General features: G+C 44.4%; 42 protein-coding genes (2 of these 42 cut by a window edge). 25 read left to right on the plus strand and 17 right to left on the minus strand.

Going from position 1 to position 57,671, the window contains the following annotated elements; translation table 11 throughout:
- On the plus strand, nucleotides 1-89 hold the 3' end of the coding sequence (locus MED222_RS15675) for an alpha/beta hydrolase (protein ID WP_009846122.1). It extends 760 nt beyond the left edge of the window; the window shows 89 of its 849 coding nt (coding positions 761-849); its start codon lies off the left edge, out of view; its stop codon occupies nucleotides 87-89.
- A gap of 120 nt (nucleotides 90-209) precedes the next feature.
- Here the strand turns inward: MED222_RS15675 and MED222_RS15670 are convergent, their stop codons facing one another.
- Together MED222_RS15670 and MED222_RS15665 are read right to left on the minus strand one after the other, a co-directional pair.
- Complete coding sequence (locus MED222_RS15670) at nucleotides 210-2,750, minus strand: glycosyl hydrolase family 18 protein (protein ID WP_009846123.1); 2,541 nt, start codon at nucleotides 2,748-2,750, stop codon at nucleotides 210-212.
- A gap of 400 nt (nucleotides 2,751-3,150) precedes the next feature.
- The gene (locus MED222_RS15665) at nucleotides 3,151-3,615 is read right to left on the minus strand and encodes a DUF2850 domain-containing protein (protein ID WP_009846124.1); all 465 of its coding nucleotides are present in this window, start codon (nucleotides 3,613-3,615) and stop codon (nucleotides 3,151-3,153) included.
- Nucleotides 3,616-3,998: 383 nt separating this feature from the next.
- Between MED222_RS15665 and ppnP the strand changes: the two genes are divergently transcribed.
- Nucleotides 3,999-4,280: a pyrimidine/purine nucleoside phosphorylase gene (ppnP, locus tag MED222_RS15660; RefSeq protein WP_009846125.1), complete on the plus strand. Its 282-nt coding sequence runs from the start codon at nucleotides 3,999-4,001 to the stop codon at nucleotides 4,278-4,280.
- A 217-nt stretch (nucleotides 4,281-4,497) separates the two neighbouring features.
- Here ppnP and MED222_RS15655 read toward each other — a convergent pair whose 3' ends face one another.
- Nucleotides 4,498-5,370: a pirin family protein gene (locus tag MED222_RS15655; protein WP_009846126.1), complete on the minus strand. Its 873-nt coding sequence runs from the start codon at nucleotides 5,368-5,370 to the stop codon at nucleotides 4,498-4,500.
- 158 nt (nucleotides 5,371-5,528) lie between these two features.
- Between MED222_RS15655 and MED222_RS15650 the strand changes: the two genes are divergently transcribed.
- Complete coding sequence (locus tag MED222_RS15650; RefSeq protein ID WP_009846127.1) at nucleotides 5,529-5,810, plus strand: hypothetical protein; 282 nt, start codon at nucleotides 5,529-5,531, stop codon at nucleotides 5,808-5,810.
- On the opposite strand, the gene MED222_RS15645 is transcribed toward MED222_RS15650, so the two are convergent.
- On the minus strand, nucleotides 5,807-6,997 hold the full coding sequence (locus tag MED222_RS15645; RefSeq protein ID WP_032499235.1) for a GGDEF domain-containing protein: 1,191 nt from the start codon (nucleotides 6,995-6,997) through the stop codon (nucleotides 5,807-5,809). The two genes, MED222_RS15650 and MED222_RS15645, sit on opposite strands and share 4 nt — an antisense overlap.
- 334 nt (nucleotides 6,998-7,331) lie before the next feature.
- Between MED222_RS15645 and MED222_RS15640 the strand changes: the two genes are divergently transcribed.
- The 7 genes from MED222_RS15640 (at nucleotide 7,332) to manA (ending at nucleotide 17,575) form a co-directional block, all read left to right on the plus strand.
- Nucleotides 7,332-7,670 (plus strand): DUF1840 domain-containing protein, encoded by a 339-nt coding sequence (locus MED222_RS15640; RefSeq protein WP_009846129.1) that lies wholly within the window; start codon nucleotides 7,332-7,334, stop codon nucleotides 7,668-7,670.
- A gap of 113 nt (nucleotides 7,671-7,783) precedes the next feature.
- Entirely contained in the window at nucleotides 7,784-10,699 is a 2,916-nt protein-coding gene (locus tag MED222_RS15635; protein WP_009846130.1) for an alkaline phosphatase family protein, read from the plus strand.
- Nucleotides 10,700-11,065: 366 nt separating this feature from the next.
- A complete protein-coding gene (gene uhpT / locus MED222_RS15630) occupies nucleotides 11,066-12,460 on the plus strand; it encodes a hexose-6-phosphate:phosphate antiporter (RefSeq protein WP_009846131.1) in 1,395 nt (464 codons plus the stop codon).
- A 188-nt stretch (nucleotides 12,461-12,648) separates the two neighbouring features.
- A complete protein-coding gene (gene uhpA / locus MED222_RS15625) occupies nucleotides 12,649-13,257 on the plus strand; it encodes a transcriptional regulator UhpA (protein WP_009846132.1) in 609 nt (202 codons plus the stop codon).
- On the plus strand, nucleotides 13,257-14,753 hold the full coding sequence (gene uhpB, locus MED222_RS15620; protein WP_032555108.1) for a signal transduction histidine-protein kinase/phosphatase UhpB: 1,497 nt from the start codon (nucleotides 13,257-13,259) through the stop codon (nucleotides 14,751-14,753). The genes uhpA and uhpB overlap by 1 nt, the downstream gene beginning before the upstream one ends.
- A gap of 8 nt (nucleotides 14,754-14,761) precedes the next feature.
- Nucleotides 14,762-16,102: an MFS transporter gene (locus MED222_RS15615; protein ID WP_009846134.1), complete on the plus strand. Its 1,341-nt coding sequence runs from the start codon at nucleotides 14,762-14,764 to the stop codon at nucleotides 16,100-16,102.
- Between the two features lie 267 nt (nucleotides 16,103-16,369).
- The gene (gene manA / locus MED222_RS15610) at nucleotides 16,370-17,575 is read left to right on the plus strand and encodes a mannose-6-phosphate isomerase, class I (protein WP_009846135.1); all 1,206 of its coding nucleotides are present in this window, start codon (nucleotides 16,370-16,372) and stop codon (nucleotides 17,573-17,575) included.
- 11 nt (nucleotides 17,576-17,586) lie between these two features.
- Here the strand turns inward: manA and MED222_RS15605 are convergent, their stop codons facing one another.
- From MED222_RS15605 to MED222_RS15590, 4 genes are all read right to left on the minus strand, one after another.
- Nucleotides 17,587-18,096: a GNAT family N-acetyltransferase gene (locus tag MED222_RS15605; RefSeq protein WP_009846136.1), complete on the minus strand. Its 510-nt coding sequence runs from the start codon at nucleotides 18,094-18,096 to the stop codon at nucleotides 17,587-17,589.
- Between the two features lie 96 nt (nucleotides 18,097-18,192).
- Nucleotides 18,193-18,450 carry a YdcH family protein gene (locus tag MED222_RS15600; RefSeq protein WP_009846137.1) on the minus strand — a complete coding sequence of 86 codons (258 nt, stop codon included), beginning with the start codon at nucleotides 18,448-18,450 and terminating at the stop codon, nucleotides 18,193-18,195.
- Nucleotides 18,451-18,917: 467 nt separating this feature from the next.
- Nucleotides 18,918-19,907: an oxygen-dependent tRNA uridine(34) hydroxylase TrhO gene (trhO, locus tag MED222_RS15595; protein WP_009846138.1), complete on the minus strand. Its 990-nt coding sequence runs from the start codon at nucleotides 19,905-19,907 to the stop codon at nucleotides 18,918-18,920.
- A gap of 313 nt (nucleotides 19,908-20,220) precedes the next feature.
- Nucleotides 20,221-21,369, minus strand: a complete 1,149-nt coding sequence (locus MED222_RS15590; protein WP_009846139.1) for an aminotransferase-like domain-containing protein — start codon at nucleotides 21,367-21,369, stop codon at nucleotides 20,221-20,223.
- Nucleotides 21,370-21,484: 115 nt separating this feature from the next.
- Here MED222_RS15590 and MED222_RS15585 point away from each other — a divergent pair, with 115 nt between their 5' ends.
- Both MED222_RS15585 and MED222_RS15580 read left to right on the plus strand, forming a co-directional pair.
- The gene (locus MED222_RS15585) at nucleotides 21,485-22,354 is read left to right on the plus strand and encodes an AraC family transcriptional regulator (RefSeq protein ID WP_009846140.1); all 870 of its coding nucleotides are present in this window, start codon (nucleotides 21,485-21,487) and stop codon (nucleotides 22,352-22,354) included.
- A 23-nt stretch (nucleotides 22,355-22,377) separates the two neighbouring features.
- Nucleotides 22,378-22,620: a hypothetical protein gene (locus MED222_RS15580; protein WP_009846141.1), complete on the plus strand. Its 243-nt coding sequence runs from the start codon at nucleotides 22,378-22,380 to the stop codon at nucleotides 22,618-22,620.
- 148 nt (nucleotides 22,621-22,768) lie between these two features.
- Here the strand turns inward: MED222_RS15580 and MED222_RS15575 are convergent, their stop codons facing one another.
- The 3 genes from MED222_RS15575 to MED222_RS15565 all read right to left on the minus strand — a co-directional run bounded on the left by MED222_RS15575 (nucleotide 22,769) and on the right by MED222_RS15565 (nucleotide 29,196).
- Nucleotides 22,769-25,624 (minus strand): FAD-binding and (Fe-S)-binding domain-containing protein, encoded by a 2,856-nt coding sequence (locus MED222_RS15575; RefSeq protein ID WP_009846142.1) that lies wholly within the window; start codon nucleotides 25,622-25,624, stop codon nucleotides 22,769-22,771.
- 440 nt (nucleotides 25,625-26,064) lie between these two features.
- A complete protein-coding gene (gene lldD / locus MED222_RS15570; protein WP_009846143.1) occupies nucleotides 26,065-27,204 on the minus strand; it encodes an FMN-dependent L-lactate dehydrogenase LldD in 1,140 nt (379 codons plus the stop codon).
- Nucleotides 27,205-27,501: 297 nt separating this feature from the next.
- Nucleotides 27,502-29,196 (minus strand): L-lactate permease, encoded by a 1,695-nt coding sequence (locus tag MED222_RS15565; RefSeq protein WP_009846144.1) that lies wholly within the window; start codon nucleotides 29,194-29,196, stop codon nucleotides 27,502-27,504.
- Between the two features lie 247 nt (nucleotides 29,197-29,443).
- Here MED222_RS15565 and MED222_RS15560 point away from each other — a divergent pair, with 247 nt between their 5' ends.
- The 10 genes from MED222_RS15560 (at nucleotide 29,444) to MED222_RS15510 (ending at nucleotide 43,936) form a co-directional block, all read left to right on the plus strand.
- A complete protein-coding gene (locus MED222_RS15560; protein WP_009846145.1) occupies nucleotides 29,444-30,361 on the plus strand; it encodes a LysR family transcriptional regulator in 918 nt (305 codons plus the stop codon).
- Nucleotides 30,362-30,372: 11 nt separating this feature from the next.
- Entirely contained in the window at nucleotides 30,373-32,433 is a 2,061-nt protein-coding gene (locus MED222_RS15555; protein WP_009846146.1) for a prolyl oligopeptidase family serine peptidase, read from the plus strand.
- Nucleotides 32,434-32,806: 373 nt separating this feature from the next.
- Nucleotides 32,807-34,147 (plus strand): carbohydrate porin, encoded by a 1,341-nt coding sequence (locus MED222_RS15545; RefSeq protein ID WP_009846148.1) that lies wholly within the window; start codon nucleotides 32,807-32,809, stop codon nucleotides 34,145-34,147.
- A 605-nt stretch (nucleotides 34,148-34,752) separates the two neighbouring features.
- On the plus strand, nucleotides 34,753-35,760 hold the full coding sequence (locus tag MED222_RS15540; RefSeq protein WP_009846150.1) for a LacI family DNA-binding transcriptional regulator: 1,008 nt from the start codon (nucleotides 34,753-34,755) through the stop codon (nucleotides 35,758-35,760).
- An 18-nt stretch (nucleotides 35,761-35,778) separates the two neighbouring features.
- Entirely contained in the window at nucleotides 35,779-37,026 is a 1,248-nt protein-coding gene (locus tag MED222_RS15535; RefSeq protein WP_009846151.1) for an ABC transporter substrate-binding protein, read from the plus strand.
- A gap of 66 nt (nucleotides 37,027-37,092) precedes the next feature.
- Complete coding sequence (locus MED222_RS15530) at nucleotides 37,093-38,079, plus strand: carbohydrate ABC transporter permease (RefSeq protein ID WP_009846152.1); 987 nt, start codon at nucleotides 37,093-37,095, stop codon at nucleotides 38,077-38,079.
- A gap of 1 nt (nucleotide 38,080) precedes the next feature.
- Nucleotides 38,081-38,974, plus strand: a complete 894-nt coding sequence (locus tag MED222_RS15525; RefSeq protein WP_009846153.1) for a carbohydrate ABC transporter permease — start codon at nucleotides 38,081-38,083, stop codon at nucleotides 38,972-38,974.
- Nucleotides 38,975-38,991: 17 nt separating this feature from the next.
- Entirely contained in the window at nucleotides 38,992-40,341 is a 1,350-nt protein-coding gene (locus MED222_RS15520; RefSeq protein WP_009846154.1) for a GH1 family beta-glucosidase, read from the plus strand.
- Complete coding sequence (locus MED222_RS15515) at nucleotides 40,341-41,432, plus strand: ABC transporter ATP-binding protein (protein ID WP_009846155.1); 1,092 nt, start codon at nucleotides 40,341-40,343, stop codon at nucleotides 41,430-41,432. The genes MED222_RS15520 and MED222_RS15515 overlap by 1 nt, the downstream gene beginning before the upstream one ends.
- Nucleotides 41,433-41,521: 89 nt before the next feature.
- Nucleotides 41,522-43,936: a GH36-type glycosyl hydrolase domain-containing protein gene (locus tag MED222_RS15510; RefSeq protein ID WP_032555109.1), complete on the plus strand. Its 2,415-nt coding sequence runs from the start codon at nucleotides 41,522-41,524 to the stop codon at nucleotides 43,934-43,936.
- A 142-nt stretch (nucleotides 43,937-44,078) separates the two neighbouring features.
- Here MED222_RS15510 and MED222_RS15505 read toward each other — a convergent pair whose 3' ends face one another.
- Nucleotides 44,079-45,026: an aldose 1-epimerase gene (locus tag MED222_RS15505; RefSeq protein WP_009846157.1), complete on the minus strand. Its 948-nt coding sequence runs from the start codon at nucleotides 45,024-45,026 to the stop codon at nucleotides 44,079-44,081.
- Between the two features lie 64 nt (nucleotides 45,027-45,090).
- On the opposite strand from MED222_RS15505, the gene MED222_RS15500 reads away from it, so the two are divergent.
- The 3 genes from MED222_RS15500 to MED222_RS15490 all read left to right on the plus strand — a co-directional run bounded on the left by MED222_RS15500 (nucleotide 45,091) and on the right by MED222_RS15490 (nucleotide 52,386).
- Nucleotides 45,091-48,165: a GH116 family glycosyl hydrolase gene (locus tag MED222_RS15500; RefSeq protein WP_009846158.1), complete on the plus strand. Its 3,075-nt coding sequence runs from the start codon at nucleotides 45,091-45,093 to the stop codon at nucleotides 48,163-48,165.
- A 97-nt stretch (nucleotides 48,166-48,262) separates the two neighbouring features.
- The gene (locus MED222_RS15495) at nucleotides 48,263-49,276 is read left to right on the plus strand and encodes a LacI family DNA-binding transcriptional regulator (protein WP_009846159.1); all 1,014 of its coding nucleotides are present in this window, start codon (nucleotides 48,263-48,265) and stop codon (nucleotides 49,274-49,276) included.
- 578 nt (nucleotides 49,277-49,854) lie between these two features.
- Nucleotides 49,855-52,386, plus strand: a complete 2,532-nt coding sequence (locus MED222_RS15490; RefSeq protein ID WP_009846160.1) for a P-loop NTPase fold protein — start codon at nucleotides 49,855-49,857, stop codon at nucleotides 52,384-52,386.
- A gap of 240 nt (nucleotides 52,387-52,626) precedes the next feature.
- On the opposite strand, the gene MED222_RS15485 is transcribed toward MED222_RS15490, so the two are convergent.
- The 5 genes from MED222_RS15485 to MED222_RS15465 form a co-directional block, all read right to left on the minus strand.
- Entirely contained in the window at nucleotides 52,627-53,175 is a 549-nt protein-coding gene (locus MED222_RS15485) for a hypothetical protein (protein ID WP_032555110.1), read from the minus strand.
- 126 nt (nucleotides 53,176-53,301) lie between these two features.
- The gene (locus MED222_RS15480; RefSeq protein ID WP_009846162.1) at nucleotides 53,302-53,922 is read right to left on the minus strand and encodes a hypothetical protein; all 621 of its coding nucleotides are present in this window, start codon (nucleotides 53,920-53,922) and stop codon (nucleotides 53,302-53,304) included.
- Between the two features lie 148 nt (nucleotides 53,923-54,070).
- Nucleotides 54,071-55,783, minus strand: coding sequence for an ATP-binding protein (locus tag MED222_RS15475; RefSeq protein ID WP_009846163.1), 1,713 nt, complete (start codon nucleotides 55,781-55,783; stop codon nucleotides 54,071-54,073).
- The gene (locus MED222_RS15470; protein WP_009846164.1) at nucleotides 55,780-57,075 is read right to left on the minus strand and encodes an SIR2 family protein; all 1,296 of its coding nucleotides are present in this window, start codon (nucleotides 57,073-57,075) and stop codon (nucleotides 55,780-55,782) included. The genes MED222_RS15475 and MED222_RS15470 overlap by 4 nt, the downstream gene beginning before the upstream one ends.
- Before the next feature lie 493 nt (nucleotides 57,076-57,568).
- Nucleotides 57,569-57,671, minus strand: the final stretch of a protein-coding gene (locus MED222_RS15465) for an ABC transporter ATP-binding protein (RefSeq protein ID WP_009846165.1). The gene runs 1,526 nt beyond the window's last position; the window shows 103 of its 1,629 coding nt (coding positions 1,527-1,629); its start codon lies off the right edge, out of view; it ends in the stop codon at nucleotides 57,569-57,571.

The raw sequence follows: 57,671 nt of genomic DNA on the forward strand, positions 1-57,671 counted from the left end.
TCACCTTAATCGCGACTCAAGGCCAAGGCCACGGACGAGTGATGAAGTGCCCGCAAGTGTTTGAGAGTTTTGATAACTTGATTGGCTAAGTTTAACGAATCAAGCAAGTAGAACGCCAATTAAGAAAACATAATAAAAAGGCCAACCAGAGGTTATCTGGTTGGCCTTTACTTTTAGGTGTTTAGTTAATGTTTAGCTAAACCCTACTTTTAGTTAGCACAGCTTGCTGGGCCGATCTCTTTCCACACGCCCCATTGGCCTGTCGTTGTTGGATCTTCACCAGTTGTCCACCATTTCGCTTCCCAAACCTTACCGCCTTGAGTTACTTGGTCGCCGCCAGTGTAGACCGCATTTGAATCCCAAGCGTTAGTACAAGTACCGCCGCCTGTGGTTTTCTTAAGAACTTTCACTGAAGTAGCCGCGACTGATGTATCTGTACCATCACTCACTGTCACAGAGAAGTTCAGTACCGTGTCTTGCGTGTATTCCGCTGCGACAAAGCTTACTGAAGCGCCTTGTACTGTTGCGTTAATACCTGCTGGTAAATCCCACGTGAAGGTTAATGTGTCTTGATCCGCATCGCTCGAAGCCGAAGCATCAACCACAACAACGTCACCCGCATTGACTTCAGCCGGAGCTGCAACCACTGCTACCGGAGCGGTGTTGCTTGGGCCTGTGTCCTTAGGGTTTACCGTGACAACAACTGTGTCTGTTGACGTTGCGCCTTCGTTGTCTGTTACGGTTAGGCTGAATGTCAGAGTCTCTTGTTGTGCGACTTCCACAACATCGAAACTCGCAACAGCCGCATTCGCGCTGGCTAGCGTTACCGCCGTACCGCTTACTTGTGACCAAGCGTAGCTCGCAATCGTACCGTCACTGTCTTTTGAAGTGCTACCGTCTAGAGAAACAGAAGCAGGGCCTTCAACCGATTGATCTGCACCTGCAGCTGCCGTTGGTTTACGGTTGACAGGATCTGTCGTACCGCCCGCAAGACCTTCGTGCATCGCATTCAGAATATCGCCGTTATCCGCATCAATTTCCCAAGAGAATAGACCCGCAAGGCCAAGGCTACGAACGTATGCACCTTTTGCTTTTACTGAGCGGTCATCATCAAATGTGATCAACTTGCCTGAAGTACGGTTCCAAACGTAAGGCGCTTCTGCCATTTCGTCGTAGCCATATTCAAAGCCGTTGATGCCTTGGTTGTTTGCACCAAGCATGTTCGCTTTTATGCCTTTGTAGTCAATAACGCCATCTTCCCATACGCCTTGCGCAGAGCTGCCGGTTAGTTTGCCATTACCCACGCCTGTCATTGGATCGCTAGGATCTGAAAGTGATGACGGTAATACGCCTTCCCAACCACGACCGTACATTGCTGTACCAACCACAAGTTTGTTCGCTGGAACGCCTTGCGCAAGAAGCAATTGGATGCCGTTGTCTGTAGTGTAGGCTGGGCCAGTGTACTGTTCGCCATTTTCATCTAGCCCTGTACCATCACATTGACCCGGGCGCATGAAGTTACCGCAGTTGAGTGCTGTTTGGTGGCCTAACACGTTGTTCCAACCGCCGTAAAAGTCGTAAGTCATTGCGAAGATATAGTCCATGTATTGGATTGCTTCACCATAGTTCACGTCTTCGATCTTGTCGTGACCAACACCAATCGCAGAAGTTAGCTCGTAAGTACGACCGTTTTCCGCTTCTAGTTGATCAAGCATGGTGCGAAGCTCTGCCATGAGTGCAATGTAAGCTGGGCCATCATTCACAGGGTCACCAAGATTTGGCGCCGCACCGCCTCCACCAGGGAATTCCCAGTCAATATCGACACCGTCGTAGAATTTCCACGTGTTAAGGAATTTCTTAACCGACGCAACGAAGGTGTCACGGTTGGTTTTGGTTGTGAAATCAAAGAATGGGTCAGACAGCGTCCAGCCACCAATCGATGGGATGATCTTCAAATCAGGGTTACGCTGTTTTAGCGCCATCATCATTGCGTAGTTGCCCTTGATAGGGGAGCTGTATTCATGACCCGCTTGCGGGAAACTCTTTTGGAAAGCCGCCCAAGGGTCGTGAATCACCACTTCGTAATCGTTAACGCCCTGACATGCTGTCATTAGTGCGTTGTAACTGTTGCCGCCCACTGATTTTACTGATTCGTTAGGACCACAAATTGGGATGAAGCCATAAAGGATATGGGTCAAATTGTCAGCAGGTAGGTTATCGACTGTGTAATCACGGCCATAGATGCCCCACTCAACAAAGTAAGTACCTACTACCGTGTTTGGATCTGTGTTGTATGACTTGTTGTTTGGATCCACATTCATCGCAAGTGGTGCTAGGTGTGATCCATCGGTATCGGCAATCGTGATTTTAGCGGGTGCGCTTTTGCTACAACCTGTTTCGTCACACGCTTCAATTTCCATATCGAATAAGCCGCCTTGACCGTATTCGAATGAAGCCGTGGTTTGGCTTCCAGTGATTGGGCCCGTCGCTACTTTAACGCCATCAAAGTAGATGTTGTACGTGTTTCCTGACGTTCCGCTCCATTGGTTGAACTTAACGTCGACTTTTGCTTTATCGTGATATTTAACCATCTGGTTGTAGCCAGAGGTGGTTTCCATCGCGAGTTCAATTTTAGAAAACTGTAGGTTGTTGGAACCGTACATATCAATGCTAGGTGCTGTTGGCGCGGCCAATGCCGTACCAGATAGCGCTAGAGCAATACTCGCAGCACAGGTGTTTATACGAATCATACTATTTCTCTCATTCCTTGAAGGTTTAGAACCAAGTGGTCCTAGAATCGGCTCCCGTCAGTTTTGAAGGAGCTTCCCCGTCAGTATTCGAGAGAGTTTTAATTTCATGACTGAAAATAAATCCGTTTTCGATGGACAACTAAAAAATTGTATCTTGTTACAATTCTGTTGCTTAATGAATGAGAGGCTGAGTCCATGTTTTATAAAATAAAACCTTACTCAGAAGGAAAGTCTCATAAGTGAAATTACACGACATGAAGTTATGAAAAAGTGCGACAGGCTACAATAAAATATCGCGACTGAAGCGGTATCATAATCTGAAGCACGTCATGCCGGTGCTTGTAAAGGGGCAGGTAGTGTTGATGTAAAGGGTGTTGTTACATAGGATTTTGTTAAAACGCTATTTTTTGAATTGCTCAGCTAATACTGAGCGTCGTTGCTGCATGAGTCCTTGAGTATCACCCGCTACAGTATCTTCATACCCTTCTTTTATGAATTGTTTGGATGGTGTGTTAGGCACTAATCGCTTTAAACGAGGTGAATTATAGGTACCGCTAATGGTATAAATCGTTGGGCCTGAACCTGTGTTGATCGTGACATCGTTACCATCAAAATCAAACGAGGTACTGATGAAACGATAGTTCATCATCACACCATCATCGGAAAGTGTAAGAATATCTGTTTTGTAAGGTGGAGCACCAATCTCGATCCATGTGCCATGGACGTTACTTGGGCTTACAGATTTTTGGTAGGCTTGGTAGCCGAAATAGCCGACGGTGAGGGCAATCATAAAGCCAGCCATTAAGAAGGCGTAGAGTAACGAATTGGCCAATATATCGCTGCTTTTCGTGGTATTTTTAGCCATTATATCTTCATTTTAGTTACTCATACTGGTGATGATTCTATAAAATAAAACGATAGGTTGCAAAGGTTCTTATAAGAGTTAGAAGCAGGATCGAATGTTCTTTTGAATCAAACTGCCTCAGTGATTTTTTACCCACACATTCAGTCTTCATGCTTTGTTAAGGAATATTTACTTAGAATGATTAGGTTGTATACCCAATGCCACGCCTAAAATGATTTCATCTCGAACGAAATTTAACTTCGAAAGGTCAACAGATCCTAAGCTATATTCATTTATTTCTTGTAGGACAGTCTCGAATTGGTTAAAACAATTAGCACCTAAATTTACGCATAGGCTTATTCGTTGAGCCTAGTAATGCAATTTTGAGATAACAAGGAAGTACAATGATTAAAGAAAATACATACTTTGAAGGCGGTGTTAAGTCGTTAGCGTTTAACCAGTCTGGTGCTGATGTGAGTGTTGGTGTGATGGCCGCTGGTGAATACACATTCGGTACTGCAGCTCCGGAAAAGATGACTGTTGTTAAAGGTGCTTTAATTGTAAAGCGTGTTGGCGATGACGATTGGACGACATTCCAATCTGGTGAGTCTTTTGACGTTGCGGGTGACTCTTCATTCGATTTACAGGTTAAAGAAGCGACAGCTTACCTGTGTGAATACTTGTAGGAAGGCCTGAGTTCGTTCAACCAGAGTATCGTTTATCTATGGCTTAATAGAAAAAAACCACGCTCTAGGAGCGTGGTTAAATAAGTGATAATAACCGGCAGTGGATAGTGTCACTTGTTTTTACAGTCATCAAATGGATGACCAAATTGTTGTTCGTTGCAAAATCTCTTCAATCTTTAACTTCAATTCAAAGCTAAAAGCGCAAAGACGTCGTCAATTAGTAAGTCTCAAAAACGCCATTGTTGTAGTCCTGAATCGTCTGTTCAATTTCTTCCATCGAGTTCATGACAAACGGACCATAGTGCACAACAGGTTCATTAATCGACTCACCAGAAAAAATCAGTACACCTGAATCTTCTAAACTACTCAAAGACAGCAAGTCAGCTTTAGTGAGTAACGCAAGTTGACCTTGGTTGATGACTTTATCACCGATCTTAATACTGCCTCGGTACACGTAAGTCATGGCATTGTGATTAACATCTATCCCTAATGTTATTTTTTGCCCAGAATGAGATCGCCAATCCGCTACACTTAACGGCACACCTGTTTGTTGCAGTGGGCCTTGCGTTCGTAAAGCCTCTACATCATGGTCAGCTAGGTTATGCAGTTCGAATACACCAGCAATAACTCTCAATAAACCATTTTGTTCACTTTGATGCTCCGCGATGCTTTCACTTTGGAAGTCGTGATATTGCGCTGGTTGCATTTTGTGTGTTGCAGGTTGGTTTATCCAAATCTGAAATCCATGCAGTGCACCTTCTTCCATCATTGGCATTTCGCTGTGAATCACACCACGACCCGCGGCCATCCACTGTGCACCACCGCTGCGAAGCTCTCCAACATTCCTCATGTGGTCTTTGTGCTGGAAGTGACCTCGCAGCATGTAAGTGAGCGTTTCTATCCCACGGTGAGGGTGTGGAGGAAAGCCGCCAACATAATCTTTGCTTTCATCCGACTTAAGTTCATCAATCATCAAAAATGGAGAGAAACGCGTGTTATTGAAACCAGCAAGTCTTTGTATTTTTACGCCATCACCATCGGAGGTAGCGTGTGCTGCAATCACATGATCTACTGCTCTTACACTCGTCATTTTGAAATCCTCATAAACTTGAATAGCTGTAGTTTATGTAATTTGATTTAAAAAGAAGATGGCACAGTGTTGAGTGACTTATTCGAAAATTTTGAACAGGTAAGAATATGAAATTATGTCTATACTTGAATAGAGAGCAGACCGCCAAGGAGGCCGCTATGGCAGTACAGCAAAAACATGGCGAAAGGCAAGGTCGGATGGGCTTTGATAACGATTTTACAACGGAGCAAGGTCAGCGTTTTACAGAGGTTGCGAATAAAGCGGTTAAGCGCCGTGTTAGAAAGCACCAAGCAGATGGGCCTTTTATACACTCGGCCAAGCAAGCCGCTTTTAAAACCGTTGCTAAATCTAAGAACGAAAACCGAAATTTAGTACGACAAGTCGTATGGATTATTGTTATTGGCTTAGTGAGTTTATGGGCCATGTATATGGCAGGCTAGCGTGGACGCGTTTTTAATAACGTAACATTGTTCCCTTCGACCTTCGCTTCAAGACAACCTTCAAGCTCAGATGATTCCGATTCTGAGAAGGCGAGGTTCGTTGGTAGCTCTTCTATCAAGGTTGATACGGGATTATCGTGATAATAAGCGTATCGATTTTTTCCTGAATGTTTGGCAACATACATCGCTTTATCAGCACATCTCGTCAGCTCATGTAATTCTTGAGCATCTTGCGGGTACAACGAAACCCCAACACTGAGTGTCAATTCCTTGATTCTCTCGTTTGTCTGGCAACCACTTTCGAATAGCCCACAAATCCGATCTAAAATACCGTCTAGATCTTTGCGAGTTGGTACATCGTAGAGCATCAAAACAAACTCATCTCCAGCAAAGCGCGCAATCGAATAATCGTATTCATGACTTACCCTGTCTCTGGTTCGGATGTTGTTGCTCAAACGATTCGCAAAATGCTGCAAAACACTGTCTCCGACGTCGTGCCCGTAGCTATCATTAATGCCTTTAAAGTCATCTATGTCCAAAAAAACTAATGCAGTCAGTGAGCGTTCACTATCCACTGTCGCAAGTTTTTCTGTCGCCCAGCGTTCAAAGCTCCAACGGTTTGCCAAGCCTGTTAGTTGATCTCTATAGGCCAGATCTTCAATCCCCTCTTTATATAGGCGTTGAATATAACTGACGGCTTTTGTGTAGTAATAAGCTGATGTGTGACATACCAAGCTCATTGTAAATAAGCTAAGAATAAATCGGTGTGAGCTGCTAAAAGGTAAAGAAAAGCTGCTAGGCATCGCTGTAATCAAGGTGCTGATAAATACACAAAATGAGGTACTGAATATAATGCCAATTCTAAAATCGTTTATGAAAATAACGGCAGCCAAAATCGGGTAGAGCCAAAGTGTCCGCTCGGGAATGGCGTGACTGTACAAGAATAGGATGACTCCTTGAACGAGCAGAACACCACTTAGAATCAATTCTGAATACTCAGCGGCAGTGACTTTTTTCACGTAAAATGCATTGGAGATAGCGATAAGTGCAAAACACAGTTCGAAAATTGATAGCGTGTAATGCTGACCTTGGAAGTAAGCCCAAGTGTAGAATGTGAATAACGCAGCGGCAGCCAGTGAAAAGGAGTGGACAATTTTTTGCTTGCGAGTGGATCGTATGTCCGCCATTTCTTCTAGGTGTCTGCCGACCAGCCTTTTCATGTGATTTGTGCCAAAGATTTCGATAATTGGTGTTAATAGTAGATTAAATAAAAGTGATAGCAGAGTGTTAGTGGTCTTTTTATTGTGACTACTATCAAGATTTCATATTTAAATAATAAGTGGCTCATAATAAATAGTGACGCGTGTCACTAACGGTGCGGACATGTCCGAGAGTGAGACCATTAAAGTTCGAGTTGCAATAATTGACTTGGCTGTTATCTACTTGCTTTCCAATGCGTTACTCAACATAGTTTGTAGATAGCTAATGTTTATAGATACCTAAATTTGATAGAGGCTCATAATGTTAATTACCTTTAGTTGCAAAGCTCATGCTAGCGTCACGATGTTTGGTGAAGTCGGTCTTCAGTTCATTAAGATGCTTGGACATAGTGGCACGATCCCAGGAGCAATTGATGCTTCAGAGGTTTCTCAAGCGTTAAGCAATTTGCGTGCTGCGATCGCCGCTGAGCAGAGCAAGCAGGTAGAACAAGAAAATACCGATGATAACAGTGAAGAAGCGGTTGTTGAAGCGCCTGTTAATATCGGTAGCCGAGCTTTCCCGTTAGTTGAACTATTGAAAGCGGCCATTAAAGACGAATGCGAAGTGATGTGGGAAGACGGTAGCGGTAAGCGATTGTAAGAGTATTCGAGCTCTTCGAATCAGAAAACAAACGTTTTCATAGGTTGACTAATAAATGCAAACTGAAACAATACGCTGCATTTATAGAAGTGTGTTGATCTAAAGGAAATTTGATGAGCTCTTATTCTCACGTTCGCAGTTACGCCAGTTTATTCAGTGCCTTATCGTTGGCGCTTGCATCAGCTCCGAGTGCCGCTGATATATCAACAACGCCCGTCATTGGTGGCGTGTTTAGCTCCAGTGAAGTGTTGAAAAATCAGGTGCTTTCAAGCCTAAGTTATTCTGCCAAACTCACTCGTGATGCAGCTCTTTTCACCATTGGTGGCGTCACATTAGATGCGTACATTCTCGCTCTCCCTCTAGATGTCAAAACAAAAGCCAGAGTCGTTGCTCAGTTATCTAACCCGACGTACTCAATTCCTTTGGGTTATTTTCTCTATAGTTATTACGACCGCTATTCAGGCTTGGGCAGTGAAGATGTGTTCAAATCTTACTTGTCGACGGTTTATGATAAGCAGGCGCTAAAGGGTTTTGAACATAGCCTCTATCATGTTGGAGATAAGCCAACCTCAGAGCATCGCGAGCCAGATACCTCGACTGAAGCAACGGGACATCATGAAGGTATTCGTATCGATGAACAGTTCATTGCCAACATGGTGGTTATCTACGATGCGTTATTCGAAATTGGTGTTTGGCAGGATATGGACACCCTCCCTGATAACTACACCTATTTAACGAACAGCCCTGAAGATTTGGCGATCATCGCTCAGATTCAACCGATCATCGTTGATTTGATCGGTAAAGCGGCATTGGGAATGGAAGACGGCGACATGAAGTCTGCAATGTTGGCGATTGCAGAAGATGGTAAACCAGAAAACGCTGATAAGCCGAATAACAAAGCACAAGCTCTTACCATCACGCTTATTGATTTTGTGCGCTTAAACTTGCTGAAAGCCTACCGACAGTTTGTGTTTAAAGAAGAACGCGCAGCAGCGCTAGATGATTGGATGCAGCAAGCGTTCAGTGACCAGCCTGATGCGCTCATTCAATTCTTAGAATCCCAACAGCAAAAACGTTTTGCGGTCCAAGTGACCGTCGATGGTTTACAGCAAGGATTGCTCGAGGGGTTAGTCGATGAGAATGCGCCTTTCATCTCAGTGGCTTACCAAAATCATAAAAACCGAGCGCAATACAAACCTCAGCTAGAAACGGTGATTGAGCCTGAGCATCAACAGCAGGTTCGGTTCATGGAAGTTCTATCAGAACAAACCTACCGTGATCCGAATTACCTTCCGTTCTTCAAAAGTCTCTATCAAGAGCATCGAGGCAATATTAGCCGAGTGGGTATCTCTTCAACTCCCACAATCAGCGTACGTAACCTACCTATCATTAAAACGGGCGCAAAAGTGTCTGGTAACGGTGGTACGGGTATCCCTAATTTCCACTTTGTTGACCGAGAGATCGACCGAGCTTATTACTTCTTCGGCAATGATGCCCTGCAATTGGATGTGTTGATGGCAAACAACAAGGTGCAGACCATGTTTGATCGCCTTGATTACCTCAAAACGCTGAACTGCAACGCTCAATATGATTGGAATGCTCACACCACTTACGATGGGCTAGTAAACCTAGGTTTGGGTGAGTCACTGCGTGATTATGGTGAGAAACGTTGCGTTAAAGAGCTTCAAGAACGTTCAGAAGTCGAAGTGGTTTTGCAAGAAAAGCGTCAAGCTTTGATTGAAGATATTGAAGCGTATCAGTCTATATCTGGCTTTGATTTTTTCACTAAGTTTTCAAAGAGAGCTCTGGTTAAACAGTCGATCACTCAGTTTGCCGAGTTAGATGGAAAAGGGATGCCAGACTACACCTTGGTGTATAACCCATGGCCGGATCACTTCGCGCACTTTACCGGTCCTTTTAGTGACGAAATTCTGATGCCGACTGGAGAGCTTAACCGACTGGACTATTGGATTCGCCAGATTGAAGCGACCTACCGCAGTGCTGGCGTTTACGATAAAACGCTATGGGGCATGGCTGGGGATCATGGTTTAACGCCGGTGTTCTACGCGCTCAATCCCGAAAAGCAGGTATTTGAAGGCTTACAAGCAGAGCTAGATTATCCAATTGTGGTTAAGAAAATATCTTCGGACGAGGGGGAAGGGCCTAAAATCACCAATGCGCTAAGCTACCCAAGCTCGAAGGAATTGGATGTGGTGGTTGCCTCGACTGCTGGTGGTAACTTCATGATGGACTTCTTTAATTCGGCTCAAGGGTGGCAGGTTCAGCCTGTTTACCAAGAACTCACGCAGTGGTCTCCGATTGCAGCGCCAGCTGGTCAGAACATAGACATCATTAATCAGATAGCGCAACGCTTGCCTGAGAGTCTTGATTATATGGTCGTAAGAGAAAGCACATGTGATCAACAACGTTGCGCTGTTCGTGTGATTGGCAACCGTGATTTAAAACGGGTCGATGAATTGATCACACGTGAAGGTGACAAGCTTTTCTATGAGTCATTGGAAGACAACCGAGCGCCAATTTTGCTCAATACGCAAAGGTTAAATCCATACCTAGCATCACCAAGCGAAGCTGATTTTTCACAGTACTCTCAATTAGTAGAAAAGTGTATTAACCGAGCGGTTAAGGCGGATGTGACAACGTGGTGTAGCAGTGCTGAGTGGACTTCATTGACGCAACCCACACCTCGACCAGATTCAGTAAATCAACTGGCTAATATCTACCTTGAAGATAGGGCTGGCACGGTTAACTTGTTCCCTAAAGCAGGAATTGGCTACAACACCAAGGTACCAGGGCGTCATGCTGGTGAGGATTACTTAGAGAAAGATGCCTTCATCGGATTCTGGGGAGCGCCAATTGGCGATAAGTCTCAGCAATTGAAAATCGAAGCTAACGGATCTTTAGCGCCAACGCTGTTTGAGTATTTGACCGGAGAACCTGTGGTCGAAGGCGAGAACGGTTGGGGTTTTCCGTCGTTGCTGAATAAGTTGGATGTGTCTAAGAATAATTAAACTCTATTATCTATCGTTTAGGTTACGATACCGTAAAGCGAATCTAATGTGGCTTTTATTAGCCACTTTAGACTTCAATCAACTGCTCAATACAATCGATGTTTAGTTTGCTTGGGGCACCTACTAAATATCTTAACTAACGACACCTTTCCAATACCTCTTCACGACATAACACATTTTAAATAAAGTGATGCTGTTCACGCTTTCTTGACTCCCAATTCTGAACTAAGAATTTTTCCTAGTTATTCTAAGACCCTCTCTCATGCGGTCGCTTTTTAGACTCCTTATTATTTCATCATCGAATTGCAAAGAGTGCATGGTCAGTAATGTTCCGTGCAGACCTCATCAATAATAAGAGAGTTCACAATGTTAAAGTTCCTAGATCAGGTTAGAAAACCGACGCTGGATCTTCCGGTCGAAACTAGAAGAAAAATGTGGTTTAAACCATTCCTACAATCGTACCTAGTCGTATTCATTGGCTATTTGACCATGTATTTAATCCGTAAGAACTTCAATGTCGCGCAAAACGACATGATTTCTACTTATGGATTATCAATGACCGATCTAGGTCTTATTGGTCTTGGCTTTTCAATTACTTATGGTATTGGTAAAACGGTTGTTTCCTACTACGCGGATGGCAAAAACACCAAGCAGTTCCTGCCATTCATGCTTATCCTATCTGGCCTTGCCATGTTGGGCTTTAGCTTCAGCTTGGGTGGCGGCAGCGCTAGCTTATTCATGATGGTTGCCTTCTACGCATTGAGTGGTTTCTTTCAAAGTACCGGTGGTCCTTCAAGTTATTCGACTATTACTAAATGGACGCCTCGTAATAAGCGTGGGTCGTATTTAGGTCTTTGGAACATGTCACACAACGTAGGTGGTGCAGGTGCTGCTGGTGTAGCGCTGTTTGGCGCTAACTACTTTTTTGATGGCAACGTAATTGGTATGTTCGTGTTCCCATCGATCATCGCGATTGTGGTTGGTTTTATTGGGATGCGTTTCGGTAACGACTCTCCAGAAGCATACGGTTTAGGTACAGTTGAAGAGTTGTTTGACGAAGAAATCAGCGAAGAAGATACTATTGCTGAAGAAAATCAAATGACTAAGAAAGAGATCTTTGTTGAATATATCCTTAAAAACAAAGTGATCTGGTTACTCTGCTTCGCGAATATCTTTTTGTACATTGTTCGTATCGGTATCGATCAATGGTCAACAGTTTATGCGTATCAAGAGTTAGGTCTATCAAAAGAAACGGCTATTTCAGGCTTTACTCTGTTTGAAGTTGGCGCTCTGGTCGGTACATTAATGTGGGGTTATTTATCAGACCTTGCTAACGGACGTCGTGCTTTAGTTGCTTGTGTATCGCTTGGACTGATTATTGTATCTCTAGAGTTTTATCAGCATGCAACGAGCGAGTTCATGTACCTAGCATCACTATTCGTACTTGGCTTCCTAGTATTCGGTCCTCAGCTGTTGATTGGTGTTGCTGCGGTAGGTTTTGTTCCTAAGAAAGCAATCAGTGTGGCTGATGGCGTGAAAGGCACATTTGCTTACCTAATTGGTGACAGTTTTGCCAAACTTGGCCTAGGCATGATTGCAGACGGAACGCCTATTTTCGGCTTAACAGGTTGGAAAGGGACATTTGCAGCACTCGATACTTCTGCTGCCATTTGTATTGTTTTACTGTTGTTCGTTGCTATTGCGGAAGAGAAGAAGATTCGTCACGCGAAGAAGATGCACCTAGCGGCTCAAAACGCGTAGCTTGTCTGAGTACTTGTTCTCGCAAAGAGAGTTTCGGGTAGATAGTTTCACGTGCTTTATTGGTTTAAAGCACGTGAGATCATACCAATCGTTAGTTCGATTCAGTATCATCTCTACCAATAAACTTAATTTTAGATAGCTCCTGTTGGGGCTATTTTTCTTTCTCACTCTTAATTTTGGTTAATATCATGATTAATGTTGCGCTTGTTGATGACCACGTCATTGTTCGATCTGGCTTCGCTCAATTACTCAGTCTTGAAACTGATATAACGGTCGTGGGGGAGTTTAACTCTGCGGCAGAAGCGCGCCTCGGACTGCCAAGTTGTCACCCTGATGTCGTTATCTTGGATATTTCAATGCAAGATGAAAGTGGCCTGAGCTTATTGGAAGAGATTCCATCTGGCATTGCTAGTATTATGTTGAGCGTACATGACTCTCCGGCGATGGTTGAAAAGTCATTAGAGTTAGGAGCTAAAGGTTATCTCAGTAAACGCTGTAGCCCTGATGAGTTAATTCAGGCCGTACACACGAGCGCAAATGGCGGCTGCTACCTTACGCCAGATATCGCCATAAAACTTGCGACACCAATGAAGAATAAAGCCTCGTTAAATCAGCTCACCCGCAGGGAAAGCGAAGTGTGCCAGTTATTGGCGACAGGGCTCGACGTGAAATCTATTGCTGTCGAGTTAGGGGTTAGCCATAAAACGGTACATGTGCACCGTGCCAATGCCATGGACAAACTCAATGTTAAGAACAACGTTGAGTTAGCTAAATTGTTCGCTCAAGACCAGTACTAATGCGTTCTTATCTAGCCACCTCCTTATGCGGGGTTTTTATGGCTGGCTGTGCATGGTTCTGTTTATGGGTTATTGCCTTCTATTTCATTAATGACCCTGAGTTAGCCATTCTGCTTTTCCCATTCTCACTCCGGTTAGGAATGACGCTGCACACTCGCACTCACTATTGGCCTGCTATCTATATTGCAGAGTGGGGGCTCGCGATTGCCCTAGCTCTCCTACTTGATGAACCTCAATGGCTGACGATACTAATCGCCAGTGGACTAAGTATTCCAGCCACTCTATTTGCCAAACGTTATTATTCTGGTGACCTGAATCGTCACTTGTTGGTGATGGCGAGCTTAATCATGGTCACAGCACTCATCAATGTTGCCGCGGTCAGTTCTCATGTTCCGGCTGTTTACATGGTGTGGTTGGTGAGCACCACAGGTGGTTTGATGTTAGTGCCGATGTGTTATCTGGTATGGAATTACCTATTCCAAAATAAGTGGGCGCCACTGAGCTCTTACTTAATCAACAATGTCATTGAGTTCAAAATCCGTCACATCGCTTTATACAGCCTCTTGTTGGTCGTCAGTATTTTGATACAAACCAGTTTGCCAGATGAGCTAAGGCGCTTCGCCCCGTTCTGTATGGCTATCCCTATTATCTTGCTCGCCGTTCGTTATGGATGGCAAGGCGCCTTGCTCGCTACCCTGCTAAATAGCGTCGCGTTGATTGCAGCCCACAGTGGCACGTCCAAACTCGAAATTACTGATTTACTCTTGTCTCTTTCCGCTCAGACCATCACAGGTATTTTGCTTGGTTTAGCTGTTCAAAAACAAAAAGATCTCAACTCGAAATTACGCAGTGAGCTCTCTAGGAATCAAAACCTTTCCCGTCAGCTAATCACGGCTGAAGAATCGGTTCGTCGTGATATTGCCCGTGAGTTACATGATGAGATAGGCCAGAACATCACGGCAATTCGGACTCAAGCGAGCATTATCAAACGTGTCGATGCGGCTGAAATGAGCGTTCGCTGTGCTGGTACGATTGAATCATTGTCGTTGAATGTTTATGACACCACCAAGCGTTTGCTAACAAAGCTAAGACCAAAAATGTTGGACGACCTTGACCTGAAGGACTCCGTTGAACAGCTCATACGGGAAATGGAGTTTTCAGATCACGGCGTTGATATCCAGCTAAATTGGCACGGTGACTACTCATGTTTGAGTGACACGCTCAAGGTTACTCTCTTCCGACTGTGCCAAGAGTCTTTAAACAATGCCCACAAATATGCTGAAGCAAGTGAAATTAGAATAGAACTGATTCTAGATGATCAAGCTTATCTTCGAATTACAGACAATGGTGTTGGTTTTACAGCGCAGGATCTTCTCAAAGGAATGGGTGTTCGTGGTATGCAAGAGCGTGTTCAGGCGCTCGGTGGCAAGATGGCAATCAACGCTAATGACTCTTCTTCGGGTACTAATATCAGCGTTACATTACCTAAAGTGTGAGAACGAATATGTTTGGATTTCTGCGCTCAACAACGTCAAAAAGTCATACTCTAAGCGATGATGAGGTCAATCAGCGTTATCGTTATTGGCGTCTTCACATCATGATAGGAATGTATGTCGGCTATGCAGGTTTTTACTTCACTCGTAAAACCTTTAATTATGCCGCGCCAGCCATGATCACCGATCTTGGCTTAGACAAAGGCGATATCGGCTTGATTGGCACGCTCTTTTATCTTTCTTACGGCTTATCTAAGTTTATTTCAGGCACCATATCGGATAGGTCCAACCCGCGTTACTTCATGGGGCTCGGCCTAATCGCGACAGGCTTGATCAATATCGCGTTTGGTTTTTCTAGTTCGTTGGCGGCTTTTATATCGCTTTGGGTGCTTAATGCATGGTTCCAAGGTTGGGGCTGGCCATCGTGTTCCAAGTTATTGACGACCTGGTATTCTCGCTCCGAAAGAGGCTTTCGCTGGGCTATATGGAATACAGCACACAACGTTGGTGGGGCATTGATTCCTATTCTCGTCGGCTATCTAACTCTCCAATACAGTTGGCGATCTGGGTTTATATGGCCGGGTGTGATTGGTGTTTTTATTGGTCTTATTGTCTGTTGGCGCTTACGTGATAAGCCCACGACCATGGGGCTTCCGACGGTAGGGAAGTGGCGCAATGACCATCTAGAATTGGCGCAAGAGAGCCATGGGCAAGGGTTAAGCTATCGAGAGATCCTGAAAACCTATGTGTTCAGCAATAAGTACATTTGGCTGCTTGCCTTTAGCTATGTGTTGGTTTACATCGTAAGAACGGCAGTTAACGACTGGGGCAATTTATATCTCACCGAAGAGCACGATTATAGTTTGATAAACGCTAACGCTGCGTTGTCTCTGTTTGAGATTGGCGGTTTCGTTGGTTCACTTGTTGCTGGATGGGGATCGGATAGGCTGTTTGGTGGTAACCGTGGTCCCATGAATATCCTGTTCGCGATTGGTATCTTCCTCTCGGTATCCGCTTTATGGCTTATGCCTCTAACCAACTTTGTGTTTCAAGCGGCTGGGCTGTTTTGTGTAGGCTTTTTTGTGTTTGGCCCTCAAATGCTAATAGGTATGGCTGCCGCGGAATGCTCACATAAAGACTCCGCAGGAGCTGCGACAGGCTTTGTTGGCTTATTTGCCTATATGGGTGCAGCACTTTCTGGCTACCCATTAGCGCTCGTTCTAGAAACTTATGGTTGGAGTGGGTTCTTCATTACCATCTCGACTTGTGCGGCCGTTATTGGCTTGCTGCTACTGCCTTTCCTACAAGCTCAATCGCCTCAGAAAAGTGCAGAGGTTCGCTCTGGCTTTTAAGGGATTTCTTCGTAAATAAGATAGCTGCTAATGGTCCTCTGGTTATTATGCAGCTACCCTATCTTCAGCGTTTTTTATACGTAGCATTCAAATGTGACTCTTTTCACGCTTTTCATGGTTCTCACCTGTTTCTAAGAATTTTTCCTATTGCGTCTAAGACCTCATCTCATGTGGGTTCTAGCTGCTCTCTGTAGTCTTTCTAATTATTTACGTTATTAGAAATCAGCTCTCTGAATTGTGTTCAAAGGGCTCACTACGGAAAACGCCATGTCACTCAGCCACTTCTCAGAACACTCATTTTTCCCAATGGAAAACACCATCCAAAATTATGCATGGGGGAGTATTTCTTCGATACGTGAACTGTTTGGCTTTAAGAATGAGTCACAAGAGCCGCAAGCGGAAGTTTGGATGGGAGCGCATCCAAAAGGTTGCTCAATGGTTAAGCTTGACCAACATTTGGTGCCTCTCTCTGAGCTGATTAACAAGAATAAACCCGCTTATTTATCTACTGATATTGCGCAGGATTTCGGTGAACTGCCGTTCTTGTTTAAGATCTTGGCAGCGGAAAAAGCGCTATCGGTCCAGGTCCACCCAAACAAGCACCAAGCCGAGTTAGGCTTTGCGAGAGAGGAGCAAGCAGGAATCCCTCTGACTGCAGGGCATCGTAATTACAAAGACTCTAACCATAAACCTGAATTGGTTTACGCGATCACTGAATATCAAGCGATGAATGGCTTTCGAGAATTCGATGAAATATTAGGTCTGTTCAGAAAGTTGGATTCGAGCGAGCTGGCTGGTTTGGTTGAAGAGTTTGGTAACAATCTTGACTCTCTAGGCTTAGAAGCTTTTTTCCGCGATCTGTTAACGCTAGATGACCAACGTAAACATCAAGCATTAGATCAACTTCTGACTTACGCAGAGTCTCATCAAGACCAAGCTGAATTTGCTTTGGTTACTGAGCTTAGCCATCAGTACCCGAACGATATCGGTTTGTTTTGTGTTCTGCTGCTTAACTTGATCACATTGGAGCCGAGTGAAGCGATGTATTTGAATGCGAACACTCCGCACGCTTACATTAAAGGTACCGGGCTTGAGATTATGGCAAATTCAGACAACGTGCTACGAGCAGGTTTAACGCCAAAACACATTGATGTCGCTGAGTTAGTCGCCTGCACAAAATTCACGCCAATTCCGTTCGAAGGCTTGTTGTTAGAGCCATCAAAGCTGGGTAAATGTGATTGTTATGATATCCCAGTCAGTGACTTCAATTTCAATATCTTTCATCGTCCTCATCAAGAAGAAGTTATCACAAGTGGCGCTGAAATTTTAATGGCAATAGATGATGATCTAGTGCTAATGAGTCAGAAAGGCGAGCACTTAACCCTCACCAAAGGGCAATCGGTATTTATCCCAGCTTATATTGGCCATTACGAATTGAGCAGCAAAGGGCGAGTGGCGAGAGCGTTTAATTAGCGAAGTCGCTTCTAGTTTAAATAGAGAGTCATCCCCACGAAATTAGTATCACTATCATCAACAATTTGGTAGCCAAGCGCCTGATAAAAACTGATGGCGCGGGTGTTACTTCTAAAGCTCGACAGAGTGACTTGGTTTCGTTGTTCTTGATGGGCTTTTTCGTGGATGAGTGACATGACTTTTTTACCAAGAGACTGACCTTGGTATTGAGGGGAAATGATCAGCAGATGAATATGGTATGCGTTGTCATAAGGCTTAAAGCAGACTAGTCCTACTTTCTCATTTTCGCTATATATCCAATGAAACCAAGAGGGATGATAATCATTGATTAGGCGTTGACGTTGGAAGTCGTCGTCCCATCCGAAAGCGTTATCTACGTGTATGAAAAGACCTTGTTTAACACACGTAAACAGTTCTTCGAATTCAGAATTTGAAACGAGCTGGAGTTGTATATTCTCTTCTTGTCTTGCCACTTTGCTTTCTTCCTTATCAAACGCCTTTGAATAAGCAAACAGTAACATAATTGAAGAAGCCGAATTAGCTTAGATTTGCGATGTGATGAAACCAAAAAGCCATGCGTGATGCATGGCTTAGAATAAAGTCTTGGACTGATTTTTCTATACGATCTTAAGTGCGTGGTGGCGCGTGAGCTGTTTGTGTAGCGAGTCTTTTAGCTCCATGCGTTCTACTTTGAGGTTGTGCATGCTGTCGTCATCGATAGGGCTGCCAGAGATTTCTAGCTGACGGATGTCGTAGTCGAGTTGGTGATATTTTTGCATGTCTGCTTTGAATTTTTCGTCGTCGTGGTTGAGCTGAACAATGTCTAATTTAAGATCTGGGAAATCTAAGATAAAGGCATGGTTTTCATTGAGCATTGGCACTTCCTCTCTAGTCGGATTTTTAGGGCGTGTTGATCTTTCGAGCTTGTTTTTGCGGCGAATTGCTGGGTATTTCTACAAGGCAGAGGCTTTGATGTGTAGCTAGCCTACATGAGAGGCCGATAACGTAGTTGAAATAACCAGCAAACGCTGCCCGAAGGGTTCGGCTAAAAGCGTTTTACTCTTTGTTAAGGGAGATTTGCTTAGAATGACTAGGCTACTTCTCCCTCGCCGCGATTAAAACGCTTTTATCTCGAACAAAATCCAACCGCGGAAGGTCAACACGCCCTGACAGTATAGAAGCAATTTATCGAAAGAAATGTGGTTCAAAACACAAAGCCGTAAAGCGATCAAAAAAGGGCACAAACTCGAGGAATCATCTTCGAACTTGCGCCCTTTTGTATGTATATAGCTAACTATTTATAGTTATATGTTTGGAACTATGCGTGTTGAAAGCAGAAGGATTACTTCGCTTTCTTACCAGAGCGTTGCTGCTCTTTGTGTGCTAGCTTTTCTTTCTTACGTTGATCGATAAGGTGAGCGGCTTCGCCACCTACGTGGGTTTCGCCACGAGCATTCGACAATTGAACTTGCTTTTCACGTTCGCGGAAACGCGCTTTCTGCTCATCGCTGTGTTTATCAACACACTTAGGGCAGCTTACGCCTTTCTCAAAGTGCTCAGATGCTTTGTCTTCGTCTGTGATTGGCAGGCGACAAGCGTTACACACGTCGTAGCCGCTCTTCTCTAGCTGGTGGTTAACTGCAACACGACCATCAAATACGTAGCAGTCGCCTTCCCACATGCTCTCTTCTTCTGGTACTTCTTCTAGGTACTTAAGAATGCCGCCTTCAAGGTGGTAAACCTCATCAAAGCCTTGTTCTTTCATGTAGGCTGTTGATTTTTCGCAACGAATACCGCCAGTACAGAACATCGCGACTTTTTTGTGTTTCTTAGGATCGAGATTTTCTTCAACGTATTGAGGGAATTCACGGAAGGTTTCTGTGTTTGGGTTTACAGCATTTTTGAATGTACCGATATCGACTTCGTAATCGTTACGAGTATCAACCAGAATCACATCAGGATCAGAGATCAATGCGTTCCATTCGTTTGGTTTCACGTAAGTGCCGACAACGTGGCGTGGGTCGATACCCTCAACGCCCATGGTTACGATCTCTTTCTTGAGCTTAACCTTGGTGCGGTTGAATGGTTGTTCTTCGTTGAACGACTCCTTGTAAACAACATCAGCCAAACGAGAATCTTGTTTGAACCATTTAAGAAGAGCGTCGATAGATTCGCGCTTACCTGCAACGGTGCCGTTGATACCTTCACTCGCAAGTAGCAAAGTACCGCGGATTTGGTTGGCTTCTAACACGTCAGTGAGTGGCTGGCGAATTTCTTGGTAATCATCAAGTGCTACGAATTTATACAGAGCACATACAACATATTGAGACATGGTTTTTCCTTTCTGCGAGCTGGAACGTAAATCCAGAGCGTTGCCTTTTATGATACAGACTGAGTTTGATTTACTCAGGTTTGCCCATATTGGCTTATTAAAATCCGCCGCAGTATAACCAAGCCAAGGAAGGACAAAAACCAACCAAAAGTAGGGCTATTTATCATTTCAATTTGTATGGTTTATGGACTAAGAAATGCAATGAAATCGTTTTATCTGGTTCGAATTACAACACGTATTCCCAAACCCAAAAGGCCCTGTTGTAAAAACACAGCAGGGCCTTGGTATCTAGTCCGTTTTACTTAATCGGTGATTACGCTTGGTTAAGTACTTCAGCTAAGCGTTTCACCGCTTCCGTCAATTCTTCTGGATTGGCGTTGGTGAAGTTTAAGCGCAGTGCGGCTTTTGCTTCATCGGCCTTTGGATAAAATACTGGGCTTGGTACAACTGCCACACCATTCGATAATAGAGTTTTAGCCAATTCGAAGGTGTCGCACTCTGGGATTTCAATCCAAATGAACATTCCGCCATCAACGGATTTTAATACACACTCAGCAGGCAACTGTTTTTCGAGCTCAGAAAACAGCACCTCATAACGAGACTTGTACAAAGTACGAATGTTTTCCATGTGTACGTTGAAGTCTTCATGTTTTAGAAGACCAACAAGCAGCGCTTGCATTGGTACACTTGAGTGTAAGTCAGCGCCTTGCTTCACTTTGATAAGTGGCTCAAGGTAGCTGCGTTTGCCTGTTACCGCACCAATACGTAAACCTGGCGATGCAATTTTAGAGAATGAACGAAGAACGATAGAGTTGTCAGGGCAGAATGAAGAAACCAATGGCAGTTCCGTACCAGTGAAACGTAGCTCACGGTATGGTGCATCTTCAATGAAGGCTACGTTGTATTTGATACACAGCTCAGCCACTTTTTGACGAGTTTCTGTTGCCCAGCACACACCGGTTGGGTTGTGGAAATCAGGCACGGCATAGAACATTTTTGGCGCTTGCTCGGCAAAGCATGTTTCCAGTTCATCTAGGTTCGGGCCAAATTCAGTTTGAGACACGGTTGCAATGTTTGCTTGAACTAAGCCAAACACCTGCATCGCACCTAGGTAGCTTGGCGCTTCCATCACAACCACATCACCCGGGTCAACATACGCACGCGCAATCAAATCCAAACCTTGCTGAGAACCTGTACAGATCATTGCCGTGTGAGATTCTGGCAATTGGTAGCTTTGTGTTAGGTGATCAAGCAACGGGCCATAACCTGCGGTCGAACCGTATTGGAAAACTTCAGGCATGTTCGCTAAGTTTTCTAGCGTTGGCTTCATTAAATCGATAGGGAATGTTTTCTCGTCCGGTAAACCACCGGCCAATGAGATGACATTTGGATCGCTTGCGGCTGCGAGGATCTCTCGAATGTATGAAGATTGAATCTGTTGTAATGACTGTGCGATTTCCATGTGTTGTGTCTCGTCGTTTTTCGTTTTTATTCTATCGCTTGATATTACACGGCAATTGTAAAAACAAGCGTGTCCGTTTATGCTCTTAAACATGTCCATTTATGCTATTTAAACGATGTCACGACAACACTTATCCCGAATCAATGATGTTTTGTTCCATATTCATCAAGACATCAGCCAACCTCTGTCGGCAAAAGCGCTCTCCGAGATTGCGGCTTATTCAGAACAACACTTCCACCGCACCTTCAAAAGCGTGGTTGGGGAGTCGTTACATCAGTACATTCGACGCACTCGAATGGAGTATGCAGCCAATCAATTGATGTTCGATACCACGTCGTCAGTGGTAGAGATTGCCAGTAAATGTGGCTTTAGTTCGGTGTCATCTTTCAGCCGAGCATTCAAAGCGACCTTTAACATGTCACCGGGAGAATGGCGTAAACACGACCTACAGATAGCAGAAAAACCCTATTTGAAAGATCCCGAAGTAGCGGCGGGTTATTTGAACGTGGCGCAGAGAGTGTTACCCGAACCTAAGATCGTTGAAACACCAGAGCGCATGGCGGCTTATGTTCGACATACGGGTTATAACCGCTCCATTCGCAACGCGTGGCTGATATTGAAAGCGTGGGCGAATTCCGAACAGCGCGACTTTTCGAGCCAATTTGGCTTGCATCACTCTAACCCTGCTTGGGTTGAAATGGATCAGTGTCGCTATGTAGCGTGTATCGCGATAGATGAACCGATTAAGTATCGCAGTGTCGTGAACCAGATGGTGATTCCGGGTGGTTTACATGCTGTATTTCGACTGAATGGCCGTTATGGTGAGCTGCTACCACAGATCAGTATGGTGTTAGAAAAGTGGCTACCTACGTCTGGCTTCAAGCAGCGTTCCACTCCGGCTTATGTGCATTATCATCAGAATCATTTTCTAAACAGTGATGAAGTGTTTGAGCTTGATTTCTATCTCCCTGTGAGTTTTTATTAGTAACCCCATTTTGAGGAAAAATTATGTATCTCGTTTTGTATTGCCACAATATTGGTATGACCGACTTTTCTTTCTTTGAGACGGAAGATTTTGATAAAGAAGATGGCTATATCGTGCGAGGTAAGTGGCCGAACGAGAAAGCGTTTCGTGATTACTTAACCAAAGAGTTTGGTGACATGAGCGAATTTCAAGTGATCGACTTAATCGCCAAAGGTGCAGAAGCAGAACACTACTCGCCAGAAGAGTTGATGCGCTTAGCTTTGTAATATCTAGCTTAATAACGGTTAGCTCATCAGCATCCAGTTAAGTAGCATCTTTCGAACAAACGAATAAAGAAATGGCAGCCTGATTGGGCTGCCATTTTTCGTTTTAGGTTTAAGCTAATTGCTCGATACCTTAAGTGGGGAGGCTCCGCTATTGCGCGACTTCGTCCACCAAGTACAAGATTGATTGATACGGAATGCCACTGTGATGTGATAAACCGATCTCACAGGTTCGGCTGTTGCTGAATCCACGAGTACAGTTGCTCGGCACTTGTTCTTTGAGTGGGTGTACCGCCGCTTCATTCAGCTCTGGCGTGGTAAAACCTTTATCACCCGCCCAACCACAACACTGAATATGCTCAGGAACAATCACCTCTTCGGTACAGGCTTTAGCAAGATTCAACATCGCGCCTTCTAAGCCCATTCGACGAGAACTACACGTGACATGCAGCATTACGGTTTCTTTAATTGGCTCAAGTGTCAGGTGCTCAAGCAGGTATTGGTTCACAAACCCTGTCGGCTCTAATACCTCTAACGGTTTGGTGAACTGTTCAATACTGCGTTTAGCACATGGGCTGGTATCCATTAATACTGGGTATTCACCCTGACGACTGGCTTGCCACAACACTTCTTCGAGTTGTTGTGCTTTAGAGTGGGCTAAATCGGTCATCCCTTTGCTGTCGTAAGGCATACCACAACATTGGTCGTCTAGCTTCTTCGGAAGAATAACCTCAAATCCGGCTTTGTTAAGCAAAGACATAGTCACTTCAGTTAGAGGACGTTGATCGCCCGCATCGCTTTGTTGACCCATGGTTCGACTCGCACACGAAGGGAGGTAAACCACCTTCTTATGATTGCTTGAGGATTCTGCCGTCACTGGTGATGAGACTAGCGAGTGACTATTGGATTGCGGCATCTCAGGCATCCAAACAGGCGTCGCACCTTTAGTTATTGAGCGCAAGCCGTTGGTTAGCTTGCCGACGGTATTTGCGCCTAATACTTTACTCGCCACTTGGTTGGTTTTGAGGCCGGCCTTAGTCAGTTTAGTGGTGGTCGAGAAATGATCCGCTGTCCACTTAGCGATTGGCGTAAATTTCTCGTACTTGGCAATACGAAGCTTCTTAATCAAATCACCGGTGTTGATTCCCACTGGGCAACGCTCGGCACACAGGCCGGTTGCAGCGCAGGTATCGATACCTTGATATTCGAAGGTTTTCTCTAGTTCGCTTGCTTCCATCTCTTCGCCCGCAGCGCGTCGGCGTTGTAACTCGCGGTACAGCACGATACGTTGGCGTGGCGATAGAGTTAAGGTACGAGACGGACAAACAGGCTCACAGAAGCCACACTCGATACAGCGGTCGACAAGGTCGTCGGCAGCAGGCATTGGCTTCAAATTCGTGATGTGTGAATTTGGATTGTCGTTAATAATAACGCCGGGGTTGAGCAGTCTTTCTGGATCAAACAAGGCTTTGATCTGTTGCATCAAGGCGTAGCCATCTTTACCCCATTCCAATTCGACATAAGGTGCCATATTACGGCCAGTGCCATGTTCTGCTTTCAGAGAACCTTGGTATTTCACCGCGACCAGTTCGGCAACGTCATCCATGAAACCGCCGTAGCGATCGATTTCTGTTTGGCTGTCGAAGCCTTGAGTGAATACAAAATGCAGGTTGCCTTCGAGGGCGTGACCAAAAATAATCGCTTCGCTGTAATCGTATTTGTCGAACAGTTCTTGTAGCTCTCGAATGCCGTTAGCGAGGTTTTCGACAGGGAAAGCCACGTCTTCAATGATAACGGTCGTCCCGATTTCACGCACTGCGCCAACTGCTGGGAACATGCCTTTTCGGATGCCCCAAAGAGTCGCGACTGTCTTTGGATCGGAAGTGAAAGGCACCGATTCAACAATCGTGTAATCAGCTAATGCATCCAAAATTGATTTACATTGTAAATCTAAGTCCTGCTGGGAGCTGGCGTGTGATTCAACTAAAATCGCTGCGGCTTCCAAGTCCAAGCTTGGCATGAATGCAGGCATACCCGGTTTATCAGCCACTGAACGCAGCGCTCTGCCGTCCATCAATTCAACCGCAGCAACCGGCGTTTTTGATAGTGTAGTAACGGCTTTACTGGCTTGTTCTATGTCGGAAAACACCAACAGAGCCGAGGCTTTGTTCGGATGTTCGATAACCGTGTTGTAGGTAATCTCAGCAATGAAACCTAGTGTGCCTTCTGAGCCAATCATCAAGTGTTTGATGATCTCAATTGGATCGTGGTAATCGACCAAGGCGTTTAGAGCGTAGCCAGTGGTGTTTTTGAGGCGGTACTTGTGGCGAATTCTGTCGGCGAGTTCTTGGTTTGACGCTGTCTGTTGATGTAATTCAACAATGCCTTCAAACAGTTCTTTGTGCGATTGCTTGAATGCCTCAACACTTGCGTTGTCAGCCGTATCAAGCAGGGAGCCATCACTCAATACGATTTTCATGCTCTCGACGGTGCGATAAGAGTTTTGCGCAGTACCACAACACATGCCACTGGCGTTGTTCGCGGCAATACCACCGATTTTACAGGTATTGATAGAGGCTGGATCTGGGCCGATTTTACGTTGGAAAGGGGCAAGGTATTTGTTGGCATCGGCGCCAATCACACCCGGTTGAAGGATGATCTGATTACCGTTATCTACGATTTCGTGGCCACGCCAGTCATCGGTCAGTGTGATGAGTACCGAGTCTGAAACAGCTTGCCCTGAAAGGCTGGTGCCCGCAGCGCGAAAGGTAAAATGAATGCCTAGCTCGCGACAGCTTTGAATGGTAAATATGACTTCGTCTAAGTTTTTGAGCCTTAGAACCATTTTCGGCACCAAGCGATAAAAACTCGCATCGGTGCCGTAAGCCAAGCGCTTTGCCTCTTGCGTGACAATGCGTTCTGTTTCTATTTTTTGAGCCAGTATCGCTTCAAGCTGCTGATAAGCTTGTGCGTCTATTACTCGCTCATCGGATGTGGTTGTCTCCATCTTTGCTTCCTTGTGCTTCTTATTTGGCACTGTTCAGGGCGTGTTGACCTTTCGTGATTAAATTTTGTTCGAGATAAAAGCGTTTTAATCGCGGCGAGGGGGAAGTAGCCTAGCACTCTAAGCAAATCCCCCTCAACAAAGAGTAAAACGCTTTTAGCTGAACCCTTCGGGCAGCGTTTGCTGGCCATTTCTACTACGTTATCGGCTTCTTATGTAGGCTAGCTACACATCAAAGCCTCTGCCTTGTATAAATACCCAGCAACTCGCTGCAAAAATCAGCTCGAAAGATCAACACGCCCTAGCTTTTTATTTTATTTTCCAGTGCTTAAACGGTGTCACAACGGCAGTGGAATTGCTGTGACACCGATTGAACTTCAGTCTAAGTAGACCAAAGCATTAGTCCGAATCCTGACCTGAATCCGAATCTTAGTCGCGGAGGTTTAATCTAGCCCCACCAAAGATTCACGAGTTAAGTCTTTGATTGTCTTCGCGCCTGTTAGAGTCATCGCAACGCGCATCTCTTTGTCATACAGGTCGAGTAGGTTCTCAACGCCTGCTTGTCCTTGCGCTGCTAACGCGTAGACGAAAGAGCGACCAAGCAAGGTGCAGTCTGCGCCCATCGCCATCATACGAACCACATCTAAGCCAGTACGAATGCCAGAGTCGACCAGAATCTTAGTGTCGCCTTTTACCGCATCTGCAATCGCAGGCAGTGCTTTAGCACTTGATAGAACACCATCAAGCTGACGACCACCGTGGTTTGAAACTACGATACCGTCTGCGCCAAATCTCACGGCGTCTTTTGCATCTTCTTCATCAAGAATGCCTTTAATGACCATCGGGCCGTCCCAGAAATCACGGATCCACTCTAGGTCTTTCCATGAAATCGACGGGTCGAAGTTATCACCTAACCAACCGATGTAGTCTTCCAGTTTGGTTGGAGAACCGCGGTAAGTCGAGATATTGCCAAGATCGTGTGGTTTACCCAACAGACCAACATCCACCGCCCACCTAGGATGACGCATAGATTGAAATACACGACGAATTGCTGCATTTGGACCACTCATTCCTGAGTGCATGTCACGGTAACGAGCGCCGGGTACTGGCATATCAACGGTGAAGACCAGTGTCGTCACGCCTGCCGCTTTGGCACGTTCCAATACGTTCTTCATGAAGCCACGATCTTTTAGCACGTAAAGTTGGAACCACATTGGGCGTTCAATCTTAGGTGCGACTTCTTCGATCGGGCATACCGATACGGTCGACATCGTAAAAGGGATGCCTTTGTTGTCGGCGGCTTTTGCAGCTTGGACTTCACCACGTCGTGCGTACATGCCTGTTAGGCCAACCGGAGCTAATGCAATCGGCATCGCCAGCTTTTCGCCAAACAACTCGGTTTCTAAATTTAGGTCTGACATGTCATTGAGGACACGTTGCTTGAGCGCGATCTCTGCAAGATCGGCGGTGTTGCGGCGTAGGGTATGTTCTCCGTAAGAACCGCCGTCAATGTAGTGGAAAAGAAACGGTGGTAATTTCGCTTTTGCTGCGGCGCGGTAATCAGTCGATGCGGATATGATCATAATTTCAGTCCTAAATTCTTGGGATGTTGCCCTTCTATGAGAGCTTGGCTTGGGCTGCTTTAATTCTTGAAAAGTAAGTGTTTGTTCTTTCTTAAACAGTGAAGCGATTAACCAGTTAAGCAATTAGTCGGTGAAGCAAATAAACAGTGAAACAGAGAAGCAATAAAATGGCGTTAATACCCGAGGGTGTTGATGTGTTCTAGTATCCATTCCAAAACTCATCAACTGTCTTATTAGACGGTGTTGCAGTCGGGGAATTGAGTATTAACGCCAAGTGCTTTTGTAACGACTTATGGTTTACATAAGTGCGTCTGTCATTTTGAAGCCGTAGATAACCACTAGGCCGATGATTCCTGTCATCACCAAGTAGTAGAACGTTGGGATGATTGTCTTACGTAGTGTTGCGCCTTCGCGTCCTAGCAAGCCTACGGTCGCCGATGCGGCTACCACGTTGTGAATTGCAATCATGTTACCTGCTGCAGCACCAACGGCTTGCAGAGCAACAACCACAGCACTAGAGATAGATAGAGTTTGTGCTACTTCGAATTGGAACTGGCTGAACATCATGTTTGAAACGGTGTTCGAACCTGCAATGAAGGCACCTAACGCACCAACTGTGGCACTTAACGCTGGGAATGCGCTGCCGACTAGGTCAGCTGCAAAATTGGCCGTGGTTACTGGCATACTTGCTAAATCAGCGCCGTTCACGCCAGAGTTAATGAAGATACGAACCATTGGGATGGTGAACACCAACACAAAGCCTGCGCCAATCAGAGTCTTGCTCGACTCACCAAAAGCTTTAGCCAGTGGTGTTGCGCTGCGTGATTGCATTAGAACAGCAACCAGTGCGACGAAGACCAAGATACCGCCAGGTAGATACAGAGGTTGAATCGCTGTGCTTACGCCTGTCTCACCAAGGATGTTGCTGAAAGAAAGGCTAACGCTCTTAAGCAGGCCTTTGAACTCAGGGCTCACACGGCTAGCAACTAGAGTGACAGCGAGCAGAACGTAAGGTGCCCACGCCATCGCCATGCTCATTTTTTTATGGCTTTGGTTGTCATCATCAAGGTCGATTTTCAAAGAGCCTAGCCATTCTGCTGGCCACTTATCTTCGCTTTCGAAATCCCATTTTGATTTAGGGACTAGGAAGCCACGTTTTGCTGCTGTTACAACAATAGCAAGGCCAACCAAACCACCAATCAGTGATGGGAACTCAGCTCCGAGGAAAACACCCGTTAGTGCGTAAGGAATGGTGAAAGCGGCACCTGCGAACAGTGCGAATGGCAGGATATCAAGACCTTCAGTCCAGCTTTTATTCTTACCGAAGAAGCGAGTCAGCATCATTGCCATCAATACAGGAATCATCACACCAACGCAGGCGTGGATGATCGCAACACTTGATGTGATCTGTTGTAGGTAAGCATCCCATGTTGAACCATTGGCAATCAGGCTTTCACCGATGTTGTGCGTATCCAAACCTTTGTTTACGCCAACGATGATAGGTGTACCAACCGCGCCAAACGATACCGGCGTAGATTGAATCATCATGCCCATCAGTACCGCGGCTAACGCTGGGAAGCCAATTGCAACCAATAATGGAGCGGCGATTGCAGCGGGTGTGCCGAAGCCAGACGCACCTTCAATGAATGAACCAAAACACCAAGCAATGATGATCGCTTGTACACGACGGTCTGCTGATATGTCAGTAAATCCGTTGCGGATGGTGGTGATAGCTCCGGTGTGTTTCAAAGTGTTTAATAAGAAGATGGCGCCAAACACAATCCAGAGAACCGACACGGTAATGCCGAAGCCTTGGAATACTGAAGCCAGCACGCGAGTGCTAGACATATCCCATGCGAATAAGGCGATAGCAACGGTTAATGCAAATGCCACGGGCATCGCTTTTTTTGCAGGCCAGTTAAGGCCAACCAGCAGAATCGCTGCAACAACTATTGGCGAAAAGGCCAATAAAGCTAGTAGAGTTTCACTCATGGGTACTTCCTCGTACTTGTTTTCAAACGTTCATGTTTGAAGTGAATAACACGTCATTAGTTTTGTAGGTGTAATCTGAATCTCATGGATTCAATTGTTGTAATTAGAGTCGCTTTATTTGTAACCGATGTGATTGCAAAAGCTGTTTTTGTAATTGTTTTGTTAATTTGGCGTGAATTTACCCCTTTATTTTTTATTGATATAGGGAAATAATGAAAATAATTAATTCCAAAATTGGCATAATCAAATGCGAGCAGACGATTTGATCCTGTTTTCACAGGTAGTAGAGCTGGGTAGTTTTAGTAAGGTGGCAGAACAAAATAACCTTACAAATTCGGTAGTTAGTAAGAGAATTGCGCGTTTGGAAGAAGAGATTGGCGTGCAGCTATTATATCGAACCACGCGTAAATTGACCCTGACCGAGGCGGGTAAGGCAATGTTACACGGAGCCAAAAATGTGAAGCAGGCGGCTCAAGAGGCTATGGACGCAGTTTCAGGCTTTGGTGAAAATGTCAGTGGTCATATCAAAATGTCAGTGCCTACTATCTCCGGAGATTTGATTCTCGCAGACGCTGTTGCCGAGTTTTGTAATATGCACCCAGGTTTAACGGTCGATATGTCTCTTAACAATCGATTTGTTGATTTGGTTGAGGATGGTCTCGACTTGGTCATTCGAACTGGTTACTTGGAAGACTCCAGCTTAATTGCCCGTCATATCTTGGACTCACAATGGGTGGTATGTGCCTCGCCGTCTTATATCGCTAAGAACGGTAAGCCGATGCAGCCCAAGGATTTGGTCGAGCACAATTGCTTGCAATACGCTTATCAAACGACAGGTGCCAGTGAATGGCAGTTTTTACACAGTAAGGATGGCTGTACCGACAACGACAAATACATCGTGCGCGTCTCTGGCTCTTTCTCTACCGATAATGCGACGGCATTAAGAAAAGCCGCTTTGGGCGGTCATGGTGTGGCGTACGTGCCACGTTGTCTGGTGTATCACGATATTCGCAACGGCCAGCTGGTGGATATCTTCCCTGACTTAGTCGGTAAAAAGCTGGGTATTTATGCGGTGTACCCGTTCACTCGTCAGCCACCGAACAAGATTAAGTTATTGATTGAACACATCAGAACGCGTTATCTGACGATTTCACATTATTTTTAATAAGGATCACGATGAGCTATTTAAAAGAGTATCAATATCCAGTCACCAACAAACAGATCGTCAGCGATGACTATTTTGGTCAGATAATCGAAGACCCATATCGCTGGTTAGAAGACGACAGAAGTGACGAAACCGCGCAATGGGTGGCGAGTCAAAATGAAGTCACATTCGATTACCTTGCTCAAATCCCGTATCGCGCAGAACTGCGAGAGCGATTAGCGAAAGCGCAAGACTACAAAAAGAGCTCGCAGCCGTTTGTGCGAGGTGATTACACCTATTTCTATAAGAACGACGGCCTGCAGAATCACAGCATTCTTTATCGTCAGAAAGAAGGCCTGCAGGTTGAAGTGTTCCTAGATCCGAATACCTTCTCGGAAGATGGCACCACATCACTGGGTTCGGTGTCGTTTTCGAAAGATTACGGCTTAGTGGCGTACAGCATTTCTGAGGGCGGCAGTGACTGGCGCAAGATCTTCGTGATTGATACCGAGACTAAACAGCAGCTTGAAGCCGAAATCACAGACGCTAAATTTACCGGTATTTCTTGGTTAGGGAACCGTGGCTTTTATTACTCTAGCTATGACAAGCCCGACGGCAGCCAGCTTTCTGCACGTACCGAACAGCACAAACTTTACTTCCATGAGTTGGGTACCGAACAAGCTAACGACAAAGTTATCTTTGGTGAGAACAACGCCGAGCAGCACCGCTATGTATCAGGCTACACCACCGAAGATGACCGTTACTTGATCATTCTAGGGCGAGAGTCGACATCGGGTAACAGACTGTTCTATATCGATTTAAACTCACCAGAACAACAGCTGAATACGCTGATTGATCATGTGGATAGCGACACTTATCTCATCGATAACCAAGATGAGACCTTCATTTTATACACCAATCTAGATGCGCCTAATGGCAAGGTGGTGAGCTTTGATACTCGCGATGGGAAATGGCTCGAAATCATCCCTGAAAAGCCACAGCCATTGGATATCAGTACGGGCGGTGGCTACTTGTTTGCCCACTACATGGTCGATGTGGTGTCTAAGATTGAGCAGTTGGATTACCAAGGCAACCTCGTTCGTGAAATTCATTTGCCTGGGCTAGGAACGGCCAGTGGCTTAGGTGGAAAAAACGAGCAAACTCAGCTTTATTACACCTTTACCAACTATGTAACGCCGCCAACGATTTTCTCTTTCGATGTTGAATCTGGAAGCTCTGAAATCTACCAACGCTCTGAGTCTCCGTTTGAGTCGGATCAATTTGAGTCTAAACAAGTCTCCTATACCTCGAAGGATGGCACCAAGGTTCCGATGCTTATCTCTTATAAGAAGGGGTTAGTGTTAGATGGCAATAATCCAACCATGTTGTACGCCTATGGTGGCTTTAACGTTAGCCTAACGCCTTCTTTCTCGGGGACTGTTGGCAGTTGGCTAGAACTGGGTGGCGTATATGCGGTGCCAAACCTGCGTGGCGGTGGCGAGTATGGTAAGGCGTGGCACAAAGCGGGTACACAACAACAGAAGCAAAACGTATTTGATGACTTCATTGCTGCTGCCGAGTTCTTAATTGAAGAAAACTATACCAGTAGCGATAAGTTGGCGATTCGCGGCGGTTCTAACGGAGGCTTGCTGGTAGGCGCTTGTATGACACAAAGGCCAGAGCTGTTCCAAGTGGCTCTGCCTGCGGTTGGGGTGTTGGACATGTTGCGTTACCACACATTCACGTCTGGCGAAGGTTGGGCGTACGACTATGGCACATCCGCGCAAAACAAAGAGATGTTCGAATATCTGCTTGGTTATTCTCCGGTTCATAATGTGGTGCGTGGCACGGATTATCCAGCAACTCTGGTGACGACTGCCGATCACGATGACCGCGTGGTACCTGCTCACTCTTATAAGTTCATCTCAGAGCTGCAAGATAAGCATGAAGGCGGTGCGCCCGTGATGATTCGTATCGATGTTAATGCGGGCCATGGTGCTGGAATGCCGTTGAGTAAAGCGATCGATCTCACTGCTGATATCTACGCATTTACCCTGTTCAATATGGGAATAGAGTCCCTAGATTCAATCTAGAAAATACTTAATTTTAGATAACTGGGTATTTGACTCAATCCAAAAAGCCTCAAAATCTGCCTTAGATTTTGAGGCTTTTCATATATATGAAAACCAATCAAAGCTGCACCATATTCCCCTCACTTTCACACACTGTTTTCCGTGATAGCCGCCACCATTACTGATGAAATGAAAGCGATTTCAAGCTGACATTTCACGGATGTTTGTTCATAACTTATTGATTTAAATGCAGTAGTTTTCTCCGTGAATTTTCTAAAGGTTTCATGACATTTAAGCTGATTTATCAGTGTGAACAGCGACCAACTTTTCAACGCTTTCATTGCTTAATATTTCCCTGTTCGATGAAAACTCAAAAAAATAATAGGGAATTACAATGCAAAAATTTAAGCTTTTGCCAATAACGGTCGCAGTGGCGGCTTCGCTTGCTTCACTCTCTTCTTTTGCTGCTGATACTAATATCGAAGCACTAGAAAAACGAATTCAAGAGTTAGAATCTAAGGTTGTTGATATTGATTATGTTAACGATCAACAACCCGCGGTTTTAACTGCAGAAACTAAGGTGCCAGATGGCATCGTCTTCTCTGGTTATGCTCGTTACGGCGCTCACTACAAGAGCGGTGATGAGCGTTACGTAGACATCGGTACAACAGGTCGTTCTGTCGGTCGTTTAGGTAACGAAGCTAATGGTGGTGAGGTTCAGCTAGCTAAGCTTTTCGAAGCTGACAATGGTGCGATTTGGGACGTCGTATTCATGGCAGACCACTGGGAAGCAGACGCTTGGGCTGACGATGGCGGCCTAAGTATGAAAAAAATGTACGCTGGTGTAACTAATGTATTTGAAAGTCAACCAGAACTTTACATGTGGGCTGGTCGCGACTTCCACCAACGTCCGCAACAAGGTTTGAATGATTACTTCTGGATGACACACGATGGTCAAGGTGCAGGTTTTAACAACCTAGATTTCGGTGGCGCTAAGCTAGATATGGGCTTTGTCGGTCAAGTGAAAGGCGGCCTAGTGAATGACAACGGTCGATACGCTGTGACCGCGAAACTACACAGCATTGACGCTGGTATTGGTAACCTAGATTTCTACGCGAACTACGGTTTTGCGTCGAGCGAAGCGGATACAGCAAGCTCTACTGAGTACGTAATCGATCAAGATACAGGTTTAACGGAAAAAGTGGTGACTGCAGGTACTAAAGTCAGTGATGAAACGGCTTACTTGGTAGGTGCGACGTTAGGCTTAGGCGATTCTAACCGATTAATAGTGAAATACGGTGATGGTGCAGATTCATCGGTATTTGAGTTGAAAGGCGACTATAAAACTTTTTACGCAAGCATTGAAGGTAACTACGCAGCATCGGATAAATTCATCATTGATTACCTAGTGTCGTATAAAGATAACTCTGGTGCAGACTTAGCTCGCGATAACACTGAGTATGCAGGTATCGTTCGTCCACAGTACCAATGGGATGACGTTCATTCTACATGGTTAGAAGCGGGTTACGGCATGGTTGATTACGATGACGACGGCGAAGAAAACGCGTGGAAGGTAACTCTATCTCAAAACGTTTCTCTAGGTGGCTTACCTTGGAGTCGTCCAATGCTTCGCTTTTACACAACTGTGGGTGATGTAGAGACAAAAGGCGCTCCAAAAGACAATGGTAATGTAGATACATTGTCATTCGGTGCGATGTTTGAAGCTTGGTGGTAATCACAAGCTAGCGACAGCAGCTCTTTGAATTAGGCATATTTTCAAAGAGCCTGTGTTTAAAAGTAGTAAATACTGTCCATTTTAGCCCTAAAGGCAGATTAATTAGGGCACGTTTCAATTAACTCCATTCTTGGGCACATTCTTTGTGCCCTTTTTTTCGTCTTGAATATCTGTTGTATCATTTTGGATTGCCTCTCCCTCTGCTCTCCATGACATCTTCAATACCTCGTTTCATATTATTTTAATCTATCTCGCGTACCCTGCTTTATCCCTAGTAATTGTAATGGCTAACTCACGTCGTAGCCTTTGCATATCAATAGCCTAGATGGTGGAAAATACTCGATACCCATCGTATTTGATACGCCAATAGGTGTGTTGAAACCCCTTCACGGAACTAAGGCTTTTAACAAAACTGACTCACGATGGATTCATGATTTCATGAAACAGTTTCATGGCGTGAAGTGAATCTGTAAGCGCTTTCATGATTTCCACAACTGGCCTTTTTACGTCCAAGTTTAGTGTGATGACACTCACTTCAACCAAGACGCCTTTCTTTAATAATCGTTTTGTAAGCGGTTACAAGCTAATGAAGTATCGAGGTTCGAGTGGCGACAATTAAACACGTATCAGAACATGCAGGTGTGTCTCAGGCGACAGTGTCTAGAGTTATTAATGGCACTAGCAGAGTCAGTCATGACAAAAAGCTAAAGGTTGAAAAAGCGATCAAAGAATTGGGTTATCGCCCGAACTCTATCGCTCAAGCTTTGGCATCAAGTCGTACCGGTAGTGTGGGCGTTGTTGTTCCAGAACTTGGTGGTTCTTTCTATTCAGGCATCTTGCATTGCATAGAAGAAAACCTACGCCGCTTTGGTTATCACGCTGTGGTTACAGCGGGTTCGAACACTGAACAAGGGCAACGTGAGTCTGTGGAGTTTCTGCTGGGGCGTCGTGTTGATGCTTTGATTCTTCATACTCAACTGCTCAGTGATGATTATTTAATTGAATTGGAAGAACAGGGGACCCCTGTGGTTTTGATTAACCGCTTCATCCCAGAAATGGCGATGAGTTGCATTGATATTGATAACGAAGTCGGGGGGCTACTCGCTACTCAATATCTTTTGCAAAAGGGACATACAGATATCGCGTGTATTACCGGGCCTTTAGATAAAGCAGACGCTAGGGGGCGTTTGCAGGGGTATCGAAAGGCCTTGGAAGAAGCGGGTGTGCCATACGATGAAGCATTAGTCTCGGAAGCGGGCTTTACTGAAGAGACGGGCATCAGTGCTATGAAGAAGCTGATTAATCGTAAGTGTCATTTCACAGCAGTATTTGCTTCGAATGACCACATGGCATTTGGCGCCTTCGAGGTGTTGCATCAAGAGGGACTGTCTGTTCCTAAAGATGTATCACTGGTGGGCTTCGATAACACCATCTTCGCGCGCTATCTGACCCCTAGTTTGACCACCATTAATTTCCCTATTGAAGAGATGAGCGTTGAAGCAGTACAGCTCACTCTACAGAAGCTAAAAAAAATAAAACATGACGTGAACTTTAAATTGCTACCGACGTTGGTCACTAGAAACTCGGTATCGGATTTACCAGTTACCCTATAAAAATATTAAGGATAGAACATGAAATTTAAGACCTTAGCGCTTTCATGCGCGGTTGCTTTAGGATTAGGTACAACAGCTGCAAATGCAGCAGACAAAGAAATTCGTTTCGACGGTTTCCCTGATTTCGATAGCAGCCTGAAGGTATTACTGCCTGATTTCGAAAAGGAAACGGGTATCAAAGTTGATTACCTTATGAACAACCACGGTGACCACCACACGAAACTCACAACGAACCTTGCAACGGGCTCTGGTGCCGGTGATGTGATTGTTGTCGACGTTGAGAAAATTGGTCCATTCGTGGGTTCTGGCGGCCTAGTTAACCTGTCTGAAAACTACGGTGCAGATAAATACGAAGAGCGATTCGCACCTTACGCATGGGCACAGGGCAAAGGCGCTGATGGCGATATGTACGGCATCCCTGTCGACCTTGGTCCTGGCGTTATGTACTACCGCACTGACGTGTTCGAAAAAGCAGGTATTAATGTAGAAGACGCAATCAAAGATTGGGACTCATACATCGCTGCTGGTGAAAAACTGAAAGAGCAAAACGTACAACTTATCGCTTCGGCAGCCGACGTGGCACAAGCGATTATCTTCACGACGGTTCCTGAAGGTGAAGGTTTGTACTTCGATAAAGATGGCAACCCTGTCGTGACATCAGAGCGTTTTGTTCACGCTTTTGAAGTAGCAAAAGAGATTCGCGACAAAGGCTTAGACGGCCGCATTTTGGCTTGGTCTAACGAATGGTACGAAGGCTTCCGCAACGGCACATTTGCAACTCAACTTTCTGGCGCTTGGCTTCTTGGTCACCTAAATAACTGGATTGCTCCTGAAACTAAAGGTAAGTGGGCAGTAGAAAACCTACCTGATGGCATCTACGGAAGCTGGGGTGGTTCATTCCTTTCTATTCCAACTCAATCAGAAAACCCAGATGAAGCTTGGGCGCTTATTGAATACATGACGACGGATCGTGAAGTACAGCTTAAACACTTCGAAACGATTGCTGCTTTCCCTGCGAACATCACCACGTATGACGATGAGCTTTTCCAAGAAGAGATGGAATTCCTAGGTGGGCAAAAAGCTCGTCTACTGTTTGCTGAAGTGGCACAGAACATCAAACCAGTATCTCCAGCACAAGGCGACCACGTTGCACGTTCTATTATCTTAGAGAACGCATTGATGGAAGTACTTGATGAAGGCAAAGACATCAAGACTGCGCTTAAAGAGGCAGAGCGTCTAATCAAGCGTCGCACGCGTAATCTTTAATTTGTTTTTACTTTAAGTAAGTGAGGAAGCGTGGATAACGCGCTTCCTTTTTAAGAGGTCGTTACTATGAATCATACAGCGAGCACAACGATAGAACCTGCGGACAAAAGCCTTTTTTCTCGTCTAAATTTGAAAGCGCTTACACCGTATGGATTTCTTCTGCCGTTTCTGATCATTTTTTCTGTATTTGGGATCTTCCCGCTGTTGTTCTCTGTTTACCTGTCGTTCCACGAGTGGAACCCGGTAAGAGGCATGGATGCGATGGAGTTCGTTGGTTTTGAGAACTATCACATTGCTTTAACGGACCCATGGCTATGGCGTTCATTGAAGAACACGCTTTGGCTAGCGATCACTTCAGGCGTGGCTCAGCACTTAGTCGCTATTCCAGTGGCTTACATGTTGGTTTCAATGGGTGACCGTATGCGTCACTGGCTAACATCGGCGTACTTTCTACCGTTCATTACATCAACGGTCGCAGCGTCACTGATTTTCTTCAATATGTACTCTCCTAACTCAGGAATTATTAACCAAACGCTAATGGCTCTGGCCGATAGCACGCTGTTTGGTTGGGCATTCGCTTGGGTTAACGATTTCCAACCAATCCGTTGGTTAGACGATGCCACTATGGTGAAGCCGTCTATCGCAATCATGGTTTTCTGGAAATACACCGGTTTTAACATCGTCCTTTACACCACGGGTTTAATGACGATTCCTAAAGACATCTTAGAAGCTGCACGTATGGATGGTGCCAATGCCTTCCGCCGCTTCTGGAACATTTCACTACCAATGATTCGTCCATTCATCTTCTTTGCTATCACGATGACCATCATCGGTAACCTGCAAATGTTTGAAGAACCGTTCGTCCTAACGCGTGGTACAGGTGGTACTGGCCAATCTGGTTTAACTATCTCGATGTACCTCTACAAAGTGGGCTGGGAATGGCTAGAAATGGGTACAGCATCTGCTATCTCGTGGTTACTGTTTGCACTCATCGCGACTTGTACATTGGTTCAATTTTTACTCTTCGGTAAGAAAGGCTTAGGGGAACATTAAGATGTCGACATCAATTAAGACAAATACCTCACCACTAAGTGGACTGATACCAAGCGAGCGCAGCATGTTCATTCTGACTAAGATCTTGATGGTCATGCTAGGTATCTTACTGGTTGTTTCAGCGCTAATTACAGTCTTTCCATTTGTATGGTCGGCACTGCTATCAACGCGTGACCGTTCTGAAATTTTCGGCACGGGCATTAGCTTTGCGATTGGCGATAGCCTGGCGATTAACTACGCCAAATTGCTTGAAATCATGCCGTTTTGGAAAGCGATGTTTAACTCGATTTACGTGGCTTTCTTAGGCACCACCATCTCGCTGCTGTTTTGTAGCATGGGTGGCTACGCATTTGCTGTGTTTAAGTTCCGCGGTAAGAACGTGTTGTTCGGCATGCTGGTTGGCTCAATGGCGATTCCGCCTGTGCTTAGCTTGATCCCTTACTTCATGATCGTGAAATTCTTAGGCTTGTTGGATAACCACATGGCGGTATGGCTACCGTTCACCACCACACCATTTGGTATCTTCTTGATGCGTCAGCACGTGATTGCATCGATTCCAAAAGAGCTACTTGAAGCGGCGAAATTGGATGGTGCAGGTGAGTTCAGAACGTACTGGAGCGTGGTACTGCCACTGATGAAACCAGCACTGGCAACACTGGCTATCGTTCAGTTCGTTTTCTTCTGGAACATGTTTATGCAGCCTCTCGTGGTGCTTAACAACCCAGATAACTATGTTATTACGCAAGCACTTCGAAGTGTTCAAGGTATTCCGAATACGCCATGGGGCGCGGTAATGCTAGGTACCACAATTTCTATTTTACCGCTCGTGATTACTTACTTGTTCGCATCGAAACAGATGATCAGTGGTTTAACGTCCGGCGCAGTCAAAGGTTAGGTTTAAGGGTTATAACAATGAATAAATATCAACTTCCAAGTGATTCAAAGTTACGCAGTAAGGAATTTGTATTCGGTGTCGCGACATCTTCATACCAAATTGAAGGCGGCGTTGAAGAGGGCGGTCGTACACCGTCTATCTGGGACACTTTCTGCAAGACGCCGGGCAAGGTCGATAACGGCGACAATGGTGATGTGGCGTGTGACCACTACCACTTATGGAAACAAGATATCGAGATGATTCAAGGCTTAGGCGTTGATGCTTACCGTCTCTCTATTGCATGGCCGCGCATCCTGCCACAAGACGGTGTCGTCAACCAGCAAGGTCTAGAGTTTTACGGTCAGATCATCGATGAGTGTCATGCTCGTGGCATGAAGGTATATGTGACGCTGTATCACTGGGATCTTCCGCAATACCTTGAAGATAAAGGCGGCTGGCTAAACCGCGAAACGTCTTACAAATTCGCAGAATACGCAGAAGTGGTGAGCAAATACTTTGGTGACAACATCGATGTGTACACCACGCTCAATGAACCGTTTGTGTCTGCATTCCTAGGCTACCGTTGGGGCGAACACGCGCCAGGTATCAAAGGTGAGAAAGAAGGCTACCTAGCATCTCACCACCTAATGTTGGCACACGGTTTGGCAATGCCGATCCTTCGTAACAATGCCCCTCATGCTAAGCATGGTGTGGTATTCAACGCGACGCCAGCTTACCCGCTGACGCCACAAGACCAAGCGGCAGCAGACTACTGCGAAGCGGAGAACTACCACTGGTTCATCGACCCAGTATTGAAAGGTGAGTACCCACAGTTAGTGGTTGAACGCCAAGCGATGAACATGCCGATGATTCTAGAAGGTGACTTAGACATCATCAGCGCACCGGTCGATTACATCGGCATCAACTACTACACACGCAATGTCGCTCGCTTCAACGAGAATGGCGACATTGAATCAGTAAAACAGACTGCCGCAGAACACACTTACATCGGCTGGGAAATTAACCCACAAGGTTTAACCGATTTATTGGTAAGACTGGATGCTCGCTACGAAAATATGCCACCTATCTACATTACTGAAAATGGTGCAGCGGGCAACGATGAACGTGTTAACGGACAAGTGATGGACGACCAACGAGTTCGTTATTTCCAAGGTCATATCGAAGCGGTTCACAACGCCGTTGAAGCGGGTGTGAAAGTCGACGGTTACTTCGCTTGGAGCCTGATGGATAACTTTGAGTGGGCATTCGGCTACTGCCAGCGTTTTGGCATCGTCCATGTTGACTACACCACCCAAGAAAGAACATTGAAACAGAGCGCAATTGCGTACAGAAATATGCTGCTAGAGCGCGCTGAGGAGAACAGATAATGGCTAAAGTAGAATTTAAGAACATCAAAAAATCATTCGGTGATGTTGAAGTCGTCAAAGAGTTTGATTTTACGGTTGAAGACGGTGAGTTCGTGGTTTTCCTTGGCCCATCAGGCTGTGGTAAATCGACAACGCTACGCATGCTTGCTGGCCTTGAAAGCATCAGCTCTGGCGATATCGTGGTTGGCGGCAAGCTGATGAATAAAGTCGACGCGAAAGACCGTGACTTGGCGATGGTATTCCAAAGCTACGCACTGTACCCGCACATGACGGTTTACGAGAACATCGCGTTTGCTCTGAAGCTAAAGGGCATGCCGAAAGCAGAAATCGACGTAGAAGTGCTAAAAGCAGCGAAAATGCTAGAGCTTGACCCACTACTGAATCGTAAGCCGAAAGAGCTTTCTGGTGGTCAACGTCAGCGTGTGGCAATGGGCCGTGCGATGGTTCGTACGCCTAAGGTTTTCTTGTTTGATGAGCCGCTATCTAACCTAGATGCAAAACTTCGTGGCGTGATGCGTGAAGAGATCAAACATCTACACCGTGAACTAAAAACCACCACGATCTACGTAACCCACGATCAGATCGAAGCGATGACACTGGCAGATCGCATCGTGATCCTGAAAGACGGTTATGTTGCTCAAGTTGGTACACCAACCGAGGTGTTCCAGCGTCCGGCAAACAAGTTTGTCGCACAATTCATTGGTAACCCGTCAATGAACATGTTGGAAGCAAAACTGATTGAAAAAGAAGGCGAGTACTTCGTTGAAATCGGCGATGTTCATATCCCACTGCCTGAGCGCTTTAAGTCTCTGGCGTCTAAGAACCTAGCGCTGCATTTTGGTGTTCGTCCAACAGACATCCACCTACGTGCCGAGCAAGTTGACCACGACCGCGTGCTGCCATTCCCTGTGAAAATCAAAGACAAGGAATTACTGGGCGCAAGCATTCTTCTGAAAACAGAAATTGGCGGTCAACCGCTGATGGTTGAAACCCAAGCGGCTGAAGTCGATGTAAAAGATCTGACGCTTTACTTGGATTTGGATGCTTTCCACTTGTTTGATGCTCTGAGTGAGAACTCGCTAGCGAGCTAGTCGATTTAAATCAGTCATTGAGCTGACACCAACCAACTTACGACAAATTGTTTTGGCTCCTCCTGATTTGGGAGGGGCTAGGGATAGTGATGATGAAATTCGGATATTTTGACGATAAAAACAAAGAATACGTAGCAACCACGCCGTGTACACCGATCAAATGGTGTAACTATGTCGGCACATTAGATTTCGGTGGCATTGTCGATAGCAACGGCGGCGTACTACTGTGTAAGGGCGATCCTGCGCTCAACCGCATCACTAAGTACATTGCACAACTGCCAAATTCAGATTTTAAAGGCTCGACCATGTACCTTAAGGTGCGTGATGAAGCGGGCAATGTAGAGGTGTTCTCACCTTTCTACACGCCAACTTTAAAGCCGTTAGATAAGTTTGAAAACCACACCGGTTTATCATATACAACCATCATTGCAGAAGCCTTTGGTGTGCGTTGTGAAGCGACTTTCTTTGTACCAAAAGCTGACCAAGTACTGCTACAAGACATCAAAGTCACCAACATTTCAGACAAAGCACTGCACGTTGATGTGGTACCTGTGTATGAATTTACACACTTCGATGCGCTTAAACAGCTACTCAATGCGGACTGGGTTCCACAAACCATGACGCTGAAAGCGCATCAGCAAGAGTCGGGTCATACCGTGCTTGAGCAGTATGCCTTCATGAAGCGTGACTACGCGGTGAACCTGATGACAGCGGATCGCCCTGCGACGTCTTTTGATGGTGATCGCCAATCGTTCCTAGGTAATTTGGGCTACGGCACATGGGCAGCGCCAGAAGCACTGAACAATGATGGATTGGGCAACACCGAGTGTTTGCGTGGCGACAACATTGGTGCACTTAACCTGCGCCTAGGTTGGTTATCTCCAGAGCAGACAGAACGTACGATTGTACAAATCGCGCAAGAACAGAGCCTAGAAGCCGCACTTCCTCTGTTGGCTAAATATCGTGACCATCAAGTGGTCGATTCTGCTTTCGCTGAACTGGCTGAACATTGGGATGGTTACCTACAAGCAGTTCAGGTTGAAACGCCAGATCCGGCAATGAATTCAATGCTTAACGTACATAACCCACGTCAGTGTCACACAACCAAAAACTGGTCTCGTTACCTGTCTCTGTATCAGCTTGGCTATGGCGCTCGTGGCATCGGTTTCCGTGATTCTTCGCAAGATACTTTAGGCGTAATTACACACATGCCGGAAGAGGCGCGTGAGTTCATTGAGCGTCTGTTGTCTGTTCAGAACACCAACGGTTCTGCGATGCACCAGTTCTTCCCATCAACGATGGAAGCGAACGCGGGTGACTCACGTGAAGAGGAAGATCGCCCTGATTATTACGGCGATGATCACCTGTGGATCATCTACGCGGTGACGCAATATGTGAAAGAAACGGGTAATGCAGACTTCTTGAATAAAGAGATCCCGTTCTATCAAAAAGACAAAGCGGGCAACCCAGTTGAAACGGGAACGGTTTGGAACCACCTGTGCCGCGCGATTGAATTTACTTATACCAATACTGGTGAGCACGGCCTACCGTTGTTAGGTTTTGCTGACTGGAATGACACGGTGAACCTGCCAACGGGTGCTGAGTCGATGATGGTGGCGAACATGTACGGCAAAGCATTGCTCGACATGTTGGACTTGTGTGAGCTGCGTGGTGAAGCGCAACTGACGGCTAAGTTTAAAGATCAGTACCAACAGATGCAGAGCACCGTCAATGAATGCGGCTGGGATGGCGAATGGTTTGTTCGTTACTTTGATGAGCAGGGCTTGCCGATCGGTTCTCATAAAAATGAGCAAGGGCAGATCTACACCAATGGTCAAAGCTGGCCTGTGATTTCTGGTTTTGCGACTCAAGAACGTGCTACTCAGGCGCTAGATTCGGTTTACAACAAGCTGAATACAGCGAATGGCATTAAGCTTTCAACTCCTGGTTACAACGGCTTTGATCCGCAGCTAGGTGGTGTTTCGACTTACCCACCAGGTGCGAAAGAGAACGGCGGTATATTCCTGCATTCCAACCCTTGGGTGATGATCGCAGAAGCGAAAATGGGTAACGGTGAACGTGCTTATGAGTACTACCGTCAAATTAACCCAGCGTCTAAGAACGATGATATTGATACCTTCGAATCTGAACCGTACTGCTACCCACAAAATATCTTGGGTGACGAACATAAACAGTTCGGCTTAGGTCGTAATGCGTGGCTTTCTGGTACTTCATCTTGGACATACGTTGCAGGCACGCAGTGGATTCTAGGTGTTCGCCCTGAAGTGGATGGTTTGTTGGTGGACCCTTGTATTCCGGCTGAGTGGCCTGAGTTTAAAGTCCGTCGTCAGTTCCGTGGCGCGACTTATCATATTCATGTCACTAACCCGAATAAAGTATGTAAGGGCGTGGTTGAGATGAAGGTCAATGGTGACCTGATTTCAGGTAATAAAGCGCCAGTGTTTACCTCTGGTGAGCACACCATCGAGGTAATTTTAGGTTAACAAAGAGAAGGGCGCTTTATGCGCCCTTTATTGCTTCTTTAGTTTGGTTCTTTCGTTTGGTTCTTTCGTTGCAGTTGTTTCGTTAGCAATGCGTTCTCTGGGGGCTGATTTCGCATACAGCAGTTGCTTTACTTTGCTTTCTTTATGTTGGCTGATAGCTGGCTTGGCATTGCCAAGTAAAGGTTTGAGATTGGTTCGGGCTAAGTGTCAATAAGCCGATCTGGTTATTGAATGCATCAGCTGGGCAAGTCATGGGTTCTATTGCAATACTTTGTTCGCTCGTCGGCGTGTAAAGCTGAACGAATGGGTAGCTTGCATCTTGTTGATAGCGAATAGCGGCAGACGAATCTGAGCGTGTAAACGCAAGTTGGTTGGTTGTCTTGGAATCAAATTCAAAGCAGTGATTTAAGCTTTGATTGGTGAGTGAATCACCCAAAGACAAACAGTCAAAAGCCAGTTTTTCACCATTGGGTAGGTCGTTTTCGTGTATGACCTCAGAGCAAGGCGACATAGCGAGTCCACATTGTGCTAGCTCAGTACCGAGTGAAAAATAAGGGTGCCAAGCATCTCCGAATGGGAAGGCGGAATCACCCAAATTAGAGACGGTCGTTGAGGAAGTGAGTTTACCCGTGGTATCGATAGTGAAGGTGACTTCAAGGTTGAACGCAAACGGGAAAGCAGGATGCAAAGATGACGTTTGATACTGCAACGTCACACTGGCGGATTCTTCAGTGGTTACGCTGTTTGTGATTGAAAAAGGTTGGTTGTAGAGCAGGCCGTGTACGGCGTGATCAGACCATGGAAAGTTAGCTGGGAGTTGATGGTTTTGGTTATCGAAACTGTAACGACCTAAGTTTAAACGGTTTGGAAAAGGGAATAATTTAGCACTGCGGGAAAAGAACGGATGTTGGTTGATCAGTTCATCATAATTCTGATAACCACAAATAAAAGAGAATGGACTGTTGTTGACAATATATTTATTTATAACAGCGCCAAACCCATTGATTATTTGAAGTTCTATACCATGTTGGTGGTTTATTAATGTGACTGAGTCAATATTTCCAAATTTTTCATTTATAATTTTAAACATGTTGATGTCTCCATTTTAAAAAGATATTAACAAGAAGAAAAAAATATTCAATGGCGGTTTTAAAATGAATAATAAAATTCCATATACAAGCTATTCAGGAAATTCAGAACACCTTTGCAAAAAAGGTGATGCAGTTGAATTTATTCAACCTTGGTACACGCCAATTTCCACTACGCCAGAAAACACTGGCATGGCGATAGGCGGAATTGGTAACACATTTACACTGACGCCAAATGGTAACACGCCGAACTTCAGTTTTATTCCAGGTATATTTGTTGATTGCTCAGAGCAAGTGGTTAATTTTAATGATTTTTATGCCTCGGTGATGAATGTGCCAACCATCGACACGCTACAAGTCATTGATGAGCAAGAGCTGAGTGTTCACCTAAACTTCTATCCTGCCTTGTTTGATGGTAAGAAGATTGAAAGCTCAGAAATGTCGGATGCGATTAACCACATTCGCGCGGCATTGAAAAATGGTCACTTCTACCAGGATAATAAATCTAACTTTACAAAGTGGAACGTTGAGTTTTCAAATAAGACTCAATTATTGATTGAAGAAGATTCATCGTCGATTATTTGTCAATTATATGTCGCCTTAGATTTCTTTAATGGTTTATTAATTAATGATACAACGAGATTATTATCACTTACTGCGGGTGAAAATAATGATACAGGTAGTGTTAATGGTAGAGATATAGAGTATCAAGCTTTATATCCACTGGCTGAATATAAATACAGTAGTTTCGATGATATTAAAATAAAGCGTAAGGTAGTCTCTCCGATCGTTAAAGAGGACAAACGACTGTGTTCTTTGCCGATGCACTGGAATCACTTTGCATTAACCAATAATTCATCGCAAACACGTGTGATTACGCTTGCTCAGCCGCTAAAAAACTTGATTGGATCAACCTACCAAAAAGGACGTGATGGTATTCAAGATTCGGCTTGTACCTTGTCTCAAAACCCAATTGCTCAGCAGCATCAAACGGTTAACTTAAAGGGTGAAAGTCACAGCTTTACGGGTGTTCAACTGACCAGTCAGTCTCCCTATCAAAGTGATATTGAAGGTGAAGTGGTGTTTGGTGTTCAAGCGGATAATCAACTGACAGAATCTGGCAAGGTTTCGATTTCTGTCAAGCCAACGCTTTATAGCTCTAAGACAGCGGAACAAACAGAGTTCGCATTGAAAACAGGCCGTACCAACGCTGAATTCCAAACAGGAATTTACACAGGGCGTGAAGCGTTGAGCGCATTGGTTGTGGTTCAGGTTGAATTGGAAGCGGGTGAGTCTGTTGATCTGCGTTTTACACAGGTGATGGCTCACAGCAAAGTCATGCTTAATGGCTGGCATTCAGACAAGGCTTACACGCAATTCTACCCTCAAACGCAACCGGCTCTGCCGATGTTAGAAGACATGTTGCCAAAGCTCGAAACCATTGAGCAACAGATCGTCGCGCAACAAACGGCCTTCTTAGAGCAAGCTCAAAGCAAGATCTCGCAGCCTGAATCGGCACTGCGCTATGCGACGATGGCGATGAATTCATTGTCCTTCCTAGCTGAATCAACGGTATGGGATAAAGAAGACAAGTTCTTAGTGAAAGAGTGTGTCGATTACCCATTCTTTAACTCTCTGGATGTGTATTTCTACGGCTCATTCTCTCTGCTTTACTTGCTGCCTGAGCTTGATGGCTGCGTGATGAAAGAGTTCTCGAAAGCTATTTTGGCCGAAGACTTTACCGAGCGCCGATACTGGGAATATGAAGCGACGCCTAATGCAGAGTTGATTGATGACAAGTACCAGGGCGTACGTGCCATTCGAGGCGCTGTAATCCACGATTTGGGCAGCCCGTTCGACATCCAGCCTGACGCGTACAGCTGGCACAACGTGAAAGAGTGGAAGGACTTAGCACCGAAGTACATTCTGATGGTGTACCGCCACTATCAAAACACACAAGATATTTCTGTGGTTAAAGAGTGCTGGCAGGCCGTAACAGAGAGCATCGATTTCTTATCGAACTTGATCGCTGAAGGCGATGATTTACCACTAACCCGTGGCACAGACGATACCTTCGATAACCTCGCGTCTCACGGCATCTCTATTTACTGTGCGAGCCTGTGGGTTGCTGGTCTTCAAGCAGCAAGCGAGCTTGCACAATTGATGGGTGAAAGCGAACTAGCTAGCGGTTACTTAACGCGTTCGAAAAAGGCGTTAGCAACAGTTGAGCAAAGCTTGTGGGATGACAAAGAGGGTTACTACCACTTCTTCGTCACGCCCGTTCAAGCTAAGCATTTAACAGGTGAAGGCTACCAAGCACTGGAAACCTTAGGTCTGATTTTGACGGGTGATGCGATTGCTGACAAAAACACGCTCAATACCTATCTAAATGAAACGGATACCTCCATCAACGTCAGTAAAGTATCTCAAAGAGTCTCTAAGAAACGCTTGCTTAGCGATACCGCGCCTCAAGCATTTACACAAGAATACTTAGATTTAGTGCCAGATTCCGACAACAGCTTTGGCGATGCCTTGTTGGCCGACAGCTATCTAAAGCTCATCGGTTTAGAAGGTATTTTCCCGCAAGAGAATATCCAACGTGCCCTAGATTATGTTTATAAGCACAACTTTGAGATCAATAGCCCTAAGCTTGGTGTCGCGAACATGACGCAGGCTGATGGCTCACCGCATGAAGCGTTTCAAGCGCAAGACGTGTGGATTGGCGTGCAGTTTAGTGTCGCGACAGCGTTGAGTCTGGCGGGTAAATCTCAGCAAGCGGAAACATTGATGGATACTGTGTATACCGCGTTGTATGACTATTCAAAAATTCCATTTGCAGCGCCAGAAGGGTTCAACTGCTCAGTCTCATTTGATGAGGAAGATCTTTCAGAATCTTTTAAATTGTCACAAAGTGATGCGAAAAAGTGGCTTACTGCCCTTAAATTGCAAAAGTGTGTGCTATCTGACGGTCGAGTGAGTCCTAGCCTGACTAAAGACAGTGATAAATTTGTTAGTATGCTGCAAGGCGAAACCTCAGCGGAGCAAGCCATCGTTCTTCACAAATGGCTGTTGAGTACCGGCTTGAAATATACCGCAGGTCGTTATTTCAGACCGGGGATGATTTTCGCCTACATGTATTAACTAAACGACACGAGTTTCAACAAAAGCAGTGGTATGCAGGTTGAAATAGGTGGGGAGCTTTCGGGCTCCCCAAATGTCACTGGATTAGGGTATCGAGATGCGCACTAAAACTAAAAAAACCACCGTATACGATGTAGCGAGGCTCGCTGGTGTTTCCCCAAGCACGGTTTCTCGTTTTCTTAATCGAACCACTTATGTGTCGGATGATAAAAGCCAGAACATCGAGCAGGCGATCAAAGACACAGGCTACAAGCCTAACTTTCAAATGCAGGAGAACATCAACCGCCGTTCATTGACGATTGGTGTATTGGTGCAACACCCTGACAGCCCTTATACCAGTCGGATCCTCAACGACATGGAGAAAACTCTGATAGCTCAAGGTTATTCTTTGGTGATTGCGACAGGGCATTGGCAGAAAAAACTGGAATTACATGCACTGGAGTATCTGGCGAAAAGTAATGTTGATGGCATGATCATCGTGACCGGAAGCGTGAGTAAAGAAGATATCGCCAAATATGCACAAGACATCCCTGTCGTGGCGGTGGGGTATGACATCATTGATGACAACATCCGCACGATCAACATTGATAATGTGCTGGGCGGCTACATGGCGACCCTTCACTTACTGCAACAAGGGCACGTGAACATTGCTCATATCAAGGGTCTTTCAAGCCAACCTGATTCGGGAAGTCGCTTTGAAGGTTACAAGAAAGCACTTCAAGAGGCGGGGATTAAAGTGATGCCAAAACTCGTCAAACAAGGTGACTTCAGTAGTGAAATTGGCTATGAGAAGACCGTTGAATTAATCGAGTCGAAAGTTCATTTTTCCGCTCTATTTGCAGCCAATGACCAAACCGCTTACGGGGCGATTAAGGCGCTACACGATCACGGTTATAAAGTGCCAGAAGATGTGTCAGTTATTGGGTTTGATGACTTGCCAACGTCGAAGTATTTCACACCCGCGTTAACAACATTAAGGCAGCCAATTGAAGAGATTGGTGAAGTGTGTGCTCAGTCGATCTTGAACTTGTTATCTGGCGAGCGACATGAAGCTCGATTACCACCGATTGATTTAATCGTCAGAGAGTCGACTAAGTCTTTGTATCGTTAATTTAAATATAAGCATCAAGGTGGTGCGCCCGTGATGGTCCGTATTGATGTCAATGCGGACCATGGAGCAGGAATACCGCTGAGTAAAGCTATCGCTCTCACTGCTTATATTTGCGCGTTCACATTGTTCAATACGGGGCAGGTAAGCTAAAACATTTCTGATCCAAATTGAGTTATGCCTCAAAATCACACAATGATGCCCAGTCAACTTTGATATACAAAAAGTAATAAGAGTCAAAAGACAAGACCCCGTAATTTTTAACGCTACAATAAGTCATCGAAAATTAAGAAAATAATCTGTTCAATGAGATTGACATCACATTGCCATGCGCTTGTAGTTTATGTCGTTGGGTCGAATTAGGGCTATGTGACTAGCTGATTTTGAAGGTGGCAAAAGACAATTTCCGGCATCTAAAGATGTACTTCAAAGTAGAAGATAAAACCGTTGCCCTACTCACGCTAATCATTTGAGGATTAAAATGAGATCGACTCAGTAAAGTCATACAGAGGTGGTTGCTCATTTAAATCAATTTTTATAGATTGCATTTAATGGCATATAAACTTGGTGGGCTTTATTAAATGGATTTAACTTGGGATATTGACATTGCTTTAGAACATTTGGGGCAGCTGCATTTAAAGTCATTCGAAGAGTATTCTGAATCTGACACTCGAAGCAAGTTGATTGATAAGATGCTTTATAATTTAGGTTGGGATGAGGACGATATCAAACGCGAAGAAAGGTGTGTTGAATCGAATACTTTCCTCGATTATAAACTTACAACAACGACGCCGTGTTTCATCATCGAGGCTAAAAGCACAGCTATTCATTTTGAATTTCCCATTTCGCAAACTAAACACTATTACAAAATTGGAGGGGTTCTTTCCAATTGTAAGCTGCTAAAAAGAGCGATGATCCAAGCCCGAGATTATGCTAACTCGAAAGGCATTTTGTTTTGTGCTGTTACAAATGGGACCGGTTATGTGTTTTTTCGCTCTGGAAACCAGCAAGGGATTGATTGGGCAGACCAAACTGCACTAATTTTTAGAGGTCATTCCGACATTAAAAATAACTTTAAGTTGTTTTGCCAATCTTTAGCAAAGTCAAGTGTTGATAATGGGGATATGATTGACAGCATTCCCGTAAAGCATGGGCTAACGAACCCTTCTGCTAATTATCAAAAATTAAACCTAGAACATTTAAGAACTGTTAGAAATAAGGAAAGAAATCCTTTATTTCCTTTCATTGGGGAGATTGTTCATAGAGTGTTCCAAGATTTAGCATCAAAATCAGCTGAATCAGAAATACTAGAGCACTGCTACGTTGATTCACCAAAGAAAACAGATAGAAAAACGCCTTTTATTGATATTTCGTCTACTCCATTGACTGTTTCCAAAAAGGATGCAGGCGATTTTCAAAGAAAAATTACGACATCACTTAAAGCGGGAAAGATTGCTCACAAAGAAATCATTTTGTTATTAGGTAGTGTTGGTGTAGGAAAAAGCACATTCATCCAAAGGTTTCGAAAAGTACTTGCAAAAAAAGATATTGATGAAAATGGCATTTGGATTTATGTGAATTTTAAACATTTTAGTGATACCGGTGACAATCTCGATGAATTTGTATTTGGTCAAATTTCTTCTATCTTAAGTGAGGATTATGCTCATTTAGAAGTGGATAATTGGAACTTCTTAAAGCAAGTATATCATTCAGAATACAACCGATTGAAGTCAGGTGTTCTAGCCCCGCTATACAATAAGTCACCAGAAGACTTCGAGCTCAAATTCTCAGAAAAGGTTGAAGCTTGGATAGAACATTCTCCAGCTTCTCATACAACTAGACAACTTAAAACTGCTTCGAACCGCTTCAATAGAAGTGTTTTTTTAGTATTTGATAATGCAGACCAATTAAACCCTAAAACTCAAAATGATATTTTTTTGATTGCAGAAAAACTAACCACAGATATTGAATGTTATGCATTGTTGTCAATGCGGGAGGAAAGTTATTGGAAAACACGTGATTCCGGTCCTCTTAACGCGTTCCATACTACGGCATATCGAGTGCAACCAGCGACGTTTGAGCAAGTTTTGTCCAAGCGTTTCAAATATGCTAGGAACCTGATTGAGAATAAAGATTTTGCAAATCAAATTTTTGATACTACGAACTCAGATGTAGAAGTGACTTCTGAGGACTTGACTAGAGTTTTCGATAGACTCGTAAAAACCCTGCTAGGCTCAGATAAAAGGTATATAAAGTATATCGAGTCGATGGCTGCTCGCGACACGCGTCGAGCATTAGATACTGTCGCGGCATTTATGGTTTCAGGGCATACAAACCTTGCTGCAGTAATCAGAGATGAAAGAAAACCGCAACCAAAAGGGTTTCCTATCCCATTTCATGAGTTCCTGAATGCCATTATTTTAAGAGACTTGGAAACCTATTCCGAAGGAAAGTGTGATGTAATAAACATGTTTAACACTTCTGGAGGAACTGATTCTTCGAATTTTAACCGCCTTATTGTTCTCGGGAAAATACTTCACTCTAAAAGTGCTACCAATTACCTAGGAACAGGCTTTGTAGCAATTGAAAATGTTATTGCAGACTGCAATACGCTGGGCGTTCCTCCGGAAGTAACATCTTCAATACTTAGCACATTCAATGGAAAGCGAATAATTGAGACGGAAAAAAGTATCAAAGATGAGGAGGTTAGCAGTTCTCATGTTAGAGCAACTAGCTCCGGAATCTACTATATTGAAGAGCTTCTAAAAGACTTTAGTTATTTGGAGGTCGTTTTGCTAGATACTCCAATCAGAGATAATAAGTCCTACAAGAAGATGAAAAAACTTCACAAAGAGTTAGATTCAATAGGAACGATGCAGGCGATTGATAGACTTAATCGAGTGAAAAAGCGCTTGGAGTTGACAGAAGAATTCTTGAACTATTTATTCAACGAGTACAACTCTACTTCTATAAAGAATAGAAAGGATATCATTGCACCAGAAGTCGTTAATTTGGTCCAAAATATCAGAATCAAATTCAATAAAGACAGAAAAAGTGTTGTAAAGAATGCAGAGGTAGCATTTGGATTTAAAAATGCTAGGACAACAAAATGAAGTCTGAATTAAGGCTGTTAATTCGAGCGGCTTAGGTTACTGCCACTCAACTTGCAGTCAATATTGGAATTAATTTTTCTCATCACAATAGATAAGTTGGCACCTCTGCCCTAACTTGGATTTTCCCCTTTGTCTTTTAGAGATAAATATCAATTAACAAAAATGGGTCACAAATGGCCTTACTTTTTCTAATCAATAAAAATTAGGCCGTACCAGTTACTCACAAGCCAAAATTGATCACTAAAATGACTTGCGTATGTGCTGCTTACTTTCCTTAAGAAGACTTGATAAGGTAGCGTTATCGTAGATTATGCTCTTATCCAATAAAGGCTTAGGAGTATGTAGATTAATTGTCTTTACTAGCCAATTTCTGTAATAGAACAAAGTATCCTCTAGTGGCTGTAGTTTAAGTTTTGGAACTGCGTCCTCTACGTCTATATCCACATGCGCTACGTATCTATTTCTTGATGTTGATACTGCTTTTTTGATTTCCCCCCACTCATGCGTTGTCAGCCCTAAGTCTTGTAACATTATTGAGACATCAAATTTACCTAAATCATCATGGTTAAAGTTATTCTTGGTAAAGCTAATTTTGTTGGTATTCGCCTTACAAAAAATAGAGTGCCAATTGATTATCAAGTCATTCATCAAGACTTCGCCAACATGATTAAAGCTGTGGTGAGCCTCTGTAGGGATCTCTCTGTAAAGGTGTAGCGAATGTAATGCCATCTCAATAGTCGCGTATTGAGCTTTAGCCATACGTAGCCTTACTTCTAGTGGTGTTGTCATGCTCATCCTGTCTATAAGTTATGTTAGGCAACTAGCTCTAATATACTGTTTTGGTTGCTATACACAAAAAATGAATCTCAAAATTGGATCCTTTAAAAGTCTGACGACCATCATTTCCCGAGGTTGTCAATACTTTTCATGGTTCATGAGTGAACGTAGATGACGGGCTTCGTTCGCGTAACTTTGTGCTCGATCAACATTTTCCTTCATGTCTTCAATAGCTTTCTGTGCCTTTGGGTCGGTGAAGATCTTTTCAACATTGCTAACGAGTTCAAACAGGTTCCAAACTGCGATGAGAACTAAGTCTTGAACGGGCTCATCGATGTAAGCATCCCCAACAGCCTTCTTCCTATCCTCTCCATACCATCGAGGGTTTTTCATGAAACTAGGAACGCTGTCGGGTCCGAAAGACAGCAGGTAGCCATGAACAAGACTATTGCGGTATTCATTCAGATCTCTTGCAGCATGCGCTGCTACATTTAGGATGGCATTGCATTTACTAGTCAGCTTGGGGTTGCCATCGCTTAACATCTTAAACTGAGCTTCGGTGTTCATCTTTTCAGTAAAAGGGCGAACACCTTCTACCTTTATTTCGCTCAACGTCCAAAGCGCTCGCTCGAGAGTAGTTTCAAACATGCCATAGACTGTAATATATGCCCCCATCATCTTGAGGTGGCTTGGCTGCAGGCCTAAGCTTATTAGTCGAGCTTGGATGTCTGAGGATTTTGATGGATAGTCATACGGCATAAATGGTTCCTGTATCGATTATGTTCAAGTATTCATGAGAAGTTGCAGTTAGCTGCTATTTCAAACATGAATCAGCCAATTTCGGTTCCTATTCATGATTCAATAGCTAGACAAGATAGAAGATCCGCACGCTTTGAAATCTTCTGATTCATGACCAATAATGTTGATAACTTGGGCTATCTGAAAGAGGAGGCGGTGAAGGTTTGTGCACCTGAATCGTTAATGGAATAGGGAAGTCGACACCAACAACAGCAAGTTCCCCTTGCTTTAAGTTCGGCAAGAATGCGATCATTGTCTTATCGACCTCACCACAAGCTCGCTCAACTATTTCACGGTCATTACTGTTAGTCAGCCTATGGACTAATAACGTTCCCATCTGGCTAATAACACCCTCTGTTATATCCCTAGGCCTTTGAGTAGCAAGGCAAATATTTAGACCGTATTTGCGCCCTTCTTTAGCTATTATCTCAAAAGCATCTAACTTTATTGCATACTCTTCAATACCAATTCGTTTACCTAAAAAATTATGTGCTTCATCGACTATAGCTAATAGTGGTTGTTTGATGAACTTTTCACCTCGTGCATAAGATAGTAATTTACGGCCGATTGCATTTGCGAGGATCTCTCTCGCATTGAATTCATAACTAGTACTACTTAAGCAAAGTCTAAGTACTTGCTTATCAGAGCCTAAAAATGCACTTAAAACGCTATCAAGAGATTCATGGTTGCTTTGACCAAAGACAGCATGGAATGAAGGAGAATAAACAACTGACTGAATACGGGTAAATAGAGATGAACAATAACCAATCTCAGCATCGTTTCTATTTCCCCAATTATTACCATTTATATAGTGGCATTCTTCAATGATTTGCGGTATCAACCTACTTACATCAAAAGGCTGGGATGGTCTATCCACTAACGAAGAGTTATTATCTTTTTTTAAGGCAGCTCTGTAACGTTCCTTGCTTTGCCCAATTTTACGTATGATACCTTTATCAGCAGCTTCAGGTGAAAGTTGAGCTAATCGTAAACTCTTCATTGCGGCTCTTAATTTAGGCCCTTGTACTTTCCCTGATGGTTCAAAAAGCGTTAAGAAATCAGACTCTTCAAAATCTGTTGGTGGTATCCTAAAGGACTCAGACAGTTGGTTTTTATTGAGAGGTTCACCAAGGTGTTTATGCATTGTGAATTCATTTGGAAGATTCCTGTATTCGCCCGTTGCATCTAATACAACTACTTTTGCTTTATTAAATTTGGCACACTCTTGGATCAGATGAGCGGTTGTCCAACTTTTGCCTCCTCCAGTAGAGCCTAAAATTGCACAGTGTCGTCCAAATAATTTCTCTGGTGATATAGCCACGTTATTCAAACTATCATCAGCGATACTTCCCAGGTTAATTACAACTGAATTATCAAGCTCTTTGTGTAGATCGCTATCAGTGAGTTTAGGAAGCATCGCTAAAAATCTTGCAGGAGCGGAATAAACAATATCTCCGATCCTGGGATAACTTACGACTCCTGCTGATACAGCTAACGAACATATGTTGACTGAACCTAGTACTTGCACATAACCTATAGCATCTACTTTTTCATCTTGAGATGCAGGTGTGTGTAATGACGTTCTTTCTTTTTCGGGAAGTTTGATATCAAGGACTTTTCCGATAGTTAATGAGGTTTGCCCTTCAATGAGAATAATTTCACCGACTTCCCCACGTCCATATCTACCACCTTTATGATATGAAGCAGATCTTAATCCTGCATGGCTAAGGTTGACAGTAATACCATGTGCGCTAACACCTGCAATTATCCCAATTTTTAAGGTTGAATCTAAAACACCAATAGATAATTCATCATTCATCATTCATTATTTACATCCCCAACACCCATTACTTGTATTGACTTTGCTAGTTGCTCGGCAGGACTTAAAGCAGTCAAATTAGGAATAAAGCTTGTAATATCTTTAAACGATGCATTTATAAAGGTAACATCCGCACCGTTTAAGGATTCATCAGAAAGTCGCTTCCAATATTTATTTTGATTGGTAATTTGAGAACAGGCTCCAAAATCTGTAACGATTAACTTAAAGCTTGGATTGGATTTTACAGCTGAAAGAATTGGCTCAGATAAGTGATCATCATTAAATCCAAATCCACTCATTAGTAAGCAGCTATTAGGTTCACGCAAGAATTCCAAAAACCTAGAAAGTAGTTCTAAGTGCGGTTGTATAAAAGCTTGTTGATACTTTCCCTTTGCGGGATATATCAAGCATGCATTGTCGGGGTCAGGGCGTAAAGACTCGAATATCTCAGTTCTGTTTCGTTCCCAACTTACAGAGCCATGGAGCTTGTATAACTGGATAACGCCTTGTATAAAGGATTGCCCTTCATTATCACGACGAACTACATCGAAATTGAAATACTGGCCATCGAAGCGTCGCTTTCGAGTATAAGAAAAGCCATCAACAACCATCATACCTAGATCAGCAGAAGCGTTTTCAAAACACATGTCATAATTAGTAGTAAATACTTTAAGCCTTGGGTCTCTTGTTCTACGTTTTGCTAACTTTCTCAATAGGTCTCGATAAGCCGAAATATCACTCTCATCTGAATCCAAAAAATCACTACATAACTTTAAAACTTGGGTTTTTACCTTCCTAATGAAAGCTGCGACAGTTTCGTTTTGATAGACTACTTGGTAAGCATCACAACAAGAAAGGAAATGCTCGATATTTGGATTATCTAACTCATTGTATCTGACGAGGTCGCATATTTCTTTCGCTTCTTCAGTCATTTGAGCGATGTTGTCTGTGACCTCATCGTCATGACCATCATTGAACATGCAAGCCACCCATAGCCCCCACATACTAGGTCCGTTGGGTTCTTTCAACGAAGTTCCAGAACCAGCGAAGAACGCTAAATTGGGTAACTGAAGTGATTTGTATAGTGTACTGGTTAAACGACCTTGGTTGTTGGACAGTTCTGATTGATAGTCTTGATTAAATTCGGCTACCCCTTTAATTCGCTTTAAAGTGGCCTCATTTAGTGGATGCCAAACATCAAAGGAAGGGTATCGAATAGCGACTTCACCTTTCTGTAGATAAGGCACGGGAGTTACGGCTTCTGGAGTGCTAGATGCTGTGATTGTTTGAGTCATATGATTACCCAAAGATATGAGATTTAATGGATATTATATGAGGATAATTCGTTAAGACTATAGCTTGGTTCGCAGAAACTAATAAATATCATAACTTTAGGTAACCCACCACCAGCCGAATCGGTACCAGCTAGACTAAACACTGCACAAAGCGACTTTTCGATACCTAAAGTTATCCGTATTTGGTTAATTTAAATGTTTACTCTAAGAAGGTTCTGTCCAAAAACGAGCTGAACGAAGCCGCTCTGCGACTGTGATCCGACTATCAGCTAACCCTGTTTAAAGTTCGTCAACTTGAGCAGACCTTCATAATCACTGGCTCGAATCATTGAGTTAATTTTTCATATACGCCAGAAACGAAAAATGCCGCATCCATGCGACATTTTTCTTTTGGCGGCCAAACCAGTTTTGCTATATCCATTCTAGATTTCAATCCATTAGGAGATTATTCAGAATGTACTTGTAAGACGCTGTTAATGTTGATTAGTTCCCTTTACGCGGCATTTTTTTTCGATTTATTTTCTAAGTCGAATGACGCTGCGATTAATTTCTTGGTGTAGTCATTTTTCGGTGCATTGAAAATCTCTTCTGCAGAC

It is taken from the genome of Vibrio sp. MED222, assembly GCF_000153005.1.
Classification (GTDB): Bacteria; Pseudomonadota; Gammaproteobacteria; order Enterobacterales; family Vibrionaceae; genus Vibrio; species Vibrio tasmaniensis_A.

What these genes read in the sequence shown, in the direction of transcription:
- MED222_RS15635 (WP_009846130.1), top strand. Translation starts at nt 7,784, where the DNA reads ATGAGCTCTTATTCTCACGTTCGCAGTTACGCCAGTTTATTCAGTGCC.
- uhpA (WP_009846132.1), top strand. Translation starts at nt 12,649, where the DNA reads ATGATTAATGTTGCGCTTGTTGATGACCACGTCATTGTTCGATCTGGC.
- MED222_RS15640 (WP_009846129.1), top strand. Translation starts at nt 7,332, where the DNA reads ATGTTAATTACCTTTAGTTGCAAAGCTCATGCTAGCGTCACGATGTTT.
- trhO (WP_009846138.1), bottom strand. Translation starts at nt 19,907, where the DNA reads ATGTCTCAATATGTTGTATGTGCTCTGTATAAATTCGTAGCACTTGAT.
- MED222_RS15590 (WP_009846139.1), bottom strand. Translation starts at nt 21,369, where the DNA reads ATGGAAATCGCACAGTCATTACAACAGATTCAATCTTCATACATTCGA.
- MED222_RS15525 (WP_009846153.1), top strand. Translation starts at nt 38,081, where the DNA reads ATGTCGACATCAATTAAGACAAATACCTCACCACTAAGTGGACTGATA.
- MED222_RS15565 (WP_009846144.1), bottom strand. Translation starts at nt 29,196, where the DNA reads ATGAGTGAAACTCTACTAGCTTTATTGGCCTTTTCGCCAATAGTTGTT.
- MED222_RS15600 (WP_009846137.1), bottom strand. Translation starts at nt 18,450, where the DNA reads ATGCTCAATGAAAACCATGCCTTTATCTTAGATTTCCCAGATCTTAAA.
- MED222_RS15485 (WP_032555110.1), bottom strand. Translation starts at nt 53,175, where the DNA reads ATGACAACACCACTAGAAGTAAGGCTACGTATGGCTAAAGCTCAATAC.
- MED222_RS15645 (WP_032499235.1), bottom strand. Translation starts at nt 6,997, where the DNA reads ATGGCGGACATACGATCCACTCGCAAGCAAAAAATTGTCCACTCCTTT.
- MED222_RS15545 (WP_009846148.1), top strand. Translation starts at nt 32,807, where the DNA reads ATGCAAAAATTTAAGCTTTTGCCAATAACGGTCGCAGTGGCGGCTTCG.
- MED222_RS15490 (WP_009846160.1), top strand. Translation starts at nt 49,855, where the DNA reads ATGGATTTAACTTGGGATATTGACATTGCTTTAGAACATTTGGGGCAG.
- uhpT (WP_009846131.1), top strand. Translation starts at nt 11,066, where the DNA reads ATGTTAAAGTTCCTAGATCAGGTTAGAAAACCGACGCTGGATCTTCCG.
- MED222_RS15580 (WP_009846141.1), top strand. Translation starts at nt 22,378, where the DNA reads ATGTATCTCGTTTTGTATTGCCACAATATTGGTATGACCGACTTTTCT.
- MED222_RS15505 (WP_009846157.1), bottom strand. Translation starts at nt 45,026, where the DNA reads ATGTTTAAAATTATAAATGAAAAATTTGGAAATATTGACTCAGTCACA.
- MED222_RS15470 (WP_009846164.1), bottom strand. Translation starts at nt 57,075, where the DNA reads ATGACTCAAACAATCACAGCATCTAGCACTCCAGAAGCCGTAACTCCC.
- MED222_RS15655 (WP_009846126.1), bottom strand. Translation starts at nt 5,370, where the DNA reads ATGACGAGTGTAAGAGCAGTAGATCATGTGATTGCAGCACACGCTACC.
- ppnP (WP_009846125.1), top strand. Translation starts at nt 3,999, where the DNA reads ATGATTAAAGAAAATACATACTTTGAAGGCGGTGTTAAGTCGTTAGCG.
- MED222_RS15575 (WP_009846142.1), bottom strand. Translation starts at nt 25,624, where the DNA reads ATGGAGACAACCACATCCGATGAGCGAGTAATAGACGCACAAGCTTAT.
- MED222_RS15650 (WP_009846127.1), top strand. Translation starts at nt 5,529, where the DNA reads ATGGCAGTACAGCAAAAACATGGCGAAAGGCAAGGTCGGATGGGCTTT.
- MED222_RS15500 (WP_009846158.1), top strand. Translation starts at nt 45,091, where the DNA reads ATGAATAATAAAATTCCATATACAAGCTATTCAGGAAATTCAGAACAC.
- uhpB (WP_032555108.1), top strand. Translation starts at nt 13,257, where the DNA reads ATGCGTTCTTATCTAGCCACCTCCTTATGCGGGGTTTTTATGGCTGGC.
- MED222_RS15495 (WP_009846159.1), top strand. Translation starts at nt 48,263, where the DNA reads ATGCGCACTAAAACTAAAAAAACCACCGTATACGATGTAGCGAGGCTC.
- MED222_RS15585 (WP_009846140.1), top strand. Translation starts at nt 21,485, where the DNA reads ATGTCACGACAACACTTATCCCGAATCAATGATGTTTTGTTCCATATT.
- MED222_RS15555 (WP_009846146.1), top strand. Translation starts at nt 30,373, where the DNA reads ATGAGCTATTTAAAAGAGTATCAATATCCAGTCACCAACAAACAGATC.
- MED222_RS15615 (WP_009846134.1), top strand. Translation starts at nt 14,762, where the DNA reads ATGTTTGGATTTCTGCGCTCAACAACGTCAAAAAGTCATACTCTAAGC.
- MED222_RS15605 (WP_009846136.1), bottom strand. Translation starts at nt 18,096, where the DNA reads ATGTTACTGTTTGCTTATTCAAAGGCGTTTGATAAGGAAGAAAGCAAA.
- MED222_RS15530 (WP_009846152.1), top strand. Translation starts at nt 37,093, where the DNA reads ATGAATCATACAGCGAGCACAACGATAGAACCTGCGGACAAAAGCCTT.
- MED222_RS15475 (WP_009846163.1), bottom strand. Translation starts at nt 55,783, where the DNA reads ATGATGAATGATGAATTATCTATTGGTGTTTTAGATTCAACCTTAAAA.
- lldD (WP_009846143.1), bottom strand. Translation starts at nt 27,204, where the DNA reads ATGATCATATCCGCATCGACTGATTACCGCGCCGCAGCAAAAGCGAAA.
- MED222_RS15535 (WP_009846151.1), top strand. Translation starts at nt 35,779, where the DNA reads ATGAAATTTAAGACCTTAGCGCTTTCATGCGCGGTTGCTTTAGGATTA.
- MED222_RS15665 (WP_009846124.1), bottom strand. Translation starts at nt 3,615, where the DNA reads ATGGCTAAAAATACCACGAAAAGCAGCGATATATTGGCCAATTCGTTA.
- MED222_RS15510 (WP_032555109.1), top strand. Translation starts at nt 41,522, where the DNA reads ATGATGAAATTCGGATATTTTGACGATAAAAACAAAGAATACGTAGCA.
- manA (WP_009846135.1), top strand. Translation starts at nt 16,370, where the DNA reads ATGTCACTCAGCCACTTCTCAGAACACTCATTTTTCCCAATGGAAAAC.
- MED222_RS15670 (WP_009846123.1), bottom strand. Translation starts at nt 2,750, where the DNA reads ATGATTCGTATAAACACCTGTGCTGCGAGTATTGCTCTAGCGCTATCT.
- MED222_RS15520 (WP_009846154.1), top strand. Translation starts at nt 38,992, where the DNA reads ATGAATAAATATCAACTTCCAAGTGATTCAAAGTTACGCAGTAAGGAA.
- MED222_RS15480 (WP_009846162.1), bottom strand. Translation starts at nt 53,922, where the DNA reads ATGCCGTATGACTATCCATCAAAATCCTCAGACATCCAAGCTCGACTA.
- MED222_RS15560 (WP_009846145.1), top strand. Translation starts at nt 29,444, where the DNA reads ATGCGAGCAGACGATTTGATCCTGTTTTCACAGGTAGTAGAGCTGGGT.
- MED222_RS15515 (WP_009846155.1), top strand. Translation starts at nt 40,341, where the DNA reads ATGGCTAAAGTAGAATTTAAGAACATCAAAAAATCATTCGGTGATGTT.